The sequence below is a fragment of the Streptomyces sp. NPDC015532 genome (assembly GCF_043078065.1).
Lineage (GTDB): Bacteria > Actinomycetota > Actinomycetes > Streptomycetales > Streptomycetaceae > Streptomyces.
Genome location: NZ_JBIBSY010000012.1, coordinates 269,986 through 313,499 on the forward strand (window position 1 = coordinate 269,986; position 43,514 = coordinate 313,499).

Sequence of the window (43,514 nt, forward strand, 5' to 3'; positions counted from 1 at the left end):
CGCCGCCTATCGCGTCCACCAGGCCCTTGAAGCCGGCGAAGTCGATCTCCATGTAGTGGTCCATGCGGATCCCGGAGATCTTCTCCACCGTCTTCACCACACAGGCCGAACCGACCTGGGAGTAGATGGAGTTGAACATCACGCGCTGAGCGGAGGGGACCTTCGAACCGTCCGCCCTGGTGCACTCGGGGCGGGTCACCAGGGTGTCACGCGGGATGCTGACCGCGACGGCCTTCTGGCGGCCCTCGGGTATGTGCATCACCAGCGCGGTGTCGGAACGCGCCCCGGAGACGTTGCCCGTCTTGAGTGCGGCGTTGGCGCCCGCGCGCGAGTCGGATCCGAGGACCAGGATGTTCTGTCCCGAGGTGGGCAGCTTCTCCGGCCGGTCGTCGCCGATGGCCTTGTCGAGGTCGACGCCCTTGATGTTGCCGTCGAGGTCGCTGTAGAGCCAGTAACCCGTCCCGCCGGCCGCGAGGACCAGGACGGTCAGACCCAGCAGGATCTTCCTGCCGATGCGACGGCCGCCGGCGCGCTCGCGCTTGGCTCCCCGCCGTCCGCCGCCGCCCTTTCGCGGCGCTTCGGATGCGGTGGTCTGGGGCGTCGGGACGTGGCTCATCCTGGTCCGGGTCCTAGCTGCTCGTGCCCTGATGCGGGCGGATGTCGATGGCTCGAGGACTCGGGTGGGGGAGTGGCCGGTCCGTGGTGCGCGCGGTCGGTCCCGCGCTGTAAGCCGATGATCAAATTATGGACAAGAGGTGGTGAATTTGTGAACAAACACTGAACGAATAGTATGCATTCTATGACTTGGCTGATCACTGGCGGTGCGGGGTTCATCGGAGCCCATGTCGTCCGCGCCATGCTCGCGGCCGGCGAGCGTGTCGCCGTGTACGACGACCTCTCCACGGGCGACCCCGCCCGCGTCCCCGAAGGGGTGCCCTTCGTCAAGGGCTCCGTGCTGGACGCGGACCTTCTCCGCCGTACCCTGCCCGAACTGGGCATCTCCGGCGTGGTCCACCTGGCCGCGAAGAAGCAGGTCGGGGAGTCGGTCGAACGGCCGCTGTACTACTACCACGAGAACGTCCAGGGCCTCGCGACCCTCCTGGAGGCCGCCGCCGAAGCCGGCGTGCGGCGCTTCCTGTTCTCCTCCTCGGCGGCCGTGTACGGCATGCCCGACGTGGACCTGGTGACGGAGGACACTCCCTGCGCGCCCGTCAACCCGTACGGCGAGACGAAGCTCGCGGGGGAGTGGCTGGTGCGCGCGACCGGCCGGGCGCACGGTATGGCCACCGTGTGCCTGCGTTACTTCAACGTCGCCGGAGCGGCCGGAGCAGACCTCGCCGACACCGGGGTGTTCAACCTCGTGCCGATGGTGTTCGAGAAGCTCACTCAGGGGGCCGCGCCGGTGGTCTTCGGCGACGACTACGACACCGCGGACGGCACCTGCGTACGTGACTTCATCCACGTCGAGGACATCGCCTCCGCCCACCTCGCCGCCGCGCGCGCCCTGTCCGCCCGGGAGCCGGGCAGCGATCTGACGGTCAACATCGGCCGTGGTGAGGGCGTTTCCGTGCGCGAGATGATCGCGCTGATCGGCGACGTGACCGGCTACGGAGCCGAGGCCGCGCCGGTGTCCGCCCCGCGCAGGCCGGGCGACCCGGCCCGGGTCGTCGCGTCGGCCGGCCGTATCCGCGCCGAACTCGACTGGAGCGCGCGGTACGACGCCCGGGCGATGGTGACCTCCGCGTGGGAAGGCTGGTGCCTCCGCCACCCGGAAGCCCGCCGCTGAACCCTGGCGGACTCCACGGCCCCGCCGTCGCCCGGCGGGACCGGGAGCGGACCGGGATCGAGGCCGAGGCCGTGGCCGACGGGTTCTCCCCGGCGGTGAGGTCCGCGGGCCAGGGCGCCCGGCTCAGCGGTCCGGTCCTCCCGGGCCGAGGTCCCGGCCGAAGGTGAGCCCTGATCCGGGCTCTTCGGCGCCGGCCGGGTGACCGCCCCCCGAGACCAGGATCAGCGAGCCCGCACGCACGGGCTCCCGCGCGGCGGTATCGCACGTGTGACGTAGTGAAGGGCGGTGCGCCCCCGGCCCGGCCGGGGCCGCACCGGTAGGAAGGAAGACGACGGACATGAGGGCCGACACCGCGCGGAACGACGCGCGACGGCGACAGTCGGCCGAAGGCGAGGCAGCGGGCCACGCCGGCCGGCTCCCCGCCGTACTGTCGGGGCCGTGGCTGGTACCGGGGCACGACGGCCGGCTCATCGCGTACGCGCAGGTGGACCAGGCCGTGCTGCGCTGGACGGAGCGAAGCCCCGGCGGTCCGGACTGGACCGGCCCGGATGTCCTGCCCGCCGAGGGAATCACCGAGCTCACGGTCGCGCAGGGCCGTAACCGCTACGTCCAGCTGCTGGGCCGGCGGGTGCGTGACGGCGGCGACGGTCCCCCCGCGGTGGACCTCGTCTACGCGATCCAGTACCAGGCGGGCCGCCCGCTGAGCGAGTGGCGTTCGGTCGGCAACCCGCACGGCAAGCGCGAACGCACCGCGCAGATGGGCGCGCCGGCCGCCGCGGTGGACACGGCGGGCGCGCTCCACGTGTTCGTGGCCACGGCCGAGGGCCATGTGGCGATGCGGCGCGAGGACGCCTCGGGCCGCTGGGAGCCCTGGCTCGACCTCAAGGTGACCGCGGCCCTGGACGTCCCGGCCGCGGTCGCCACCTCCACCGGGCACGTCGAACTCCTCGCCCCCACCTCCACCGGTGCCCTGACGTGGTATCAGAGGAGTCCGGGCGCGGTGCCGGAACGCGGCCACGACCTCGACGTCGTGCCGCTGCCCGGCTCGGTGACCGCGGTGGAGACCTCGCCCGGACGCGTGACCTACTACCTGACCGATCTGGTCGGCGCCGGCATCGTCGCCGTACGCCCTGGGGAATGGCCGGTGCCGATCGGCGGGAATCCCGGTGACGGACGCCACGCGGCACTCGCCACCACTCTCGACGGATACCCCTGCACCGTGCTCGCGCACCGGGACGCCGGGGGCCGGATCGTGCTGGGCGTCTGTGTCGCGGAGGACGAGCGCAACGGGGTGTGGTGGACCGACACGGGCACCGTCTGCCAGGGCGACCCCGTGCTCGCCCGCGACGGCCGGGGGCGGGTCGTCGTCCTCGCCGTGGCCGGAGACGGCACACTGACCCTGGCCCGTCAGGAGGACGGTCCGGGACTGACACTGGGCGACTGGATCACCATATGACCGCGCCGGGAACCGCTTCCGCGCCGAGGGACGTGAGGACATGAGGCGAAAGCCCGACCGCAGGCCGGGAGCCGGAGCCGCCGTGGGCGACGCACCGGACGGCCGCGGCCATGTGGTCGCGGTGGTCGTCCCGGAACCCTCCGCCGCCGTGCCGCTCGTCGAACGGGAGGAGCCCGGCGCCGAGATCGCCGTGGTCTGTCTGCGGGCGGGTACGAAGGAGGACCGGGCGGCGCTCGACCGGGCCCTGTCGGCTGCCGGCGCACGCGGCTGCCGGACGGCGGGCGGCCCGCGCGTGGTGGACGCCGAGGGCGCGGACGCCGTGGCGGCGCTGACCGAGGAGTTGCGCGCGATCGGCCCGGAGCGGCTGCACACGCTGGACCCCGATCCCGTCCACGTCTCCATCGACGACACGAGCGGGGTGCCGTCGTACGGCGTGCCGTCCGCGCACGCCGAGACCGCCGCGCTCGCGCTCGCCGCGGCCCGCGCCCTGCAGCTCCGGACGGGACGGCCGCTGTTCGCCGACTGCCGTCGCGGGGAGGCGGACCCGCTGCTCGGGATCGCCGCGGCCCGGCGCCACCCGGCACCCGTGAACTGGTTGTCCGCCGGCCTCGACGGGCGGCTGACCGCGTTCCTGCCCACGGCCGCGGGCGTGGCGCGCTGGTACGAGGAAGTGCCCGGCGGGGCGTGGCACGGACCGGAGGTGGTGGAAGGCTCCGGTCTGCTGCCGGGACTCGCGGTGGTGCCGGATCCGCACGGGATGCCGCACCTGTTCGCGCTGCGCCGCACCATCCGGGGCGCCGGTGAGGTGCATGTCGAGGTCGTGCACGCGGCCCAGTACCGCACCGGACGGTCACTGACCCCCTGGCACTCGCTCGGCGGCCCGAACGCCGGCGCGTGGCGCAAGGGACGCGAGGTCGGTTTTCCCACGGCCGCGTTCGACGCCGCCGGCCGGCTCTTCGTGTTCGTGCGCAACTTCGGGCACAGCATCAGCTATCGCTGCCGTTCGACGGACGGCAGCTGGACGGGGTGGCAGCACCTCGGCGGCACCCGGGTCTCCGACGAACTGCTCGCGGTGACGGCCGGTCACGGCGGGGTCGAGGTCTTCGCGCGGGCGCGGGACGCGGCCGCCGTGGTGCGCTGGTACCCGGGACCGGGCGGCGCCTGGACCGAGGACCGGACGGTCCCGTTCGCCGTGCGCCCCGGCACCCTGGGGCCCGCGCCGGAACCGGGCGCGGTGCTCTTCCGCGATCTGCGCACCGGGGACGCCTCGTACTGGAGTCCCGGCACCCCGGCTCCCTGCTCGCTCGGTGACGCCGAGGGGGAGGGGCCGACGGCCGTCGCGCGCAGCGTCGAAGTGGACGGCTGGGCCCACTCGGTCCTGGTCCGCCCGGACACGCACGGTGCGTGCGTGACGGGCGTGTACCCGCGGGGGCGGGCCGACATGGGCGTGTGGTGGCAGGACCTCGGCGCGTCCTCGTACGCCGCGCCCGCCGCGGCCGTGAGCCGGACGGGACAGCTGACCGTGGCGACCCGGGCTCCCGGCGGCCGACTGCTGCTGGCCAGGCGTCAGGAGGACCGGCCCGGCCTCGCCTTCGGCGGCTGGCGGCCGGCGGACGGCTGATCCGGCTCCGTCGGCGGCCCGGTGGATGGCTTGTTCTCGACTGCGCACCCTTCGGTAGGTGATGCGCCGTTTTGGTGCGCTCTGGTACGGGAGTGGGGAGAGCCGTTCCATGCGGCGCCGACGGCTGCGGAGCGTGAAGATCAGAAATGGTTGTATGGGGAATCTGTGATCAACGTCGCGGTCAATCACAGGTAAATGTGCGCCTTCATGCAGGTGAAGGCTTGTTAAAGTTCAGGTCGCTCTTGTGGTGATCCTGTGAATGCGTGGACTTGCCTGTGAGCCCCCTGGGATGCGCGTCAGCACCTACGGGGTACTTCGTCCTGTCTCATGGGTGACTGAGGGGTTATGTCCAGGCTATCGTTGCGGGCTGTCCAAAAACTGACCTGCAAGAAGCGCGATGCCTGGTGGACGGTCCTTCTGGTCGACCCCGTCGCCACACGGCTGCTGCTCGTCTTCGCCCGCTTCCGGTTCATCACGCCGAACGGGGTCACCTGGGCCGCGCTGTTCATCGGAACCGGTTCGGCCGCCCTCTTCCTGAAGGGCGACCGCGACTCCCTGCTGCTCGGCGCCCTGCTGTACCACGTGAGCTTCATCCTCGACTGCATCGACGGCAAACTAGCCCGCCTCAAGGGCAACGGAAGCGTCTTCGGCGGCTGGCTCGACTACGTCTTCGACCGCATCCGCGTGCTGTTCTGCGCCCTCGCCCTGATGGGCGGCCAGTTCCTGCGTACGGACGACGAGCGCTACCTCGTGGCCGCCCTCGGCGTGGTCTTCCTCGACATGCTGCGCTACGTCGACGCCCTGCAGATCTTCAAGATGCGCCAGTCGATGCGTACGAAGATCGAGAAGGTCACCCGGGAGCGCGCGGCGGCCGAGCAGGCCGAGCGGGACGCCCGGGCCGAGGCGCAGGGTCCGCAGGTCGTCTTCATGGAGGACCTGCTGCGGGACAACCCGCACGCCTCCGCGGAGACCCTGCGCGAGGAGGCCGGCGCGCCGAACGTCGTCGACCTGCACGAACAGTTCCGCGACCAGTTCCCCTGGTACACCCGCCTCCGCCGGGCCATGCTGCGCACCCGGATCCGCCCCCACCTGATCAGCGGCATCGAGTTCCAGATGTTCATCTTCATCGTGGGCCCGCTGATCGGGCGGATCCTGTGGACCACCGCGGTCTCGGCCGCCCTGCTGATGCTCTTCGAGCTCGTCATCATGTACAAGTTCCTGCTCTCCACCCGCGACTTCACCCGCGTCATGGAGGATCTCAGCGTCGCCCCGGCCGCCGGCGGGACCATCGCCCCGCAGCTGCACCGGGGCCGCCACCGCCGCGCCGTGCAGGAGGCCCTGGAGGCCGACGAGCGTCCCCCGGCGCCGCGGCCGGAGGACGACCCCGGATTCTGGGCCTATCCGCAGCCGGACGCCTACTTCCAGAACCCCGATCCCTTCCATCCGACCGAAGCACTCCCCCGCATCCCCAGCCCGCACGGCGACACCATGCCGCTCACCCAGTTCGGGAGGCCGTTGCCGGACGAGCGGCACGGAACACCGGGGGTCTGGGAGAACTCTCGATGAGAAGCAGCGCAGGACAGCCCCAGATGCAACAGGTACAGGACGGCGACAACTCCTGGGTCACCGTGGTCATCCCCGCGTACAACGCGGCCACGACCATCGGCAAGGCACTCCAGTCCGCTGTGAACCAGACGTACGAACTGGTCGAGGTCATCGTCGTCGACGACGCCTCGACCGACGGCACGATCGAGGTGGTCGCCAACTTCGCCGGCCACAACCCGCGGGTGCGGGTGCTGCGCCGCAAGGAGAACAGCGGCGGCGTCGGCGCCCCCCGCAACTGGGGCATCGCCCAGGCCGCCGGACGCTGGGTGATGTTCCTCGACGCCGACGACGAACTGCCGCCCCGGGCCTGCGAACGGCTGGTCGCCGCCGCCCTGGAGAGCGGCAGCGACATCACCGCGGGCAAGGCGGTACGCGTCAACCGGGACACCGGCGACTCCGCGCCCTGGGCGCCGGAGGTCTACGCGATGGGCCGTACCGTCCCGGGACTGGAGGAGTTCCCGCTCCTGCTCTCCGACCCCATCGCCGCCGCCAAGCTCTACAGCGTGGAGTTCCTGCGCTCGGCCGGAGTGTGGTTCCCCGAGGGCGTCTTCTACGAGGACACGTACTTCTCCACGGTCGCGGGCTGCCTGGCCCGGGGCATCACCGTCATCACCGACCCCGTCTACCGCTGGATGTGGGAGACCGACGGCGCCTCCATCACCGGCCGCACCGGGGAGCTGCGCAGCATCACGGACCGCATCGCGGTGCACCGGGCCACGGACCAGTTCCTGCTGGAGCGGGGCCTGTGGTCGCTCAAGGCCCGCAAGGACGCCAAGTTCCTCACCCACGACCTGCGTCTGTACATGCGGGCCCTCGCCGAGGGCGACGCCGAGTTCCAGCAGCGCTTCGCCGACCTGGTCAGCTCCTACCTGTTCTCCCTGAGCGAGGAGGCCTTCGAGCTGTGCGGCCCGGTGGACCGGGTGCGCGCCTATTTCCTGATGTACGAGGAGATCGAGGCCGCCCTGACCACGCTGGACTACACCCAGCGCAAGAGCGTCTTCTCCTCCCACATGGTCGAGGAGGACGGCCGGGTCTACTGGTCGGCCGACCATCTGCACCTGCCGGGCGCCCGCCGCATGCTGGACGTGACCGAACTGGACCTGGCCGCCGCCACGGTGTCGCAGATCCCGCTCTTCGCCCAGCTCAACAGCTGGCGCGTCGAGGGCACGGAGCTGACGTACGAGGGCGAGCTCGTCAACCGCTTCGCGCGGATCGGCGCCGGTGACTCCCTCTCGCTGTCCCTGGCCGTGCGCAACCGGCACACCAAGCAGGATGTCGTGGTCCCGATCCCCGAGGTCTCCGTCGACGAGCGCCTGGTGGCCTTCTCCGGCCGGGCCGACCTGATCCGGCTGCTCGGCGAGGACATCTCCGACAGCACGGTGTGGAACGTCTCGGTCATCGTCGAGTGGAACCGCAGTCGCTCCCGTTCCGCCCTGAACGTGCGCGACATCGTCCTGGAGGGTCTGACCTTCACCCACGAGGGCGAGGAGCGCGAGGGCTACCGCACGGTCAGCGGCAACCTCGCCTTCCGGTCCGCGACGGCCGGCCGGCGCAGCTTCGAGTCCGAACAGAGCGACCCGGACGCCCCGTGGATGTGGTGGCGCGACCGCGTCCACCCGCCGATCCGTCAGCTCCCCCGCCGCTTCGAGCTCGCGGTCGTCGTGCCCTGCTACAACGTCGCCAAGTACCTCGACGACTGCCTCGGCTCCCTCGCCGCCCAGCGCGGCTTCGCCGCCACCCAGGTCATCCTGGTCGACGACGGCGCGACCGACGAGACGCCGCAGATGCTGGAACGTTTCGCCAGCCACTACGCCAACGTCACCGTCATCCACCAGCGCAACGGCGGCCTGGGCAACGCCCGCAACACCGGACTCGACCAGGTCGTCGCCCCGTACGTCACCTTCCTCGACTCGGACGACATCCTCGGCGAGGACGCCCTGGCCGCGATGACCGAGGCCGCCCACCGCAACGGCTCCGACGTCGTCATGGGCGACCTCGTCAACTTCCCCGACCGGCCCTACGGTCCGTGGAAGGACTACTTCGGCCACGGCGACCGCCTCATCGAGGACTTCGCCGAGACACCCGACATGATCTTCAGCGGCTCGGCCTGCAACAAGCTGTTCAGCACCGGACTGCTGCGCGGCCTCGGTCTGCGCTTCGGCGAGGGCGTGCACTTCGAGGACGCCTGGCTGACCCTGCCGGCGATGCTGCGCGCGCGGTCCATCAGCCTCGTCGACCGGCCCGTCTACTGGTACCGGGGCCGCCCCGACGGCTCGTCCATCATGGACTCGCTGTGGAGCAAGCCCGCCAACTACCGCGACCACCTGCGGCTCAACCACTTCCTGCTGGACCTCAGCGCCGCCGAGCGCCCCGAGATCCGCCGCATGTTCCAGCGCTACGCCGCCCGCACGTACAAGGGCTTCCTGTGCAACGCCCGCAATGTCATGGGCCGTACACAGCTGGCCGAGATGTTCCCCGACATTCACCATCACTACGCGCAGATCCCCGACGACGTGATCGTCGAGTTCGTCACGAGCCCGGCCCAGCAGCTCGACCACTACGCGGCCAGGACCGGCAACTTCGAGCTGTTCTGTGACCCCGAACCGGCCCTGGCGGCGGCCCCGCCGCTGGTGGAGGTCGACGACGACGGCTTCTACCGCACCTTCCCCGGCGGCGTTCTCCCCAGCCGCTCGGCCCGGGTCAAGGACCCCAACGTCGTGGTGGAGAGCGTCCGCACCCGGGACGACGTCCTGGTCCTCGAAGGCTGCATGGCCTTCCCCGGCATGGACCTGAGCGGACCGATGGACAACCGGCTGGAGCTCGTCTATCAGACGAAGGACGACAAGATCGCCGTCCCGCTCACCCAGGTCTACCGGCGCGACCTGTGGAACGCCCGCAACGGCCGCGACCTCTACGCCGGCTGGTACGCGGAGCTCCCCGCCGAGGTCCTCGCCCGCGTCGGCCCCGGTGTCGGGGACTTCCGGCTGCGCGTCCACCGCGCGGACGGCACCCGGCACCGCAACGTGGTGATGAAGGCACGCCTGGCCCTGCACCGGTTCAAGGGACCCGGCCGGGTCGGCGCCTACCGCTACATGCTCACCATCGGTGCCCAGGACGTCCTGCACCTGCGCGTGGTCGACTCCGGTCCCGTCGCGCGGATCGGGCACGCCCGGTGGCGGGCCATGCGGGAGCTGCGCATCCTCAGGACGCGCAACCCCGGATGGAAGATGCGCCTCGCCTACTGGCTGACCTACCCGCTCCTGAACTCCAAGGAGATCTGGCTGATCGGCGAGCGCTCCGACACCGCGCAGGACAACTCGTACCACTTCTTCAAGTGGATCCGGGAGAACCACAAGCGGCGCAAGGCGTACTACGTCATCGACGGCGAGTCCGCCGACCATGCGAAGGTCGCCCCGTACGGCCGCGTGCTCAAGCTGGGTTCCTTCAAGCACCGGATGTACCTGCTGCACGCGACGAAGCTCATCGGCTCCTACGACTCCGAGTCCTACATGGTCCCCGAGGGCTACAAGAAGGCGCTGTTCCTGCACCGGTTCGGTGAACTGATCAAGTACCAGCGGGTGTTCCTCCAGCACGGCGTCACCTACAACGACGTGACCTCCGGCGCCGACCAGCGCATCGCCAGCTACGACCTGCTGGTGACCGCCGGCCGCCAGGAACGCGAGTTCATGGCCCAGGAGGCCGGTTACGGCGAACGGGCCCAGCCCGTGGGCTTCCCGCGGTTCGACGCCCTGCGGCGCGAACCGCGGGACAAGCCGCGCATCCTGCTGATGCCGACCTGGCGCCAGTGGATCGTCACCGCCTCGTACAAGAAGTCCTCCGGATCCACGCAGAGCAACTTCACCCAGTCCGAGTACTACCGGTTCTACCGGACCCTGCTGTCCGACCCCCGGCTGGGCCGGGCCCTCGAACACTTCGGTGTGGACCTGGAGTTCTTCCCGCACTACGAGATCCGGCCCTACCTGCACACCTTCCAGTTCTCCTCGTCCTCCATCCACGTCGCGGACCCGCGCGCCCGCAATGTCCAGCAGGCGATGAAGGAGTGCTCGCTGCTGGTCACCGACTACTCGTCGGTCTTCTTCGACGTGGCCTACATGGGCATCCCGCTCGTCTACGTCCCCTTCGACGAGGAGGACTTCTACGGGCGGCACTACAAGCGCGGCTACTTCAATCTCTCCGAGGACGGCTTCGGCCCGGTGGCCCGGACCGTCGACCAGGCCGTGGACGAGATCATCGCGACCATGCGCCGGGGCTTCACCGTCGAGCCCGTCCACGAGGCCCGGGTCGAGGACTTCTTCGTGCACCGCGGTGGAGGCAACTGTCTGCGGGTGTTCGAGGCCATCGACGCGCTCGGCGAGGCGCCCGCGGCCGCGCTCGCGCCCGCCGGCCCGGTCGGCGCGCTGGCGCGGCCGGAGACCGCGCTGACGCGGTGGATCGACGCGGCCTGACGTCGGCCCGTCCCGGATCCTTCTCGCGGGCGACCCGAACGGGTGCGTTCGTGACAACGGGACGAGAACAGGAAGAGGGCCCCCGCCGAACGGCGGGGGCCCTCTTCCTGTTCTCGTCAGGCCGTTACGCCGGGACCGACGCCACGCCCGCGTCCAGGAAACGCTTCCCGGTCACGCGCTCCGAGACGCCCTCGCGGTCCAGGTACGGCGTGATGCCGCCCAGGTGGAAGGGCCAGCCCGCGCCGGTGATCAGGCAGAGGTCGATGTCCTGGGCCTCGGCGACGACGCCCTCGTCGAGCATGAGGCCGATCTCCTGGGCCACCGCGTCGAGGACCCGGTCCCGCACCTGCTCCTCGGTCAGGACGACGTCGCCCTGCTTGAGGAGAGCCGCGACCTCGGGGTCCAGCTCCGGCTTGCCGGAGTCGTAGACGTAGAAGCCGCGCTTGCCCGCCTTGACGACGGCCGCGAGGTTCGGGGAGACCGTGAAGCGGTCCGGGAAGGCCCGGTTGAGGGTCTCCGAGACGTGCAGGCCGATCGCGGGGCCGACCAGTTCGAGGAGGACCAGCGGGGACATCGGCAGGCCGAGCGGCTCGATGGCCTTCTCGGCGACCTCGACCGAGGTGCCCTCGTCGATGACGTTCTGGATCTCGCCCATGAAGCGGGTCAGGATGCGGTTCACGACGAACGCCGGGGCGTCCTTGGTGAGCACCGCGGTCTTCTTCAGCTTCTTGGCGACGGCGAACGCCGTGGCCAGCGAGGCGTCGTCCGTCTGCTCGCCGCGCACGATCTCCAGGAGCGGGAGGATCGCGACCGGGTTGAAGAAGTGGAAGCCCACGACCCGCTCGGGGTTCTTCAGCTTCGACGCCATCTCGGTGACCGACAGCGAGGAGGTGTTGGTGGCGAAGATCGCGTGCGCCGGGGCGACCGCCTCGACCTCCGCGAACACCTGCTGCTTGACGCCGATCTCCTCGAAGACGGCCTCGATGACGAAGTCGGCGTCGGAGAAGCCCTCCGCCTTGTCCAGCACACCGGAGACCAGGGCCTTCAGGCGGTTGGCCTTGTCCCGGTTCACGCGGCCCTTGAGCAGCAGCTTGTCGATCTCGGCGTGGACGTAGCCCACACCCTTGTCGACGCGCTCCTGGTCGATGTCCGTGAGGACGACCGGGACCTCCAGGCGGCGCAGGAAGAGCAGGGCCAGCTGCGAGGCCATCAGGCCCGCGCCGACGACGCCCACCTTGGTGACCGGACGCGCGAGCGACTTGTCCGGCGCACCCGCCGGACGCTTGCCGCGCTTCTGCACCAGGTTGAAGGCGTAGATGCCGGAGCGCAGTTCGCCACCCATGATCAGGTCGGCGAGCGCCACGTCCTCGGCGTCGTAGCCCTTCTGCAGGTCGCCGTCCTTGGCCGCGGCGATGATGTCCAGCGCGCGGTAGGCGGCCGGGGCGGCCCCGTGCACCTTGCTGTCGGCGATGAAGCGGCCCTGCGCGACGGCCTGGTCCCAGGCCTCGCCGCGGTCGATCTCCGGGCGCTCGACGGCGATCTCACCCTTGAGGAGGGAGGCCGTCCACAGCAGCGACTGCTCCAGGAAGTCCGCACCCTCGAAGAGCGCGTCGGCGATGCCGAGGTCGTAGACCTGACCGCCCTTGAGCTGCTTGTTCTGGTTGAGCGAGTTCTCGATGATCACCGAGACGGCCTTGTCCGCGCCGATCAGGTTCGGCAGGATCGTGCAGCCGCCCCAGCCGGGGACCAGACCGAGGAAGACCTCGGGCAGCGAGAACGCCGGCAGGGCCGCGGAGACGGTCCGGTACGAGCAGTGCAGACCGACCTCGACGCCACCGCCCATCGCCGCTCCGTTGTAGTACGCGAAGGTCGGGACCGCGAGGCCCGACAGACGCTTGAAGACCTCGTGGCCGCCCTTGCCGATGGCCAGCGCGTCCTCGTGCCTCTTCAGCAGCTCGACACCCTTGAGGTCGGCGCCGACCGCGAAGATGAACGGCTTGCCGGTGACACCGATACCGACGATCTCGCCGGCCGCGGCCTCCTTCTCGACCTGGTCGATGGCGGTGTTCAGGTTCGCCAGCGACTGAGGACCGAAGGTGGTCGGCTTGGTGTGGTCGAAGCCGTTGTCGAGGGTGATGAGCGCGAAGCGCCCGGCACCGAACGGCAGGTCGAGGTGGCGTACGTTCGCGGACGTCACTACCTCGTCGGGGAACAGCTCGGCTGCGCCCTTCAGGAGTTCAGCGGTGGTCACTTGTCGCCTCCGGCGTCCTTGTGGTGCGGGTTCTCCCAGATCACCGTGGCGCCCATGCCGAAGCCGACGCACATGGTGGTGAGGCCGTAACGGACCTCCGGCTGCTCCTCGAACTGGCGGGCCAGCTGCGTCATCAGACGGACGCCGGAGGAGGCGAGCGGGTGGCCGTACGCGATGGCGCCGCCGTACTGGTTGACGCGCGCGTCGTCGTCGGCGATGCCGTAGTGCTCCAGGAAGGCGAGCACCTGGACGGCGAAGGCCTCGTTGATCTCGAAGAGGTTGATGTCCTCGATCGACAGACCGGCCTGGGCGAGGGCCTTCTCGGTGGCCGGGATCGGGCCGTAGCCCATGACCTCCGGCTCGACACCCGCGAAGGCGTACGAGACCAGGCGCATCTTGACCGGCAGGCCGTTCTCGCGGGCGAAGTCCTCGGAGGCGAGGATCGACGCGGTCGCACCGTCGTTCAGACCGGCGGCGTTACCGGCGGTGACCCGGCCGTGCACGCGGAACGGGGTCTTCAGGCCGGACAGGTTCTCCAGCGTGGTGCCCGGACGCATCGGCTCGTCGGCGGTGACCAGGCCCCAGCCCGTCTCACCGATCTCCGCGTTGGTGTTGCGCACCGAGATCGGCACCAGGTCCTGCTGGATCTTGCCGTTGGCGTACGCCTTGGCGGCCTTCTCCTGCGAGCGCACGGCGTACTCGTCGGCGCGCTGCTTGGTGATGGTCGGGTAGCGGTCGTGCAGGTTCTCGGCGGTCATGCCCATGAACAGGGCGGACTCGTCGACCAGCTTCTCGCTGACGAACCGCGGGTTCGGGTCCACGCCCTCGCCCATGGGGTGACGGCCCATGTGCTCGACACCGCCGGCGATGACGACGTCGTACGCGCCGAAGCCGATGGAGCCCGCGGTGGCGGTGACGGCGGTCAGCGCGCCCGCGCACATGCGGTCGATGGAGTAGCCGGGGACCGACTGGGGGAGCCCGGCGAGGATGCCGGCCGTGCGGCCCAGGGTCAGACCCTGGTCACCGATCTGCGTGGTCGCGGCGATGGCGACCTCGTCGATCTTCTTGGGGTCAAGACCGGGGTTGCGGCGCAGCAGCTCCCGGATGGCCTTCACGACGAGGTCGTCGGCGCGGGTCTCGTGGTAGATGCCCTTCGGGCCCGCCTTGCCGAACGGGGTGCGGACGCCGTCTACGAAGACGACGTCCCTGACGGTACGAGGCACGATGGCTCTCCTCCAGATGCGGGATGGCACTGCTGCGCGGACACACGCCTGAGCGCGCGCTCAGCACCCATGCTACTTACGAGTAACCAACCTGCCCAGTCCCGCGGGCGGGAGCGGCGAAGGTCACATCCGGAAGGCCCGCGTGTTCCGGCCCGGCCGCTCGCGCACGGGCGTCCGGCACCGGCCCGCCGCCCGGGGTCCGCCCCGCCGGCCCTCGCGCCGGACGGTCCGTCCACGGCTCTCCGGCCTGCCCCGGCGCCGCCTCACCGGGGCCGGACACCCAGGAGAAGGGCCGCGTTCGGACGCCCAGGATCTTGGCGTGATCTCGTCGCTCGTTCGACGGGCCGGTCGCGCTTCGAGGACCCGTTCGGCGCGTACCGGGAGTGCCGGCACCCGCCCCGGGCGGCACCCGTGGCGGGGCGCGCGAGGGACCTGCCGGGCGCGCGGAGTGCTTCCGGGCCCCCGGAGCAACCGGGGAGCGCGCCGGACGTCCGGCGCGCACACGGCGTACGAGCGGCGCACGCCGCACACGGGCGCGCGCCGGACACACGGTCTACGCCGAACGGGTGACCGTACGCCCGGTACGCCGCCGCGCGGGGGAGAGGGCCGCCCCGGAGAGTGACCCCGGTCCGCCCCGGGCGGGGCGCTCCTGGGGGGTCAGGGGCGTTCCGACGGTCACGGCGTCCTAGGCGGTCTTCACGGACAGCGCCGTCACCAGTTCCGGAGTGACCAGCTCCACCTGCCAGGGCCGCGCCCCGCAGGCGGTGAGCGCCGCGCCCACCGACTCCGTGTCCGGTGTCGTGGGCGGCTCCCAGCACACGCGCCGCACGGTGTCCGGGGTGATCAGGTTCTCCTGCGGCATGTTCAGCCGTTCGGCCAGCGCCGACACGGCGGCCCGCGCGGCGGAGAGGCGGGCGGCGGCGGCCGGGTCCTTGTCGGCCCAGGCCCGCGGCGGGGGAGGTCCCGTCACCGGCTGGCCGGGCTGCGGCAGCTCGGCGTCCGGCAGTGCCTTCGCGCGGTCGACCGCGGCCTGCCACTGCTCCAGCTGGCGCCGGCCCATGCGGTGCCCGAAGCCGTTCAGGGCGGCCAGGGCGTGCACGTTGGCGGGCACGGCCAGCGCCGCTTCGACGATCGCCGCGTCCCCGAGCACCTTGCCCGGCGAGATGTCCCGGCGCTGCGCGACACGGTCCCGGGTCTCCCACAGCTCCCGGACGACGGCCATCTGCCGGCGGCGGCGCACCTTGTGCATCCCGGACGTGCGGCGCCAGGGGTCCTTGCGCGGGGGCGCGGGCTCGGCCTGGGCGATGGCGTCGAACTCCTGCCGGGCCCACTCCAGCTTGCCCTGCCGGTCGAGCTCCTTCTCCAGGGCGTCGCGCAGATCGACCAGCAGTTCCACGTCGAGCGCGGCGTAGCGCAGCCAGGGCTCGGGCAGCGGGCGCGTCGACCAGTCGACGGCGGAGTGCCCCTTCTCCAGGACGAAGCCGAGGACGCTCTCCACCATGGCTCCGAGGCCCACCCGGGGGAACCCGGCCAGGCGTCCGGCCAGCTCGGTGTCGAAGAGCGTGTCGGGGATCATGCCTATCCCGCGGAGGCAGGGCAGGTCCTGGGTGGCGGCGTGCAGGACCCATTCCGCCCCGGAGACGGCCTCACCGAGACCGGAGAGGTCGGGACAGGCGACGGGGTCGATGAGCGCGCTGCCGGCGCCCTCGCGGCGCAGCTGCACCAGATAGGCGCGCTGGCCGTACCGGTACCCGGAAGCGCGCTCGGCGTCGACGGCCACCGGGCCGGAGCCGGCGGCGAACGCGGCGATCACCTCGGCGAGCGAGGCCTCGTCGGCGATCACCGGAGGGATGCCTTCTCGGGGCTCGAGCAACGGGGTCGGCGCCGATTCGACGTCGTCCGGAGGGCCGCCTCCGGTGGTTCGCAGTGAGCTGTCTGCTGCGGTCTCTTGGGCGTCGGTCACCTGTCAAGAGTATCTGTGGATGGACAACGCCCGTCGACGGAACGTTCCGTCGACGGGCGTCGGATGGTCGTAAACCAGTCAGGTGAGCGCAAGACGCGGTTCACGCGCCGGGTGGCGGCCAGGGGAACGGGCGGCCGTTCGGTGTCGTGGCGGGGGGCGGGGAGGACGGCGGTGAGGGAGGGGTCAGTGGATGATTCCGGTCCGCAGGGCCACCGCGACCATGCCGGCGCGGTCGCCCGTGCCGAGCTTGCGCGCGATACGGGCGAGGTGGCTCTTGACGGTCAGCGCGGACAGACCCATGGAGACGCCGATGGCCTTGTTCGACTGGCCCTCCGCGACCAGTCGAAGGACCTCGACCTCTCGTCCGGACAGTTCGCGGTAGCCGCCCGGGTGGCTCGGGGCACCCGGGGGGCGGCGGTGCATACGGGCGGCGGCCGAGCCGATGGGCGCGGCGCCGGGCCGGGTGGGGAGCCCGACGTTCGTGCGGGTGCCGGTGACGACGTAGCCCTTGACGCCGCCCGCGAGGGCGTTGCGTACGGCACCGATGTCGTCGGCGGCGGAGAGGGCGAGGCCGTTGGGCCAGCCCGCGGCTCGGGTTTCGGAAAGGAGGGTGAGGCCGGAACCGTCCGGCAGATGGACATCGGCGACGCAGATGTCGCGCGGGTTGCCGATTCGGGGACGGGCCTCCGCGACGGACGACGCCTCGATGACGTCGCGCACTCCGAGCGCCCACAGATGGCGGGTGACGGTGGAGCGGACCCGGGGGTCGGCCACGACCACCATGGCGGTCGGCTTGTTCGGGCGGTAGGCGACCAGGCTTGCGGGCTGCTCGAGGAGAACGGACACCAGGCCTCCTGGGGTGCGGGACGGGCCAGGCTCTGGGGGGCGAGCCGGGACGAACCGTGCTTTCAAGGTCACAGACGTCTTCGGCATCAAACCTGTCGACCTTTAGGGAATGATCACGATGGGGTGAGTAATAATCCGTGCAATTCGGACGCGCGATCGATCATCCGAAGATCGAACCGAGTCGTTCGGCGTCGTTCCGTGTCGATACACGGCCGAAAGTGGTCGTATCGACAGGTGGCCGGTAAGGAAACGGAAAGGGCGCGCGCGTCGGCGCGCGCCCTTGCGGGGGTCAGCGGGACTGTGGTCCCCGGCGCTGCGGCAGGGTGACCACCGAGGCGTCGCCCGGAGTCACCGGCGGCAGTCCCGCGATCTGGCACAGCAGGTCGCACCAGGCCGCGAGGTGCGCGGCGGTGTCCGGTACGCCGCCGAGTCCCTCCCGGGGTGTCCAGGACGCGCGGATCTCGATCTGCGAGGCGGCGGGGCGCTCCGCGAGCCCGCCGAAGTAGTGCGAGCTCGCGCGGGTCACCGTGCCGCTCGGCTCGCCGTACGAGAGACCGCGGGCCTGGAGCGCGCCGGTCAGCCATGACCAGCAGACCTCGGGCAGCAGCGGATCGGCGGCCATCTCCGGCTCCAGTTCCGCGCGGACCAGGGTCACCAGACGGAAGGAGCCCTGCCAGGCGTCGTGCCCGGCCGGGTCGTGCAGCAGGACGAGGCGGCCGTCGGCCAGATCCTCGTCGTCGGCCACGACCGCGGCCTCCAGCGCGTACGCGTACGGAGCCAGGCGCTGCGGTGGTCGTGTCGGGTCGATCTCGATGTCCGGCCGCGGCCGGGCGGCCCGCAGCGCGTCGACGGCCGCCCGGAAGGGCAACGGGGCCGTCTCCGCCGCATTCCTGTCCTTCTCCTGCTTCTCCCTCGCGTCGTCCATCCCGCCAGCGCCGTCCGACAGTCGTCCCTGAGCCGCAGCCATGCCGGGAAGATTAAGGGGAACGGAGCCCGCGCGCAGGGAGAGACACCCGTGCGTGGGACCCCTGTCCGGATCGTGCCGCGCGGACACCACCCCGCGGACGGGCCCGTGCGGAGGAGCGGAGCCGGGGCGGCGGGTGCGGCGGAGCCCGGGACGGGGGTGTCCGCGAGCCGTGGGAGACTTTCCGTCGTGAGCGCCAACCACAGCCCCGCCGGGCAGCAGCCGACAGTCACGTACGAGTCCGCCTTTCTCAAGGCGTGCAGGCGCGAGCCCGTGCCGCACACACCCGTGTGGTTCATGCGGCAGGCCGGTCGCTCACTGCCCGAGTACCTCAAGGTGCGCGAGGGCATCCCCATGCTGGAGTCCTGCACGCGGCCCGAGCTGGTCGCGGAGATCACCCTCCAGCCGGTCCGCCGGCACCACGTGGACGCCGCGATCTATTACAGCGACATCGTCGTCCCGCTGAAGGCCATCGGCGTCGACCTGGACATCAAGCCGGGCGTCGGCCCGGTCGTCCAGAACCCGATCCGCACCCGCGCCGACCTGGCCCAACTGCGCGATCTGACCCCCGAGGACGTCTGGTACGTCACCGAGGCGATCGGGCTCCTGACGGCCGAACTCGGCGAAACCCCCCTCATCGGATTCGCGGGCGCGCCTTTCACCCTCGCGAGTTACCTCGTGGAGGGCGGTCCGTCCAAGAACCACGAGCACACCAAGGCGCTGATGTACAGCGACCCGCAGCTGTGGGCCGATCTGCTCGACCGTCTCGCCGAGATCACCTCCGCCTTCCTGAAGGTGCAGATCGAGGCCGGGGCGAGCGCCGTCCAGCTCTTCGACTCCTGGGTCGGCGCGCTGGCACCCGCCGACTACCGCCGCTCCGTGATGCCCGCCTCCGCCAAGGTCTTCGACGCCGTCGCCCCGTACGGCGTGCCGCGCATCCACTTCGGCGTCGGCACCGGCGAGCTGCTCGGCCTCATGGGCGAGGCCGGCGCGGACGTCGTCGGCGTCGACTGGCGCGTCCCGCTCGACGAGGCCGCCCGCCGTGTCGGCCCCGGCAAGGCGCTCCAGGGCAACCTCGACCCGGCGGTCCTGTTCTCGACCCCCGAGGCCGTCGAGGCGAAGACCCGCGAGGTGCTCGACGCCGCCGCCGGTCTGGAGGGCCACGTCTTCAACCTCGGACACGGCGTCATGCCGAGCATGGACCCGGACGCGCTGAGCCGTCTGGTGGAGTACGTCCACACGCAGACGGCCCGCTAGGGCCCGCCCCGGCTCACCAGCTGTGCCGCGCCTGTCTGCCGAACAGCAGGCGGCGCGGCTCGGGCGGGGGCGGGGTGCCGGCGCGCAGCGGCCAGGCCAGGAGCATGCCGGCCAGGAAGCCGACGACGTGCGCCGCGTACGCCACGGTGCCCGCGGCGGGCACGGCGGCGCCGGACGAGTACGCGGCCTGGAGCACGAACCAGAAGCCCAGCACGAGCCACGCGGGCAGCCGGAGCGGCAGGAACACCAGGAACGGGACCAAGACCCAGACCCTGGCTCTCGGATACAGCACCAGATACGCGCCGAGGACCCCGGCGATCGCCCCCGAGGCACCGATCAGCGGATCGCCCGAGTCCTCGTTGACCAGCGCGAAGCCGTACGCCGCCGCGAAACCGCAGGCCACGTAGAACAGCGTGAAGCGCACATGTCCGAGCCGGTCCTCGATGTTGTTGCCGAAGATCAGCAGGAAGAGCATGTTGCCCAGCAGGTGCAGCCAGCTCCCGTGCAGGAACATCGCCGTGAGCACCGACAGCGGCGGCGACTTGTCGTAGCCTCGCGGGCCCAGGACGCAGCCCGGTCCGTGCGGCCCGCCGCCGACGTCCCCGGTCGGTACCAGACGGGGTATCCGATGATGGATCAGTTCCTGCGGCACGGCGGCGTAGTGGTCCATGAACGCCCGCAGATGACACAGCTGCGACAGGGCGCTGTCGCCCGCCACCGATCCGGCGAGACCGGGGGTGTAGAGGAACACGAGCACATTGGCGGCGATCAGCGCGTACGTCACATAGGGCGTGCGCCGCACCGGGTTCACGTCATGGACGGGAATGACCACGAGGGACTACTGCCCCCGTGGCGCGGGGTGAATCCGCGCTCCACCGGGCCCGGCCGTCGGCACGGTTTCCCGCCGGACCCACTGAACACATGTGCCCCCGCGGCCGTATGTTTCCTCAGCCCCCCGCGTCGCTCCGTCGGCGTGGCGCGGGTACGACGACGCGACGAAGTGAAGACGTGAGGACCAGGCCATGAGCGACCGAGTTACTCCTCCGATGCACGCCCTGCCCGACGGCGAGGCGGAAATCGCGCTGGTGCTGCACCTCCCCTGGGAGGACGTCGCCGCGCTCGGCCAGGATGCCGGCCGCCTCGCGGCCCGGATGCAGCGGCCGGTGACCCTGGACGAGGCCGTCAGCCATCGCCTCCGGTCCTCCCGGCCGGCGGCCCACGCGAAGCCGGCCCAGACCCCGCCCTCGGGCACCGCGGCCGGCTCGGTCTCCTCGCTGCCGCCCCGGCAGCCCGCGGAGCAGGCCCGGCAGACGATGGACCGGATCAGCGGGAGCGCCGGGAACGAGTCCGCCTAGGACCAGTCCGGTACGGCCGGGCCACCGGCCGGACCGGACACCGGCGTCCGGCCGGACCGGCCGGACGAGGGGAAGGCGCGCCGTCCCGCGCTCGTCACGGGGCCGCCCGCCGTACCTTCGCCACCGCCTTGCGGGCCGCCACCAGGACGGGGTCCCAGACGGGCGAGAACGGCGGCGCGTAGCCGAGGTCCAGCATCGTCATCTGTTCCACCGTCATGCCCGCGGTCAGCGCCACCGCGGCGATGTCGACCCGTTTCGCCGCGCCCTCCCGGCCGACGATCTGCACGCCGAGCAGCCGTCCCGTGCGGTGCTCCGCGAGCATCTTCACCGTCATGAGGGCGGCGTTCGGGTAGTAGCCCGCGCGGCTCGTCGACTCGATGGTGACGGTCTCGAACCGCAAGCCCGCCCGGTGCGCGTCCTTCTCGCGCAGTCCCGTGCGGGCGATCTCCAGATCGCAGACCTTGCTCACCGCGGTGCCGACGACACCGGGGAACGTGGCGTATCCGCCGGCCACGTTGGAGCCGATGACCTGCCCGTGCTTGTTCGCGTGCGTGCCCAGCGCGATGTGCCGCTCGCGTCCCGAGACCAGGTCGAGCACCTCGACGCAGTCGCCGCCCGCCCAGATGTCCTCGTGGCCGCGCACCCGCATCGACAGATCGGTGAGCAGCCCGCCGTGGTCACCGAGCGGCAGCCCCGCCGCGCGGGCGAGCGTGGTCTCGGGGCGCACACCGATGCCCAGCACCACCACGTCCGCCGGGTACGTGGCGTCCTTGGTGACGACCGCGCGGACCCGCCCTTCGTCGCCGGTGAGGAACGCGGTGACCTCGGTGTCGCCGACCATGGTGATCCCGAGGCCCTCCATGGCGGTGTGCACCAGGCGGCCCATGTCCGGGTCGAGGGTGGCCATGGGTTCCCTGCCGCGGTTGACGACGGTCACCTCGTACCCGCGGTTGATGAGCGCCTCGGCCATCTCCACGCCGATGTAGCCCGCCCCGACGACCACGGCCCGGCGGCCCTCGGACGCCGCGAGCGTGTCGAGCAGGGCCTGCCCGTCGTCCAGGGTCTGCACGCCGTGCACGCCCGGCGCGTCGGCACCCGGCAGCTCCGGGCGGACCGGACGCGCGCCGGTCGCGATGACGAGCCTGTCGTACGACGTCCACGCCTCGGCCCCGGTGCCGAGGTCCCGGGACCGTACCCGGGCGCCCGCGACGTCGATCTCAGTGACCTCCGTACGCATCCGCAGGTCGATGGAGCGCTCACGGTGTTCCTCGGGGGTCCGCGCGATCAGCCGGTCGCGCTCCGGGACGTCGCCGCCCACCCAGTACGGGATGCCGCACGCCGAGTACGACGTGAAGTGGCCCCGCTCGAACGCCACGATCTCCAGCTCGTCCGGGCCGCGCAGCCGGCGCGCCTGTGACGCGGCGGACATCCCCGCCGCGTCACCCCCGATCACGACCAGTCGTTCCCGGGCGCCGTGCCCGCCCCTCGCACCGCTCGTATCGCTCATGCTCATACGAACACGCTACGGGGGCCCGGCACTTCAGTCCTCCCCGCCGCCTTCCGCGGCTCCGTCGCGGGCGGGCGGGGCGGCCTTCGGCGCGGCCTCGCCCACCGGAGCCGGTCCGGGAGCCGGGCGGGACGGCGGAACCGGGACCGGGACCGCCGACGCCCGCGCGGCGGCACTCGGGGCCGGACGCGGAGCCACCGCCGGGGCCGGGCGGCGGGGCAGCCGGGGACGCACGAGACGCATCCACACCAGGGCGATCAGACCGAGGACCACCGCGAAGGGGAGCAGCGCCCCGATCGCCAGGGCCAGCCAGCGCACCATGGTGACCAGCACGTCCCAGCCGCCCTGGAGCGCGTCCACGAAGCCGGGGTCCTCCTCCTTCTTCTCGGCCTTCTTCACGGGGGTCTCGGACAAGGAGAGGGTGATCGTGGCCAGGCTCGTACGGTCCTTCAGCGACGCCTGCTGGGCGAGCAGCGCCTCCAGGTCGGCCTCCCGGCTGCTCAACTCCCCTTCCAGGGCGACGACATCACTCAGTTTGGTCGCCTTGTCCATCAGTTCGCGGACCCGGGCCACACTGGCGCGCTGCGACTTGACGCGGCTCTCCACGTCCACGACCTGATCGGTGACGTCCTGCGCCTTGGCCGTCCGCTCGACGACCTTGCCCGCGCCCTCCAGGTCGGCGAGCACCTGGTCGTAGCGCTCGGTGGGCACCCGCAGGACGAGGCGGGTGCGCTCGTGACCCCTTCCGTCACGGGTGGTGGTCTCGTTGCCGACGTAGCCGCCGGCGTTCTCGGCCGTGGTCCGGGCGTCGTCCAGGGCCTTGGTCACCTCCTTGACCTCGACGGTCAGGGAGGCGGTCCGGATGATGCGGTTCACCGTCACCTTGGGCGGGGCGGCCTTGCGTCCGCCCGAGCCGTCGCTCCCGGCCGCACCCGAGTCCGCCCTCTCCGCGGGGCCGGCCTTCGCGTCCTCGGCGTTCTGCGCGACCCCCTTGTCGCTGCTGCTGGTCTCCGAGGCGCCGCCGGCGCCGCATCCCGTCAGCGCGAGCGCGGTGACGAGGAACATCCCGGCCAGGGCCCGGGCCGGGCGGGCGGTGCGTCCTGGTGAGGCGGGTGAGACCGAGACGGATGGCACGGGCCGGTCCGGACGTCCGGAGCTGCGTGTGAGCATGCGGGCTACCCCCAAGGTGGTGACGACTGACGCTTCTTCGACGCCGCAGGGGCCCAGGACGTTGGAGTGCCCCGGTCCCGATGCGGTCACGGTCCGGACTCGCGCCGGACACCGGGCTCCCCGCCGGAGGCGCCGGCGCTGTCTGAGAAGGTGGAGCCATGCGCGAAGAGGACACTTCTCCGGGTTCGGGACACGTCGTGGTCGTCGGCGGAGGGATCGCGGGGCTGGCCGCCGCCCACCGCCTGCTCGGTCGGGGCGCGCGCGTCACCGTCCTGGAGGCCTCCGACCGCCTGGGCGGCAAACTGCTGGCCGGCGAGATCGCGGGTGTGCGCGTCGACCTCGGCGCCGAGTCGATGCTGGCACGCCGCCCGGAGGCCGTGGACCTCGCCCGCGAGGCGGGACTGGGCGAGCGCCTCCGGCCGCCCGCCACCGCGACGGCCTCCCTGTGGACCCGCGGAACCCTGCGCCCCATGCCCAAGGGCCACGTCATGGGCGTCCCCGGCAGCGCCTCCGCCGTCTCCGGTGTCCTCTCCGAAGAGGGCCTGCGCCGCATCGAGCGCGACGCCGACCTGCCCCGCACCGAGGTCGGCGAGGACATCGCCGTCGGCGCGTACGTGGCGGCACGCCTCGGCCGCGAGGTCGTCGACCGCCTCGTGGAACCCCTCCTCGGCGGCGTGTACGCGGGCGACGCCTACCGCATCTCGATGCGCCTGGCCGTCCCCCAGCTCTACGCCGCCGCCCGCACGCACACCTCCCTCACCGAGGCCGTGCGCGAGATCCAGGCCAAGGCGGCCGCCGCCGGGCAGACCGGCCCCGTGTTCATGGGCATCGACGGCGGGGTGGGCCGGCTGCCGCTCGCGGTCGCCGGGTCGGTGACGGCACGCGGGGGCGAGATCCTCACCGGGACGCCGGTGACCGAGCTGCGCAGGACCGCGGCGGCCGGCTGGCGCGTCGTCGCCGGGGACCGTGTCCTGCACGCCGACGCGGTCGTCCTGGCGCTGCCCGCCCCGGCCGCCTCCGCGCTGCTGCGGGCCGAGGCCCCGGCCGCGGCGGCCGAGCTGGCCGCCGTGGAGTACGCGTCGATGGCCCTGGTGACCCTCGCCTACCGCGCCGAGGACGCCACCCTCCCCGAAGGAAGCGGCTTCCTGGTGCCGCCGGTCGACGGGCACACCATCAAGGCGTCCACCTTCGCGTCCCGCAAGTGGGGCTGGATCGCCGACCAGGACCCCGGCCTGCTGGTCCTGCGCACCTCCGTCGGGCGGTACGGCGACACGGAGGTGCTCGGCAGGCCCGACGCCGACCTCGTCGAGGTGTCCCGCCACGACCTGCGGGAGGCGACCGGGCTCGACGCCGAGCCGGTGGAGACCCGGGTGACCCGCTGGGACGACGGCCTGCCCCAGTACCCGGTCGGCCACCACGCGCGCGTGGCCCGCGTCCGCGACCACGTCGGAAGGCTGCCGGGCCTCGCGGTGTGCGGCGCGGCGTACGACGGGGTCGGCATCCCCGCCTGCATCGCGTCCGCGTACGCCGCCGTCGACCGGCTCGGCGGCGACGGCGGCGCGCTCGAGGCGCTGCGGGCCGACCCGGTGCAGAGCCTGCACGGCGGCGCGGGAGAATAGCCCCATGAGTGACGACGCACCCACCACCGAGGCCGCCAGGATCCCGAACAAGGGCAAGCTGGCCAAGGACCTGAACGAGGTCATCCGCTACACCCTGTGGTCGGTCTTCAAGCTGAAGGACGTGCTCCCCGAGGACCGGGCCGGTTACGCCGACGAGGTCCAGGAGCTGTTCGACCGTCTCGCCGCGAAGGACATCACCGTCCGCGGCACCTACGACGTCTCGGGACTGCGCGCCGACGCCGACGTCATGATCTGGTGGCACGCCGAGACCAGCGACCAGCTCCAGGAGGCGTACAACCTCTTCCGCCGGACGAAGCTGGGCCGTGCCCTGGAGCCGGTGTGGTCGAACATGGCGCTGCACCGGCCCGCCGAGTTCAACCGCTCGCACATCCCGGCGTTCCTCGCCGACGAGACGCCGCGCAACTATGTGAGCGTCTACCCCTTCGTGCGCTCCTACGACTGGTACCTGCTGCCCGACGAGGACCGCCGCCGCATGCTCGCCGACCACGGCAAGATGGCCCGCGGCTACCCGGACGTGCGCGCCAACACGGTCGCCTCGTTCTCGCTCGGCGACTACGAGTGGATGCTCGCGTTCGAGGCCGACGAGCTGTACCGCATCGTCGACCTCATGCGCCACCTGCGTGCCTCCGAGGCCCGGATGCACGTCCGCGAGGAGGTCCCGTTCTACACCGGCCGCCGCAAGGACGTCGCCGAACTGGTCGCGGGTCTCGCCTGACCGTCCAGGCTTCCCGCCGTCCCGGCACCTCGCCGGCCGTCCCCGCGCGAGGGCGGGCGCCCCTCCGGGGGACGCCCGCCTTCGGTCTTCCCGGAGCCGGTCAGTGGGCCCGCGCCACCGGTTCCCGGTGCGGCGCGCACCCCGCGTTCCGCCCGGGGAGCCGGCCCTCCAGCAGATAGGCGTCCAGATAGCCGTTGACGCAGGTGTTGGGGCCGCCCGCGATCCCATGGGTGCCGGCACCGTTCTCGGTCACCAGCGCCGAGCCCCACAGCCGCCGCTGCAACTCCTTGGCACCCTCGTAGGGCGTCGCCGCGTCCCGCTCGGCGGCGAGGATCAGCGTCGGCGGCAGTTCCCCGGGCAGGGTCCGTACGTCGAGCGGCTTCTGCCGGGGCGCGGACCAGTACGCGCACGGCAGGTTCATCCACACGTTGTCCCAGGTCTCGAACGGGGCGACCCGCGCCAGACGGGTGTTGTCGCGGTCCCAGGTGCGCCAGTCGGTCGGCCAGGGCGCGTCGTTGCACTCCACGGCCGTGTAGACCGCGTTGCCGTTCTCCTGCTCGGCGGCGGCCTCCGGGTGCGGTCCCGCCAGCTGGATCAGCGGCTTCGGGTCACCCTTCAGATAGGCGGACAGCGCCAGCGCGCGCTGCGGCCAGTAGTCGTCGAAGTACCCGGCCTGGAGGAACGCGCCCTGAAGCTGGGCGGGTCCCACCGTGCCGCCCGCGGGCGAGGCGGCGAGCCGGGAGCGCGCCTTCTCGTAGGAGCGCCGCACCTCCTCGGACGTGCGGCCCAGCTTGTACACCTTGTCGTGCCGGGCCATCCACGCGCGGAAGTCGGCCCAGCGGACCTCGAACGCGGCCGACTGGTCGAGGTTGTTGCCGTACCAGACCTTCTCGGGGTCGGGGTTCACCGCCGAGTCGAAGACCATGCGGCGTACGTGCGAGGGGAACAGCGTCGCGTACAGGGCGCCGAAGTAGGTCCCGTACGAGGCACCCATGAACGTCAGCCTCCGCTCACCGAGCGCGGCCCGCAGGACGTCCAGGTCACGGGCGTTGTTGAGCGAGGTGTAGTGGCGCAGGGCGGAGCCCGAACGCCGGGCGCAGCCGCGGGCGTACGCCTTCGCCTCCGCGATCCGCGCCTTCTTGTACGACTCGGAGGGGACCGCCGGGGCCTCCAGGAGCGGCTTCGGCCGGTGCTTGGGGTCCCGGCAGGACAGCGGCGCCGACCGGTCGACGCCGCGCGGGGCGTAGCCGACGAGGTCGTACGCGGCTCCGATCCGCTTCCACGCGGGCAGCATGCCGATCAGCGGGAAGTACATGCCGGAGGCGCCGGGACCGCCGGGGTTGTACACGAGAGCGCCCTGGCGCGGCACCTTGTGCTTCGCGTTGTGCGGATCCTTGCCGGTGGCCTGCACCCGGCTGACGGTCAGTCTGATCCGCTTGCCGTCGGGGAGCGCGTAGTCGAGGGGCACCGTGACCGTGCCGCACCGGAGGCCGGACGGCAGATGCTCCTCCTTGGGGCACTTGGCGAAGCGGATGCCCGCGGCGGCGGCGCGCTGGGCGGCGACGGCGGTGCCGCGTGTCTCGGCGGATCCGGCCGGGCCCGGCCAGGCCGGCGCGCCGCCCGCGGGAGCGGCGACGAGGCCGGTCAGCAGCAGGGACCCCGCGGTTCCGTGGAGGACGGCAGCTCTCATCGCGAATCCCTTCGGCGCACGGCAGCGACAGAAGGGATGCTTCGGCGGGCGGCCGGCGAAGTAAAGCACCGCCCGCCGGTGTCGGCGCCAATGACCCCGATGCGCCCCCCGGAGCACCTTTCAGCCCCCTGGCCAGGCCCTAGTGAGCCCCCTCGCGCCAGGGGGTGTCGCGGTCACGGTGTGCCAGGGCCGCGCGCAGTTCCGGCTCGCCGATCGCGCGGATGCCGCGCACGGCGACGGAGGTGAGGTACGTACGGTCGTCGCCCGACGCGTCGGAGTGCCTGGCCAGGGTGCCGAGCAGCCGCTGTCCGGCCGGGGAGGCCCAGCGGGTGCTGGGGTGCACCTCGATCCGGGCTATGGCGAGACAGCTCAGCGTCAGGATGAGCGGGAGCAGGAACCAGACGGCCACCGGGACGTCGCTGCCCGGGGCCTGGCCCGGCAGCAGCAGGGCCACGAGGCCCAGCGCGAGGACCGCGGCCGCGGCGGCCCGGACCTGGCGGACGGCACCCGCGACGGTGGTGCGGGCCCCGTCGGGGACGGCGAGGCCGGCCGCGACCAGGCGGTCCGCGAGACGGCGTACCGAGTCGGCGGCGGCGGTGGCCGCCCGCAGGGGTGCTATCCGGGACTGGCCCTCGGGTCCGATCGCCCTGATGACCGAGCGCTCCATGTCGTCGCGCCCGCGCGGGTCGACGACCGTGGCCCAGCCGGTGTGCGCGAGCAGCAGGCGACGCTGGCGGGCCATGGACACCAGGGTCAGGTCGGCCACCCGGGCCGGTCCGCCGGACAGGAACGCGGCCTCGTACAGCGTGAGGTCGTGCCCGCGGGCGGTGTCGGCGTCGAGCGAGGCGGCGTGGACCGCGGCCAGACACAGCCGGGTGCAGGAGACGCCGGCCGCCAGCCAGGCGAGGAGCAGGAGAAGGACCCAGAACATGGCGTTTTTCTATGCGATGTGGCCGGTGGGCGCCATGCTCCCCTCACGATGTGGGACGCACCCGTGGCCGGTATGTGACGTTCCGTTTGTCGCGGACCCCGGCGACGCGGCGCCCGCACATGCTCAACTCGTATGGGTCGGGCCGCTCTTGAGGACCTTGTAGTACCCGACGGAGTCGAGTTCGAGCTCGAACACCATTCCGTGCCGCCGACGGGTGGCGGCGACGGTCGCGCCCTTCGGCTCGCGGGCGACCCGGGAGACCGGCGGGTCGTCGACGAGGTGGGAGTAGGGCTCCTCGATCAGCCGGGCGGGGTCACGGTCGCGGACCGTGTCCCAGGTCAGCCGCCGGCCGGAGGCGGCCATCCGGTTCGGCTCCGGACTCCGGTCCGCCGCCGTGGTCCCGCCGGAATCACGGTAGTAGGCGACGATCCGGTCGGTGCCGGCGTCATGCGTGAAGGGAACGCCGCCGCCCCGCGTGTCCTGCCGGTGTCGCGCGGCGGTGCCCTTGTCGAGGATGTCGTCGAGGACGTCGGCGACGTGCCCGGGGTCGGCGCCGTAGTAGGCGGTGAGGTCCATCGAGCAGGAGATCCGGTAGTCGTCGGTGTCGTCCTGGGTGATCGCCCCCGGCCCGGATCCCGGCACGCAGATGTCGTGCACGACGACCAGGCTCAGAAAGAGGCCGCCGGGACCGGCATAGGACCGGGCCACGTCGCGCAGGTGTGCCTCGGTCCGCTCACGCGCCCGGTGCGCCTGACCGCTCTCCCCGAGCTCGCGCAGCCCATCGTCGCCGATCGCGCGGCCGGGCGGCGCGCACGCGGACAGGGTGATCAGTACGGCGCCGGCGAGAACTCCCCGCAGGAGCGCCGAGGCAAAGGAGCCCGCCCGGCCGAGAAACGCCAGGGGCGCTCCACCGGCCTGGATCGGACGGAGGGCCGGCAGCATCCGCGCCGCGCCCCGATCGTGTGCCGTCACGTCGTCATGTCCCATCGCGTGTCGGTCCTTCCCGGCTCTCGCCCACGGTCCGCCGAGCCGCCGGAAGGCGCATGAGTGTCCCTACGCACACGGTCCGGGGCAGGCCGTGTCGGGCCTGCCCCGGACCGGTCGCTACAGACCTGTCTCCCGCAGCGTGCGCTGGAGGGAATCCGCGTACAGCCGGGCTCCCCCGATCTTCGGATGGAAGGACTGGGCCGACAGGCCGTAGTCCTTGAGGACCGGCCAGTCGTCGAGCGGCTGATCGGACTGCACCAGGGTCTTGACGATGCCGTGGACCTGCTCAGGGCTTCCGCACACGCCCTTGCCCGCGAAGTCGGCCGTGGGATCGGAGAACCGCACCGCGACGCCCTTGGCGGCCACGTCGTCGACCGCCTTCCGCATCGCCGCCGTCAGGACGTCGGCGGTGCCGTCGAGCCACGCGGCCGAGTTCTCGGAGAGGCCGATGGCCATGCCCGTGGGGCCGGCGTTCAGACACGCTCCCTTGTCGGAGAACAGGGGCGGGTACCCCATGAGGACGATCTTCGCGTGCTTGGCCTTCTCGTGGATCTGGAGCAGGGTGCTGGTGATGTCCGGCCGCACCACGTCGTCGATGAGGCCCGGAAGGGCGGTCTCCAGCTTCTGTCCGACGAACTTGGAGTCCCTTCCGCCGACATGCTCGTCCGTCTTGTCGAACGTCTCGTACTGGCAGCTGCCGCTGCCGAAGGACAGCAGGCACTTCTGGACGATGTCCGAGAACCGGGCGTCGTTGCCGCCGATGGAGAGGGTGACGAGGGTGGTGTTCTGGTCCAGGTATCCCTTGTCCATCTGCGGCATCTCGCCGCTGCCCTGGACCACGCCGTCGTGCAGAACGTTGTACGTGCGCGCGCCCGAGCAGGCGATCAGGTGATAGTCCATGCCCGGATCGAGCGCGTCGTCGAGTTCGCCGATGGACTTCGCGGAACCCGGCATCGTCGCCTGGCGGGACCAGGCGTAGCTGGAGCGGTGGCAGGCGTCGCGCGCCTTGGGGTCGAGCTTGCTGCGGTAGTTGGTCTCCGGGTAGTAGTCCCGGTCGCCCTCCGAGGCGCCTTCACCGGAGGAATAGGAGTCACCCATGGCGACGACGGCGTTCGCCGGCTTGCCCGGCAGGGGCTGGAAGGCGACCGCGCCCCAGGCGATGTCCTCGTCGGCGGTGCCGTCCGGAGTGTCGTTCGACAGGGTGACGGCGGGACGGCCGGTGAAGTGGAACGTACCGAGGCTCACCCAGCGTCCCGCGCGCTGCGTCACATAGCGGTCCGGGCTCGTACTGTCGCTGTTGACCACGCTGTACTTGGCCTGCCTCGTCTGCGCGCCGGTGTCGGGCAGGTGCACCAGGACCCGTGCCCAGCCGAGGTTCTGACCGAGCGTCCAGGTCCCGGTGACGTCCAGCCGGCCGCCCGGGCCGCCCAGATGACTCCCGTTGCGCGTGTGGGCGTACCAGTAGTGTCCGCCGTATCCACCGCCGACCTGGTGCAGGTCCTCCTTGCCCTCGTAGCCGTCGTCATGGGCGTTGAAGTGGAACTGGAAGCTGCCCGCCGAGCCGGTCCTGCCGCAGTCGGACCAGGTCGGAGTCCCGTCCGGCACCGAGGCCACGACCTTCGCGCCGGCCGGAGCTCCGGTGCACACCGGGGTTCCGGTCTTCAGCCGGTGCCCCTGGCCGGGTTCCGGGATCAGCGTCTTGTACTTGATGGACTCGTTGCCGCAGGTCGTGGCGCACAGGGGTTTCCAGACGACATTGGCCTGGTTCCACCAGTACTGCTTGTAGCAGTCCTCGTTGGTGCAGTTCGGCGGGGTCTGCGGGTCGCAGTTGTTCTTGGTGTTGCAGAACGTGTCCAGCGGCGGCGAGACCTGGCTGCGGTCCCCCTTGCTGAGCCACCACGCGGGCTGGAAGCCGGCGGAGGAGAAGCCCGAGTCGCCGGGCCAGTCCTGGCGGCCGTCGGTCCCGTAGGAGAAACCGGTGTCGATCGACCAGGCGGCCCAGCCCATCACCTTCTCCTCGTACGGCCAGTCCTGAGGATGGGCGGCGTCCTTGTTGGCCGACGGTCCGTCCACGTCGGTGTCCATGAACGGGTGGCCCCAGCTCTTCTTGTACATGGGGTTCGCCGGGTTGTTGTACCAGCCCAGGCCCCAGTGGCCCGCGTTCTTGGCGGAGTCCGAGACCGGGTTGAAGCCGAGGTTGTAGTTCCAGACGGCCGTGAACCAGTTCTCGACCCTGGACGGGTCGTCGTTGTTGACCGTCACCTTCTGGCCGTCGGTGTGAACCTCGTTCCACTTGTCCGCGAGGATCTTCAGACCGGCGGCGATGTTCGTGGCGTAGTCGACGGCGACGGCCTTCTGGAGGGCCGGGGAAAGGGCGGTCTCCTTGTGCCCGTTGCCGTCGACCTTCTCGTGACCCGCCAGGCGCATGCCGTCGGTGACCTGGCCGACTCCGTAGCCGCAGTCCGACTTGTCCCAGTGGATCTGCCAGTAGGCGTCGGGATCGTCCTTGACGGGCTTGCGGCCGTAGTAACCGTCCATCGCCGCGAGCGGGTTGCCCATCTGGCCCGGGATCGCTCCCGATTCGGCCTGCCACAGGTTGGACTCCTGCGCCATGATGCCGAGCATCACGTTCGCCGGGATGCGCGCGTCACCGGAAGCCTTCAGCGTCGGCCTCGGGAACAGGCCCTGGGGATCGATCGTGCCGAGGCCGGTCTGGCTGCGGTATCCGCCCTGGCGCAGGTACTGGGAGCGGAGCTGGCCGCGTACGGCCATGTCGACGGCCCATTCGACCTGGTTGGGGGTCGGCTGGAGCGCCTGTGCGTCCACGTCGTTGCGGGAGACGGCGCAGATGCGGTCCGTGTCCCGGGGGTCCCACTGTCCGCTGGGGTCCGCCACCCTCGCCACCGGCTTGCGGGTGCCGGCCGCGGACGACAGGGCGGGGGAGAGGTTCTTCCCGCCGGACGCCGTCGTGGCGGCGACGCTCTGGGTGATCCGCTTCCCGGTCGTGGTGGCCGTACTGGTGACGGTCACCGGCTCGTCGGCCCGCGCGCTCGCGTCGCCGCGCGGGGCGCTGTCGCCGGGCGCCGGTTCGGTCCGGGTGAGACCGCCGCCCGTGTTCTTGATGTGGGCGAGCCCCGCGCGCACTCCCGGGGTGAGGACCGGCTCGACCGCGAGACGCCCCTCGCTGGAGACGTCCGTCCGGGCGGGGGCCGCCACCTCGGTGATGCCGGTGCCGCGCAGCCGGACGGCTCCGCTCGGCCTGCCCGTGAGGAAGATCCGGCCGGCCGCTCCCTGCTGCAGTTCGAGGTCGCCCAGTTCGCCGGAGGCGACGACGGATACGGGACCGTCCTCGTGCCAGACCTTGGTCCGGGCCGTCCGTGCGTTCTCGCGTTCGACGAACGCGATGTCCCCGTCGCGGCCGGGGCGGATGTCGAACGGGGCGCTCGTGCCGGTGGCGAGGTTCTTCACCCGGCCGGCGCGGTCGATGTGGACCAGGCTGCGGCCCCGTGCGGCGACCGCTCCGTCGTGGACCGGGACGGCGCTGGTGATCTCGCCCTGCAACGCCCCCTCGCCGAGCACCTTTCCGGCCGGGTCGACCGTGATCACACGGGTCCGTGTCCTGCTCGGGTCGTTCATGTCCCGGAAGGCGGTGAACGCGGCGGTCCGGGTCCGCGTGTTGCACGAGGGATCGAAGTACGCCAGGGACACGGTGAACGGCAGTTTCGTCACGTGTCCGTCACTGAGGTCGACGACGGCCGCGAACGCGCCACCCTGCATCAGGTCCGGCTTGTTCGTGAACGACCGGGGCGCGTACACGGCGGCGACGTGGTCGGCGTCCAGCGCGCACTGGTTGCCTATCCAGGAGTCCGCCGTCAGGCCCGGCTCGGACAGCACGGCGGCGGTCTTCCACCGGTACGCCTGACCGCTGTCGGCGAAGAGTATCTTCAGGCCGTCGGTGTCGGCGGCCGCGGTCACGGCCCGGTCCTCGCTCGCCTTCCAGCCCTTGCCGAGCCGGGTGTCCGGGTCCGGCACCCGCCCGGGCGGAGCCGGTTCGCCATGACTCCCGGCGGGGCGGGGACGCGGCGCCGCCTCGGCGGGGGTCGTCTGCACAAGGGTGCCGGTGAGCGCGGCGCAGGCCGCGGTCGCGGCCAGGGAGGTCAGTATTCGTCTTCTCGGTCGCAAGAGGGATTCCCCGTGTTCTGTGGTCTTGGGGGCCGACAGGGCACAGCTCCGTCGCCCTTCGGCCCGGAGGGACCCGAAGAGCGGACGCGATGCCGGGTGCCGGCCCGAGGCGGGCACGCGTCGGCGCGGCGGTTCCGGCCGCGGCGAAGCGCGTTCAGGCCTCGTGGCACGTGTGATGGGTGCGGCCGGCGGCCGTGGTGGCCCAACTGCCCGGCCTGCGGGGCCGGGTGGGCAGGCGAGCTCCGCCGGAGGCGGCCGTCGTACGACGGCCGACGCCTCCCGAACGGATTCTCAGCCGCGGGTGAACATGTGGTCGGACGGAATATCGACGGCCAGGTCGCCGGTGGACTCGGCCGTCCTCGCCGTCACGGCTGCGCGGACCTCACGGGAAACACGCACGGATCCCGCGTAGTTGGTGACGTTCCCCGAGCGCGTCGGCCGTGCGTGAGATCGGGACGACGGGCCGGTCGGCGGCCGGTGCCCGCGGTGCGGCCGCTTCGGCGGTGGCCGGGGCGGCGGCGGACATGACCCGCACGCCTGCCTTCAATGTCAGCATGATGGGCGAAGCTCCCCCTGTTCAGGCCGGTGCATCCGAATTCTTCGGCGTCGGTTTCCGCGGGTTTCCGCGCACCGCCGGGCGCGCGATCGCTCCGGGAGCGGGTGGCCGGAACTGGTCAGGAACCGTGAAAGCCGCCGCGACGCCGGGAATGCGCCCCCAACATAGCCGCGAGTTGGATCTACGGCAGGGGATAAACCGGGCGGTAAGGGTGCTTGGCCGAAATCGATCAGCAAAGGGAACCTCACGCGTACCTCAAGGGAGGTAACGGCACTTGACGGACATCGGCCACATCCGGCGAAGCGGAACGGGGTGTGCCGCGAGGGCAACGACCGGAATCAGACCCCTCGCGGGCGGCCCGGCCCGGCCCGGTCGTTCAGGAGGACGGGGACGGGTTGGGGCGCGTGGCGGCCGGAGGCAGCGGGTAGCCCGAGGACGGGGTCACCGGGAGGGGCGACGACGGGGACGGGACCGGGCCGGGCGGCGCGGGGGAGCGGGTGAGCGGCGGCGGGCTCGCGGTGGCCGCGTCCTCGGCGAGCGCGTCGAAGTCCACGTATCCGGTCGCTTCCAGGACCTTGATGTGGTCGAGCACGGTGGTGTTCGCGTCGTCGGCGAGATCGCGTACGAGCGAGTTCCGGGTGTTCGCGCGGACCTGGGCGACCATGGCGAACACCTTGCCGTGCGCCGCGCGCAGGATGTTCGCGAAGTCCTGGTCGTACCGCGTGCCGTGCGCCGCGCTGAGCGTGGACAGCCACTGACGCTGCTGCGCACTGGGCTGGCTGGGCAGTTCCAGGCTGAGCCGCGCGGCGACGCTGCGGACGCGGGCGTCGAGGAACGTGTGCCCCTCGATGAGGTGCTGTCCGGCCGTCCGTACGGCCTGGGTGGTGCCGCGCTCCTGGGCCTGCTGGCCGGCGGGCAGCTCCCACAGGCCGGCCAGCCTGACCCTGGTGACGAACTCCCGGTCCAGGGCCGACAGCGGACCGTAGGGGCTCGGCACGGTCTGGGAGTTCAGAGTGTCCAGGCCGGTGCCCGCACGGTCCGCGTACGACCAGATCGGAAAGGCCAGCGCGACGAGGGTCGCCAGCAGCGCGGCGATGATGAGCCCTGTCCCACTGACGAGTCCGGTGCGGTTGTCGGATCGCATGGTGCCTCCTGTTGCGGCACCGCACGCTAATGCGCTTCGGGTGCGGGTTGGCATGCTACGGGGAGCTCTACGCCAACTGCCGTACACGAAGAACGGATCGGACTGAGGGGAGAAGGTGCTGGTTGTGGTGGTTCGCGCGCACGCCAGAACGCCCCGAAGCGGCTGAAACGAGGCGCACACACGACCTTCACAAAGGGCGGTGTTACTCCGGGCACACTCCGCGGACGAGGTGTGTCGGGGTGTCCCGTCGAGGCGGCGCGCCGTCGCCGGTGGCGCGCGGCGCCGTGCCGGCGTGCACCCGCCCGGCGCCCGCTCAGCGGCGGAGCAGCGCCCTGCGGGTGGCCCGGGCCAGCCGGGCCGCGGGCCGCCCGGACAGCGGGGCCGGACCCGATCGCTCCAGCCACCAGCCGCGCAGCCGCCGCGTTTCCGCGCCCTCCGGGAGTCCCGTGAGCAGCAGGTGTTCGGCGAAGTCCAGGGCGTCCCTGCGGTAGCCGCCGGTCATCGGATGCCGCTGCGCGTACGCGAGGAACGCCGGCCGGTAGCCGTCGGCCAGGATCTCCGGCAGCTCCGGGGCCACCTTCGCCACGACGTCCGCCCGCTTGGCGGCGAGGGCGCGCGCCTGCACCCCGAGGCGGACGCGGTCGAAGCCCTCGGGGGCCGGGGTCCCGGCGACCAGCGCGGACAGCAGTGCCGTCTGCGCCAGTGCCACGCGCTGACGACGGGCGTCGTCGGCGTCGTCGCGTGAACCCGCTCCGGCCGGCTCGCCGGGTGCGGACCCGGCGTCACCCGGTGTCCGGGACGCCGGCGCGGTGATCGCGGCAGCGGCCGAAGCGGTGTCCGGACTCCGCGCCGGCTCCGTCTCTGCCACCGCCTGCCCGCCGGCCGCAGGGGCGGCGGCCCGGCGGACGGCCAGGGCCGCCGTACCCCGCACCGCCGCCCGGGTCGTGACGTCCGCCGTCTCCAGCGTCCTGCGGATCGCGGTCAGCTCCCGCTCCAGTTCGGCCGGTTCGGGGAAGTTCTCGTCGCGTTCGAGGAGGACCCCCGGAGGGGTCACCCGGGAGGCGAGGTCGGCGAGGATGTCGAGTACGGGCCGCGCGACGGGGTGGGCGTGGCTGTCGTGCCAGACGCCGTCACGCTCGAAGCCTCCGGCGACGTGGACGTAGGCGATCGCCTCGACGGGCAGTTCGCCGAGTGCCTTGGCGGGGTCCTCGCCGCGGTTGACGTGGTTGGTGTGGAGGTTGGCCACGTCGACGAGCAGCCGGACGCCGGTGCGGTCGACCAGGTCGTAGAGGAACTGGCCCTCGGTCATCTCCTCGCCGGGCCAGGAGATCAGCGCGGCGATGTTCTCCACGGCGAGCGGGACCGGCAGCGCGGCCTGAGCGACGCGGACGTTCTCGCACAGGACGCGCAGCGCGTCCCGGGTGCGCGGAACGGGCAGCAGGTGCCCGGCCTCCAGCAGCGGTGAGGCGGTGAGCGGGCCGCCGGCCCGGACGAACGCGATGTGTTCCGTGACGAGGGGTGAGCCCAGCGCCTCGGCGCGTTCCGCGAGCGCCGTGAGCCGCGCCTCGTCGGGCCGGTCGGCGCCGCCGAGGCCCAGGGAGACGCCGTGCGGCACCACCGTGACACCCCGCTCGCGCAGCCGCAGCAGCGACTTCGGGAGATGACCGGGGCACACGTTCTCCGCCACGGCCTCGACCCAGTCGACGCCGGGCATGTTCTCCACGGCCTCCGCGATCTCCGGCCGCCACCCGATGCCCGTACCCAGCCGCCCCGGTTCCCTCATGTCCCCTCCTCCGTCACGGCCTCGGCCGCGCCCCGCCCGTACGTCGCTCCCCACGACGGCCGGTGCACCGGCGTGACCGAGTCATGGCCCCGCGGGCCGCGGCTGAACCCACCGGGGCGGACGTTCAGAGCAACATTTGAGGTTTCGCGCCCGCGGTCCCGCGGCACGCCGACGCGCGGCCTTTGACTGCCCCGCGCGGGGCAGTCACGGCGGCTGTCCCCGCCGGTCGGTCATTTCACGCCACAACGGTGATCGAGGGGGCACCAATTGGCCTGAAAGCCCTCCCGCATCCTTCGTTCGGGGGCTGGCAACGTCAACTTCCGTTTCCCTAAGATGTATTGCCGGTCGGGCCGGTCAGGCCGGCCGACACTGATCTGGGGGAACGATGCAGCCTGGCGAGCAGCTGACCACGTCGATCGATGCCACGGTGCCCACGGCCGCGCGCATGTACGACCACTACCTCGGCGGCAAGGACAACTACGCCGCCGACCGGGCGGCCTGCGAAGAGCTGGACAAGGTCGTGCCCAGCACCCGCGCGCTCGCCCTGAACAACCGGCGCTTTCTCCAGCGGGTGGTCCGGACGCTGGCGGACGGCTACGGGATCAGGCAGTTCCTCGACCACGGATCCGGTCTGCCGACCCAGAACAACGTGCACCAGGTGGCCCAGGCGGTGGACGAGAACTCCCGGGTGGTCTACGTCGACAGTGATCCGATGGTGCTGGTGCACGGCCGGGCCCTGCTGGACCAGAACGAGCGGACCGCCGTCATCCACGCCGACCTGCGGCAGACGGAGGAGATCTTCGCCCACCCCGACACCCGGCGGCTGATCGATCTCTCGCAGCCGGTGGCCGTGCTGTTCAACTCGGTGTTCCACTGCATCCCGGACAGCGAGACCGACGGGCCCCTCCCCGTGATCCGCCGCGTCGCCGAACGGCTGGCGCCCGGCAGCTTCATGGTGATGTGCCAACTGGTCAGCGAGGACGCCGAGGTCCGCGAATTCGTCACCGGTTTCATGGACACCGCGACGCAGGGGCACTGGGGCCGGGTCCGCCAGGAGAAGGACGTGGCGGAGTTCTTCGACGGCATGGACGTCCTCGAACCCGGACTGGTCGAGGTGTCCACCTGGCGCCCGGACACCGATGTCGTGCCGCGCCAGCTCACGCAGGAGTGGATCGAGTTCGGCGGGGTCGGGCGGATCCGCTAGCTCAGGTCCTTCGGACCTCCCGGTGCCTGTGCGGCGGGACCCGCTCGCGGGTGCGGGCGGGGCCTGCCCGTCGGGGGCTGGGCGGGACCCGCCCGGCAGCGGCCGGGGTCCGGGGCCCGACGTCAGGCCTCGTCAGTGCGAGGCGCTGTACCGCTGTTCCACCGTGCTGCGCAGCAGCGCCAGGGACGCGCGAGGGCTGAGGGCCTCGTCGGCGAGCCGGTCCAGTACCACCCGGTACTCCTCCGTCTCGTCGCGGTCCTCCAGGAAGTTGGCGCTCCTGATGTGCTCCAGATAGACGATGTCGGGCAGTTCGACGCCGCCGAAGCGCAGATAGGTGACGGGGATGGCCGGAGCCGAGGCGTTGGTGACGTCCAACGGCACGATCTGCACGACCACATGGGGGCGCTGGGCCATCTCGACGAGGTGCTCCAGCTGAGCGCGCATCACCTCACGGCTGCCCAGAACACGCAGCAGTACGGACTCGTCGACGACGGCCCACAGCTGAGGGGCGTCCGCCCGGTTCAGCAGCTCCCGCCGGCGCATGCGCAACTCCACCCGGCGCTGCACCTCGGCGGCGGGCGCCGTCGGCAGCCCGCGCTCCACCACGGCCTGGGTGTACTCGGGGGTCTGCAACAGGCCCGGAACGTACTGGATCTCGAAGGTGCGGATGGTGGTGGCCGCCTCCTGGAGTCCGACCAGCCGGTCGAACCACTCGGGCATCAGCCGCTTGTCGTAACGCTGCCACCACCCCGGCTCGCCCGCCCGCTTGAGCAGTCTGAGCAGGACCGACACCTGATAGTCCTCGGTCTTGTACAGCTCCAGCAGCGCGCGGACGTCGCCCTCCGTCGGCGGCCGACGGCCCTTGCCCGCCTCTATGCGCGACAGCTTCGCCGCGCTGAACCCCAGGGAGCGCGCGGCCTGTTCCTGGGACAGCCCCGCGTCCTCGCGGGCGCCGGCCAGCTGAACGCCGACCAGCATCTTGAGCAGAGTGGGGGCGGGCTCCTCCCGGCTCAGATACGGTTCGAGGCGGGAGACGCGGGGTGACTCGACGGACATCCTGACTCCCAGTCGACCGGCAGAAGACAGCCCAAATTATCGCACTGCCCCGGACTCTGCCGCAGGGGGAGACAGAAGTGGACAACTATCGTTCCGTTTCAACGGAGTTCGGAGCATCGGACGCCGTGAATCAGAGCAGGTGGTCGAACTCCCCGTCCTTCGCGCCGGCCAGGAACGCGGCCAGCTCCGCGGGGGTGTAGACGAGGGCCGGACCGTCGGGGTCGCGGGAGTTGCGTACCGCGATACCGCCGTCGCCGAGGGTGGCCACCTCGACGCAGTTGCCTTCGGCATTGCTGTGCCTGCTCTTGATCCAGGAGGCGCCCAGCGAGCTGGCCCGCACTCCGTTCGGCACTGATGGCACCAACGCACTCTCCTTGCTGACGTTCCACCAGGCGTGCCCGCCCGGCCGCCCGGTCGTGGGCCCCGGCCGGACCCCACGTGGCCCATGCCTCTCTCCGGCTTCATGCAATTTCTCGTGCAATTGCACGAAGACGCTGTCAGCGTGGATAATAGCCGTGGCGTCAACCTCGTTACCAGAGCCGTGTACTGACGCCGGCTCAGCCGCTCCCCGGGGAGCGTGATCGTCCGGGACGGGCCCTCGGCCCGCCCGCGCACCTGTCACTGTCCGACGCCTTCGGAGGGAGCGGAAATGGCAACACCACTCGGGAACCTGGAACGCGTGCCGTGGGACGAGATCAAGGACTCCAAGGGGTCGGCGGAAGCCATCCCCTTCCTCCTCAACACCGTCGCCTGGGGTGACGCGGCGACGGCCAGGGCAGCCCTCCAGGACCTGAGGGAACGAATCTGCCAGTTCGGATTCGTCGTGGAGCAGGCGACGGCCGCCACCGTCCCCTTCCTCTGGGAACTCGCCGAACTCCCCCAGGTCACCTGCCGCGTTCAGATAATCCAGCTCCTGAGGGACATCGCGGACGCCCGGCAGTGGGAACGCACGGCCGCCGCCTACCCCAAACTCCTCAACCGCCGGGAGAACTGGGTGGGCTGGGAGCGCGAGGCCCGCCAGGCCGTGCGCGCCCACCGAGGCACCCTCCAGCACCTGCTCGCCGAGCCGGACACCGAACTCGTCCGGGTCACGGCGGAACTCGCCACCACGCTGGCGAAGTAGGGGCCGGGGTCAGACCGCCGCGTCCGGAACGCTTTTCGGCAGGGCGCCGACACGATCGTGCCCCTCGACCGCGACCGTCAGCCCGGGAGCGATCTCCGTGAACCCCGCGTCACGGACCAACGGCCGCTCGGAAGTGCTGAGTTCACTCCAGCGGGCCGGATCGGCCGTGCGCACCGAGAGGGCGAAGCCCGCCTCGCGCCAGGCGATCCGCTCCTTCTCCGACAGCTCCCACCAGGCCAGTTGGGCGCCATGGCCCGTCTGCGCCATCGTCTTGCCGGCCGACATGTCGAGTTCCGGGTTCAGCCACAGCACGGGCGCCGCCGGATCGGCCGGTGCCGGCGGCTCCGGATCGTCGAGATCCGTACCGGACACCTGGAGCCGTGCCAGGTCCTTGGGCCAGCCGTCCAGCGGTACCGGCGGGAAGACCCGTACCTCCGCGGACCGCCCCGTCACGGTGATGCCGGGCAGGGCCTCGGCCCGCCGCCACTCGGCTCCGCGTGCCCGCCGCACGACCTTGCGGATCCGGGCGTCCTGCCAGTCCCGCATCGCCTGCGCCCAGACGCCGTCCCCGAGGGACCGCTCGTCGCTCAGGATGGTCAGCACGGCGCGGGCGGCGGTCTCCAGCGCGTCGGTGCGCGCCGGGGGAGCGGCCTTCTCGATGTGCACGACCAGCGGCAGCACGAACTGCGGTGCCGTGTCGCGCACGGTGGGCTCGTCGCGGAACGGACTGTCGTCGGCGGGGGTCGGGTCGTCGCTGCTCACGCCCCCAGTCTGCCAGGCGGAAGATCCGTTCCGGACGGACGGTCCCGTCGCGGTGCCGCCCGTCCGGTGCCCGCGCCGGTCAGCCCGAACACGCGGTGCGCTGTGCCTCCTGCCAGGCGCACACGGGGCACAGCGTGATCCCCCTGTACGACTCCGGGTACTCGGTCGGTTCACGGCACAGCACGCACTCCGCGTAAGGCGGCCCGCCCTGCCCCGCCGTGCCGAGGGCGTCGCGGGCGTCCTCGCCCGGTCCGTCCGCTCCGGTCGTGCGGTGGTCGTCGCTCATGCCCCCACCTTATGAGGAGCGAGCGGGCGCGGGGATGCCCCGACCGGCTCAGCCGCTCCGGTCGCTCCGCCGGGCCGGGGTGTCCCGGTCGGCGCTGTCGAGCAGGTCGGCGGCGCGTGATCCGATCTGCCGCCCGACGCGGTGCAGGATCTCGTCGGCCGGCCGGGGATCGAGACGGCGCCCGTCGCGCAGGCGCAGGGCGATCAGACCGGCGGCCGCCTCCCGGGGACCGATCACCGCCTGGTACGGGACCAGACGGGCGGCACGTACGCGGGCCCCCAGACTGCCCTCGTCGGGGGCGGCGAGTTCGGCGCGGATCCCCTGCTCGCGGCAGCGGCGTACGAGCCCGGCCGCCTCCTCGGTCTCCGCCCCGGACACGGGCAGGACCACCACCTGGGTGGGCGCGAGCCAGGCGGGGAAGGCCCCGCCGTGCACCTCGATGAGATGGGCGACCGCCCGTTCCAGGCTGCCGATCACGCTGCGGTGCACCATGACCGGCCGGTGTTTCGCGCCGTCGGCGCCGATGTAGCGCAGATCGAAGCGTTCGGGCTGGTGGAAGTCGATCTGAACGGTGGAGAGGGTGGACTCGCGGCCCGCCGGGTCGGTGATCTGGACGTCGATCTTGGGCCCGTAGAACGCGGCCTCGCCCTCGACGGCCTCGTACGCCACGCCGGATCCGTCCAGGACCTCGCGCAGCAGCGCGGCCGATCTGCGCCACAGCTCCGGGTCGGCGACGTACTTCCCTCCCGGGCCAGGCAGCGAGAGCCGGTAGCGGGCCGCCTCGATACCCATCGCGTCGTACGCGGCGCGGATCAACCCGAGCGCCGCGGAGGCCTCTTCGGCGACCTGGTCCGGGGTGCAGAAGATGTGGGCGTCATTGAGCTGGATGGCGCGCACCCGGGTCAGGCCGCCCAGCACGCCCGACAGCTCGGCACGGTACATGCCACCCAACTCAGCCATGCGCAGCGGGAGTTCGCGGTAGCTGTGCGGGCGGGACCGGTAGATCAGCGCGTGGTGGGGGCACAGGCTCGGTCGCAACAGCAGTTGTTCTCCGCCGAGTTCCATCGGAGGGAACATGTCGTCGCCGTAGTGCGACCAGTGCCCCGAGATCTCGTACAGCTCCCTCTTGCCCAGCACCGGCGAGTACACGTGCCGGTAGCCGGCCCGCCGCTCGGCGTCGCGGACGTACTCCTCCAGGGCGTACCGCACGGTGGCGCCGTCCGGCAGCCAGTACGGAAGGCCGGCGCCCATCAGGGGGTCGGTGTCGAACAGGCCGAGTTCGCGGCCGAGCCGGCGGTGGTCGTTCATGGCGGTCTCCTCGCTCGGGGAGGGCGAGCGACCACACGGCGAAGCCCCGGGGCACTCGCCCCGGGGCTTCGACTCACATCAGCGGTCAGCGCGCCGGGACACTCTCCGGCGTCGTCGTCTTCGCTGCGGCACGCTTCATGGCGCCCACACTAGCGGCGGGCCGCGGGGCGGGCACGCGATTATCCGGCGGGGGACAGCGAGCCCCCGAGGCCGAGTCCCCGAGGCCGAGTCCCCGCCGTCCGCGCGGGACTATCCCGCGGGTGCCTCCGGCTCCGCGCGCTGTGCCGCGGCCGTGGACCGGTCCGCGTCGTTCCCGTACGTGTCGACGGTCCCGGAGTCGTCAGGACTGCCGGAATCCTCGGGCCCCTCCGGCTCGACGGGCACCCTGGGCTCACCCGGGATCCCGAACGTGTCCGGGATCCCGGGCCCGTCCGTGTCCGCGAACGCCTCCGGAAGGCCGAGAGCCTCCGGCACCCCGTTGATCCGGTCCGGCGCGGCGGGAGGTTCGACGGGCTCGGCCGACGGCTGCTCCGCCACGGGCGGCGCTTTCGGCTGCCGCGCCCGCTGCGGTTCCGTCACCACCGGCTGCTGTCCCGACTGGGCCCGTTCCAGGAAGCGCAGCAGTTCGACCGGGAAGGGCAGGACGAGGGTGGAGTTCTTCTCGGCCGCGACGGCCA

At 71.9% G+C, this 43,514-nt stretch carries 31 protein-coding genes and 1 pseudogene (1 of these 32 running past the window's edge); 11 read left to right on the top strand and 21 right to left on the bottom strand.

From position 1 onward, the window contains the following. A protein-coding gene (locus ACF07B_RS30705) for an LCP family protein (RefSeq protein WP_392181356.1) crosses the window boundary here: on the bottom strand, window positions 1–616 show its 5' portion. The gene continues 494 nt to the left of window position 1, outside the view; only the first 616 of its 1,110 coding nucleotides appear in the window; its start codon is at window positions 614–616; its stop codon lies beyond the left edge, outside the window. Between the two features lie 183 nt (window positions 617–799). On the opposite strand from ACF07B_RS30705, the gene galE reads away from it, so the two are divergent. The 5 genes from galE to ACF07B_RS30730 all read left to right on the top strand — a co-directional run bounded on the left by galE (window position 800) and on the right by ACF07B_RS30730 (window position 10,934). Then, window positions 800–1,786, top strand: coding sequence for a UDP-glucose 4-epimerase GalE (gene galE, locus ACF07B_RS30710; RefSeq protein WP_369479633.1), 987 nt, complete (start codon window positions 800–802; stop codon window positions 1,784–1,786). 337 nt (window positions 1,787–2,123) lie between these two features. Next, window positions 2,124–3,242 carry a hypothetical protein gene (locus ACF07B_RS30715; protein ID WP_392181357.1) on the top strand — a complete coding sequence of 373 codons (1,119 nt, stop codon included), beginning with the start codon at window positions 2,124–2,126 and terminating at the stop codon, window positions 3,240–3,242. A gap of 40 nt (window positions 3,243–3,282) precedes the next feature. Continuing rightward, the gene (locus tag ACF07B_RS30720; RefSeq protein WP_392181358.1) at window positions 3,283–4,863 is read left to right on the top strand and encodes a hypothetical protein; all 1,581 of its coding nucleotides are present in this window, start codon (window positions 3,283–3,285) and stop codon (window positions 4,861–4,863) included. Window positions 4,864–5,223: 360 nt separating this feature from the next. Continuing rightward, on the top strand, window positions 5,224–6,429 hold the full coding sequence (locus tag ACF07B_RS30725) for a CDP-alcohol phosphatidyltransferase family protein (RefSeq protein ID WP_392181359.1): 1,206 nt from the start codon (window positions 5,224–5,226) through the stop codon (window positions 6,427–6,429). A gap of 23 nt (window positions 6,430–6,452) precedes the next feature. Beyond that, a complete protein-coding gene (locus ACF07B_RS30730; protein ID WP_392181360.1) occupies window positions 6,453–10,934 on the top strand; it encodes a glycosyltransferase in 4,482 nt (1,493 codons plus the stop codon). A 124-nt stretch (window positions 10,935–11,058) separates the two neighbouring features. Here ACF07B_RS30730 and ACF07B_RS30735 read toward each other — a convergent pair whose 3' ends face one another. The 5 genes from ACF07B_RS30735 to ACF07B_RS30755 form a co-directional block, all read right to left on the bottom strand. Then, window positions 11,059–13,185, bottom strand: a complete 2,127-nt coding sequence (locus ACF07B_RS30735; RefSeq protein ID WP_392181361.1) for a 3-hydroxyacyl-CoA dehydrogenase NAD-binding domain-containing protein — start codon at window positions 13,183–13,185, stop codon at window positions 11,059–11,061. Beyond that, on the bottom strand, window positions 13,182–14,408 hold the full coding sequence (locus tag ACF07B_RS30740) for an acetyl-CoA C-acyltransferase (RefSeq protein ID WP_326784967.1): 1,227 nt from the start codon (window positions 14,406–14,408) through the stop codon (window positions 13,182–13,184). The genes ACF07B_RS30735 and ACF07B_RS30740 overlap by 4 nt, the downstream gene beginning before the upstream one ends. Before the next feature lie 685 nt (window positions 14,409–15,093). Continuing rightward, window positions 15,094–16,371 carry a ribonuclease D gene (locus ACF07B_RS30745; RefSeq protein WP_369486500.1) on the bottom strand — a complete coding sequence of 426 codons (1,278 nt, stop codon included), beginning with the start codon at window positions 16,369–16,371 and terminating at the stop codon, window positions 15,094–15,096. A gap of 183 nt (window positions 16,372–16,554) precedes the next feature. Next, on the bottom strand, window positions 16,555–17,217 hold the full coding sequence (locus tag ACF07B_RS30750; RefSeq protein WP_019073943.1) for a response regulator transcription factor: 663 nt from the start codon (window positions 17,215–17,217) through the stop codon (window positions 16,555–16,557). Window positions 17,218–17,506: 289 nt separating this feature from the next. Beyond that, window positions 17,507–18,184 (bottom strand): DUF3000 domain-containing protein, encoded by a 678-nt coding sequence (locus ACF07B_RS30755; protein WP_362395047.1) that lies wholly within the window; start codon window positions 18,182–18,184, stop codon window positions 17,507–17,509. A gap of 186 nt (window positions 18,185–18,370) precedes the next feature. Between ACF07B_RS30755 and hemE the strand changes: the two genes are divergently transcribed. After that, window positions 18,371–19,438, top strand: coding sequence for a uroporphyrinogen decarboxylase (gene hemE / locus ACF07B_RS30760; RefSeq protein ID WP_369486501.1), 1,068 nt, complete (start codon window positions 18,371–18,373; stop codon window positions 19,436–19,438). Between the two features lie 13 nt (window positions 19,439–19,451). On the opposite strand, the gene ACF07B_RS30765 is transcribed toward hemE, so the two are convergent. Continuing rightward, a complete protein-coding gene (locus ACF07B_RS30765) occupies window positions 19,452–20,270 on the bottom strand; it encodes a rhomboid family intramembrane serine protease (RefSeq protein WP_369486502.1) in 819 nt (272 codons plus the stop codon). A 190-nt stretch (window positions 20,271–20,460) separates the two neighbouring features. On the opposite strand from ACF07B_RS30765, the gene ACF07B_RS30770 reads away from it, so the two are divergent. Next, a complete protein-coding gene (locus ACF07B_RS30770) occupies window positions 20,461–20,793 on the top strand; it encodes a hypothetical protein (RefSeq protein ID WP_392181362.1) in 333 nt (110 codons plus the stop codon). 94 nt (window positions 20,794–20,887) lie between these two features. Here the strand turns inward: ACF07B_RS30770 and ACF07B_RS30775 are convergent, their stop codons facing one another. After that, the gene (locus ACF07B_RS30775; protein ID WP_392181363.1) at window positions 20,888–22,306 is read right to left on the bottom strand and encodes an FAD-dependent oxidoreductase; all 1,419 of its coding nucleotides are present in this window, start codon (window positions 22,304–22,306) and stop codon (window positions 20,888–20,890) included. Between the two features lie 27 nt (window positions 22,307–22,333). Further along, complete coding sequence (locus ACF07B_RS30780; RefSeq protein WP_392181382.1) at window positions 22,334–23,365, bottom strand: DUF4349 domain-containing protein; 1,032 nt, start codon at window positions 23,363–23,365, stop codon at window positions 22,334–22,336. Between the two features lie 263 nt (window positions 23,366–23,628). Here ACF07B_RS30780 and hemG point away from each other — a divergent pair, with 263 nt between their 5' ends. Together hemG and hemQ are read left to right on the top strand one after the other, a co-directional pair. After that, window positions 23,629–25,089 (top strand): protoporphyrinogen oxidase, encoded by a 1,461-nt coding sequence (gene hemG / locus ACF07B_RS30785; RefSeq protein WP_392181364.1) that lies wholly within the window; start codon window positions 23,629–23,631, stop codon window positions 25,087–25,089. Between the two features lie 4 nt (window positions 25,090–25,093). Further along, complete coding sequence (hemQ, locus tag ACF07B_RS30790; protein WP_362395065.1) at window positions 25,094–25,825, top strand: hydrogen peroxide-dependent heme synthase; 732 nt, start codon at window positions 25,094–25,096, stop codon at window positions 25,823–25,825. A 100-nt stretch (window positions 25,826–25,925) separates the two neighbouring features. Here the strand turns inward: hemQ and ACF07B_RS30795 are convergent, their stop codons facing one another. The 6 genes from ACF07B_RS30795 to ACF07B_RS30820 all read right to left on the bottom strand — a co-directional run bounded on the left by ACF07B_RS30795 (window position 25,926) and on the right by ACF07B_RS30820 (window position 37,098). Continuing rightward, window positions 25,926–27,515: an alpha/beta hydrolase gene (locus ACF07B_RS30795; RefSeq protein WP_392181365.1), complete on the bottom strand. Its 1,590-nt coding sequence runs from the start codon at window positions 27,513–27,515 to the stop codon at window positions 25,926–25,928. 139 nt (window positions 27,516–27,654) lie between these two features. After that, on the bottom strand, window positions 27,655–28,446 hold the full coding sequence (locus ACF07B_RS30800; RefSeq protein ID WP_392181366.1) for a TIGR04222 domain-containing membrane protein: 792 nt from the start codon (window positions 28,444–28,446) through the stop codon (window positions 27,655–27,657). A gap of 123 nt (window positions 28,447–28,569) precedes the next feature. Beyond that, window positions 28,570–29,433, bottom strand: coding sequence for a hypothetical protein (locus ACF07B_RS30805; protein ID WP_392181367.1), 864 nt, complete (start codon window positions 29,431–29,433; stop codon window positions 28,570–28,572). 117 nt (window positions 29,434–29,550) lie between these two features. Next, the gene (locus tag ACF07B_RS30810; protein WP_392181368.1) at window positions 29,551–33,615 is read right to left on the bottom strand and encodes a hypothetical protein; all 4,065 of its coding nucleotides are present in this window, start codon (window positions 33,613–33,615) and stop codon (window positions 29,551–29,553) included. 932 nt (window positions 33,616–34,547) lie between these two features. Continuing rightward, window positions 34,548–35,315, bottom strand: coding sequence for a DUF4142 domain-containing protein (locus ACF07B_RS30815; protein ID WP_392181369.1), 768 nt, complete (start codon window positions 35,313–35,315; stop codon window positions 34,548–34,550). Between the two features lie 313 nt (window positions 35,316–35,628). Further along, complete coding sequence (locus tag ACF07B_RS30820) at window positions 35,629–37,098, bottom strand: DUF692 domain-containing protein (protein WP_392181370.1); 1,470 nt, start codon at window positions 37,096–37,098, stop codon at window positions 35,629–35,631. Between the two features lie 385 nt (window positions 37,099–37,483). Here ACF07B_RS30820 and ACF07B_RS30825 point away from each other — a divergent pair, with 385 nt between their 5' ends. Then, complete coding sequence (locus ACF07B_RS30825) at window positions 37,484–38,302, top strand: SAM-dependent methyltransferase (protein WP_369482365.1); 819 nt, start codon at window positions 37,484–37,486, stop codon at window positions 38,300–38,302. 132 nt (window positions 38,303–38,434) lie between these two features. On the opposite strand, the gene ACF07B_RS30830 is transcribed toward ACF07B_RS30825, so the two are convergent. After that, a complete protein-coding gene (locus ACF07B_RS30830) occupies window positions 38,435–39,358 on the bottom strand; it encodes a helix-turn-helix transcriptional regulator (RefSeq protein ID WP_362405119.1) in 924 nt (307 codons plus the stop codon). Window positions 39,359–39,488: 130 nt separating this feature from the next. Then, entirely contained in the window at window positions 39,489–39,719 is a 231-nt protein-coding gene (locus tag ACF07B_RS30835) for a DUF397 domain-containing protein (RefSeq protein ID WP_369482364.1), read from the bottom strand. A 288-nt stretch (window positions 39,720–40,007) separates the two neighbouring features. Between ACF07B_RS30835 and ACF07B_RS30840 the strand changes: the two genes are divergently transcribed. After that, a complete protein-coding gene (locus ACF07B_RS30840; RefSeq protein WP_362405125.1) occupies window positions 40,008–40,481 on the top strand; it encodes a hypothetical protein in 474 nt (157 codons plus the stop codon). A 9-nt stretch (window positions 40,482–40,490) separates the two neighbouring features. Here the strand turns inward: ACF07B_RS30840 and ACF07B_RS30845 are convergent, their stop codons facing one another. The 4 genes and pseudogenes from ACF07B_RS30845 to ACF07B_RS30860 all read right to left on the bottom strand — a co-directional run. Next, window positions 40,491–41,243, bottom strand: coding sequence for a peptidyl-tRNA hydrolase (locus tag ACF07B_RS30845; RefSeq protein WP_392181371.1), 753 nt, complete (start codon window positions 41,241–41,243; stop codon window positions 40,491–40,493). Between the two features lie 79 nt (window positions 41,244–41,322). Then, window positions 41,323–41,529: a hypothetical protein gene (locus tag ACF07B_RS30850; protein ID WP_392181372.1), complete on the bottom strand. Its 207-nt coding sequence runs from the start codon at window positions 41,527–41,529 to the stop codon at window positions 41,323–41,325. Window positions 41,530–41,577: 48 nt separating this feature from the next. Further along, on the bottom strand, window positions 41,578–42,837 hold the full coding sequence (gene thrS / locus ACF07B_RS30855; RefSeq protein ID WP_392181373.1) for a threonine--tRNA ligase: 1,260 nt from the start codon (window positions 42,835–42,837) through the stop codon (window positions 41,578–41,580). A 249-nt stretch (window positions 42,838–43,086) separates the two neighbouring features. Further along, window positions 43,087–43,514 (bottom strand): annotated as a pseudogene (locus ACF07B_RS30860) (membrane protease subunit); the annotation flags it as partial.

Excerpts from the sequence above, each read along its gene's own strand:
- ACF07B_RS30755 (WP_362395047.1), bottom strand. The coding sequence starts at position 18,184 with ATGGCTGCGGCTCAGGGACGACTGTCGGACGGCGCTGGCGGGATGGAC.
- ACF07B_RS30775 (WP_392181363.1), bottom strand. The coding sequence starts at position 22,306 with ATGAGCATGAGCGATACGAGCGGTGCGAGGGGCGGGCACGGCGCCCGG.
- ACF07B_RS30820 (WP_392181370.1), bottom strand. The coding sequence starts at position 37,098 with ATGAGGGAACCGGGGCGGCTGGGTACGGGCATCGGGTGGCGGCCGGAG.
- galE (WP_369479633.1), top strand. The coding sequence starts at position 800 with ATGACTTGGCTGATCACTGGCGGTGCGGGGTTCATCGGAGCCCATGTC.
- thrS (WP_392181373.1), bottom strand. The coding sequence starts at position 42,837 with ATGAACGACCACCGCCGGCTCGGCCGCGAACTCGGCCTGTTCGACACC.
- ACF07B_RS30770 (WP_392181362.1), top strand. The coding sequence starts at position 20,461 with ATGAGCGACCGAGTTACTCCTCCGATGCACGCCCTGCCCGACGGCGAG.
- ACF07B_RS30720 (WP_392181358.1), top strand. The coding sequence starts at position 3,283 with ATGAGGCGAAAGCCCGACCGCAGGCCGGGAGCCGGAGCCGCCGTGGGC.
- ACF07B_RS30805 (WP_392181367.1), bottom strand. The coding sequence starts at position 29,433 with ATGGGACATGACGACGTGACGGCACACGATCGGGGCGCGGCGCGGATG.
- ACF07B_RS30850 (WP_392181372.1), bottom strand. The coding sequence starts at position 41,529 with ATGAGCGACGACCACCGCACGACCGGAGCGGACGGACCGGGCGAGGAC.
- ACF07B_RS30800 (WP_392181366.1), bottom strand. The coding sequence starts at position 28,446 with ATGTTCTGGGTCCTTCTCCTGCTCCTCGCCTGGCTGGCGGCCGGCGTC.
- ACF07B_RS30730 (WP_392181360.1), top strand. The coding sequence starts at position 6,453 with ATGCAACAGGTACAGGACGGCGACAACTCCTGGGTCACCGTGGTCATC.
- hemG (WP_392181364.1), top strand. The coding sequence starts at position 23,629 with ATGCGCGAAGAGGACACTTCTCCGGGTTCGGGACACGTCGTGGTCGTC.
- ACF07B_RS30830 (WP_362405119.1), bottom strand. The coding sequence starts at position 39,358 with ATGTCCGTCGAGTCACCCCGCGTCTCCCGCCTCGAACCGTATCTGAGC.
- ACF07B_RS30825 (WP_369482365.1), top strand. The coding sequence starts at position 37,484 with ATGCAGCCTGGCGAGCAGCTGACCACGTCGATCGATGCCACGGTGCCC.
- ACF07B_RS30815 (WP_392181369.1), bottom strand. The coding sequence starts at position 35,315 with ATGCGATCCGACAACCGCACCGGACTCGTCAGTGGGACAGGGCTCATC.
- ACF07B_RS30780 (WP_392181382.1), bottom strand. The coding sequence starts at position 23,365 with ATGTTCCTCGTCACCGCGCTCGCGCTGACGGGATGCGGCGCCGGCGGC.
- ACF07B_RS30715 (WP_392181357.1), top strand. The coding sequence starts at position 2,124 with ATGAGGGCCGACACCGCGCGGAACGACGCGCGACGGCGACAGTCGGCC.
- ACF07B_RS30840 (WP_362405125.1), top strand. The coding sequence starts at position 40,008 with ATGGCAACACCACTCGGGAACCTGGAACGCGTGCCGTGGGACGAGATC.
- hemQ (WP_362395065.1), top strand. The coding sequence starts at position 25,094 with ATGAGTGACGACGCACCCACCACCGAGGCCGCCAGGATCCCGAACAAG.
- ACF07B_RS30795 (WP_392181365.1), bottom strand. The coding sequence starts at position 27,515 with ATGAGAGCTGCCGTCCTCCACGGAACCGCGGGGTCCCTGCTGCTGACC.